Source organism: Microbacterium resistens (assembly GCF_021172025.1).
Taxonomy (GTDB): domain Bacteria; phylum Actinomycetota; class Actinomycetes; order Actinomycetales; family Microbacteriaceae; genus Microbacterium; species Microbacterium resistens.
The window spans coordinates 3,678,224-3,734,741 of sequence record NZ_CP082781.1; the positions used below are offsets into that span (position 1 = coordinate 3,678,224).

Below are 56,518 nucleotides of genomic sequence, written 5' to 3' on the forward strand. Positions count from 1 at the left end.
CTACATGCTGACGCGCGGCGGTCCCCGCTTCGCCGACGCGAGCATCAACGTCGGGGCGACCGACATCCTCATCTCCATGGTCTACAAGGTGGCGTTCGTCGGACAGCTGCGCGACTACGGCCTGGCGAGCGCGTTCTCGATCATCATCTTCCTCATCGTGGGCGTGATCTCGTACCTCGGGTTCCGCCAGACCAAGGTGCTCGAGGAGCTGAACTGAGATGACCACCGCGACCACCCCGATCAGCTCGTCCGCCGCGACCGGCGCCGGCCCGGCCGTGGCGCCGCACCGCGCGCCGCGCCGCCCGTTCGGCACCTGGTTCCGGCAGACCGGATGGCGGCACCTCGTCGGCATCGTGATGCTCGTGTTCTCGGCGTTCCCGCTGCTGTACGTCCTGTCCGCGTCGCTCAACCCCGGCGGGACGCTGCTCACCGCGAACGGCCTGTTCACCAGCTTCGACCCGGGCGCGTACGTGCGGCTCTTCCAGGATCCGCAGCGTCCCTACGGCGCCTGGTTCCTGAACTCGATGGTGATCGGGCTGACGACGGCCGTCGGCACGGTGATCCTGGGAGCCCTGGCGGCGTACTCGTTCTCCCGGATGCGCTTCCGCGGGCGCCGGGCGGGGCTGCTCACTCTGCTGCTCGTGCAGATGTTCCCGCAGTTGCTGGCCTTCGTGGCCATCTTCCTGCTGATGTCGACGATCTCGGACATCTTCCCGGCGATCGGTCTGAACACGCAGATCGGTCTGATCATGGTCTACCTCGGCGGCGCGCTGGGGGTGAACACGTACCTGATGTACGGGTTCTTCAACACGGTGCCCGCGGAGATCGACGAGGCGGCGAAGATCGACGGCGCCGGCCACGCACGGATCTTCTTCACGATCATCCTGCGGCTGGTGGCGCCGATCCTCGCGGTCGTGGGCCTGCTGGCGTTCATCGGGACCATGAACGACTTCGTCCTGGCCTCGGTCATCCTCGTCGACCCGGACAAGCAGACCCTCGCGGTCGGCCTATACCACTTCGTGTCCGAGGAGACCTCGAAGAACTGGAGCGTCTTCTCCGCCGGCGCCGTCCTCGCCTCGATCCTGCCGATGGTCCTGTTCCTCGCGCTGCAGCGGTACATCGTCGGCGGGCTCACCGCCGGCAGCGTCAAGTAGCCGCTCGCGGCGCGGGGCTCAGAGCCGCGCCGCGAGCCGGAAGCGCAGGCCCGTCGCCATCCCGGCGAGCGCGGCGCTCGGGCGCGCGCTCCGGCGCGGCGCCGAGTCCGTCCGCGGGGCGGGAGGGGACAGGCGGTAGCCGGCGCCGGCCAGCGCGGCCGTGCCGAGGGCCAGCGCCAGCAGCGGGGCCCAGACGGGAGCGAACCCGAGCTGCAGGATCACGACGACGGCACCGACGCCGAGGACCACCGCGAGGGCGATCCGCGCGGCCGGGACGGTGCGGCGCTCGAGGCGGATCCGGCGCTCCGCCGCGCGGGCGAGGACGACGAACGGCACCAGGACCAGGGCGATCACCGCCAGGACGACCGGGCGCGTCACCCACCAGGCGGGGGAGAAAGTCGTCGGCAGCGGCACGGCGAACACGATCATCACGGCCACCACGACAGCAAGCGCCGTCATGTGCCAGAGGTAGATCGCCGTGCTGCAGGCGTTCAGCCGCGCCACGACCGCGGCGACGCGCGGACGCTCGGCGACCCGGACGAGCCGGCCGTAGACGAGACGGAGGACGGCGACCTGCCCGACGCCGAGCGCGACGAGGGCCACGGTGGCCGGGTTGTTCCCGGCGAGCAGCAGATCGGGGGCGTACCCGAGGAACCCGGTGAGCGCGATCAGCGTCGCCACCGCGCCGACGAGGGCGACGACCGCCGTGCGGGGGCGGATCCGGTGGATGGTGCCGTCGGCGAGGAAGAACCCGAACTGCTGCAGCGTGAGCCACACGAACACGTAGTTCCACAGGGTCACGCCGTCGCCGAGCGGGCCGCGGGCGAGGTCCACGGCGATGACGGTCAGGACGAGGATTCCCAGGGTGAGCCGGGGCGAGCGCCGGTGCGCCGCCGCCATGAGGGGAACGAGCGCGCTGACGACGAGGTAGACCCCGAGGAACCACAGCGGGCGCCCGATCCAGTACGACCCGTCCGCGACGAGCTCCGCGGGCGTGCCGGCGAGCGCGGCGGCGCCGAGGAAGCCCCCGACGCCGGCGAACATCAGCAGTCCGGGCACGAGCAGGCGGCCGATCCGCTCGCCGGCGAAGTCGGCGGCGGTGGCGCCGCGGGCCTGCATCCGCTGCCAGAGCCGCATGGAGGCGAAGCCGCCGACGACGAAGAACAGCGGCATCACCTGGATGACCCAGGTGAGCGGTCCGAACCACGCCTCGTCCTGGATGGGCGTGCCGATGACGACGCCGCCCGTCGGCGAGGACTCGATGCTCGCCACGAGGAGGTGCAGCGCCACCACGACGCAGACGCACACGACGCGGACCAGGTCGATCACCGGATCGCGTCCGCTCAGCGCCGTCCGCGGGACGGCGGGCCGGGGGGAGCGTTCGTGACGGGGGACGCGGGGCGCGGAGGCCTGCGCGTCGCGGGGTGCGGCCGAGGCGGGGAGCAGAGCGGACACCGGGTCCTCCGTTCGGTACGGCCCTCCGGTCGGCGGGCACTGGTCAGACCGTACGGATCAGGTGCCCGTCCTCTCGTCCCTCTGAGGTATCCGCGACCCCCTACCGCGGTACTGTTCCTGCGCCGCCTGTCGTCTGCGCGCTGCGTTTCGTCTCGTCGCTGCGCTCCTCGCTCAACGACCGGTGCGGTGCCGGGTCGTTGAGCGAGCGGAGCGAGTCGAAACGCGTGTGCCTTCTCTCGGTCGTTGAGCGAGCGCAGCGAGTCGAAACGCGTGTGTCCTCTTCCGGTCGTTGAGCGAGCGGAACGAGTCGAAACGCGTGTGTCCTCTTCCGGTCGTTGAGCGAGCGGAGCGAGCCGAAACGCGTGCGTCCTCGCTCGGCCCTACCCGCGCTCACCGGGCGTGATCAGGCCGGTCTCGTACGCCAGCACGACGGCGTGCACGCGGTCGCGGAGGGCGAGCTTGCCGAGGACGCGGCTGACGTGCGTCTTCGCGGTCTGCTCGGCGATGAACAGGCGTCCGGCGATCTCGGTGTTGGACAGTCCCTCGGCGATCAGGAGGAACACCTCGCGCTCCCGGTCGGTGAGCTCGGCGAAGACGGCCGCCTGCGGGCGCGGGCGGGCCGCGGTGCGGGTCAGCTCCTGCACGAGCATGGTCGTCACCCGCGGCGCGAGGAGGGCCTCGCCCCCGTACACAGTGCGGACGGCCTCGACGAGCTGCGCCGGGGTCGCGTCCTTCAGCAGGAATCCGCTCGCTCCGGCGCGCAGCGCGTCGAAGACGTAGTCGTCGATGTCGAACGTGGTCAGCATGACGATCCGCGGATACGGAACGATCGCCGGATCCGAGAGGATCTCGCGGGTGGCGTCGATCCCGTTGAGGACGGGCATCCGCACGTCCATGAGCACGACGTCCGGCTGCAGGCTCCGCACCCGCTGGCGCGCCTCGGCGCCGTCCGCGGCCTGTCCGGCGACGGTGATGTCCGGCTGGGCGTCGAGGATCGCGGCGAGCCCGACGCGGAACATCTCCTGGTCGTCGACGACCAGCACGCGGATCGGGTGCGTCATGCGCTCTCCTCGGTCGGATCGTCGGACCCGGGGACGGCAGCGGGATCCGTGGCGCGGGGCGGGTGAGGCTCCGCGGGGGCGGCGGGCTGGTCCTCCAGCGGCACCTGCACGACCACGGCCCATCCGCGGCCGCGCGGCCCCGCCACGACGCTACCGCCCACGAGGCCGACGCGCTCGTTCATCCCGGCGATCCCGAAACCGGGACGCGACCGCTCCGCCGGCCGTGCGCCGCTGCCGTCGTCGATCACCTCGAGCAGGAGGGTCCGTCGGCCACCCGGGGCGCGGTCCTCCTCCAGGATCACGCGCACGTGGGATCCGGGGGCGTGCCGGACGGCGTTGCTCAGTCCCTCCTGCGCGGCGCGGAAGACGGCGAGCTGGACGGCGGCGTCGGGAAGCGGCACCGGGAGCGTGATCTGCGGCGTCACGCGGACCCCGGCGGCGCGGGTCCGTTCGACGAGCTCGTCGAGGTCGCCCAGCGTCGGCTGCGGTGCCGTGAGCTGCTCGCCCTCGTCGCGGAGGACCCCGAGGAGCTGGCGCATCTCGGTGAGGGCGGTACGCGCCCCGGTGGCGATGGCATCGAACTCGGCGGCGACGGGAACGGGCAGATCCGGATGCCGGTACACGGCGGACGACGCCTGCATGTGGACGATGGACATCGAGTGTGCGACGACGTCGTGCATCTCCCGGGCGATCCGGCGCCGCTCGGTCGCCCACCGCACCCGGCCGGACTCGACCTCGGCCTCCTCCCGGGCCCGGACGAGATCGCCGCGGACCATCCGCCACTGGGCGATGCCGATCGCGAGCACCATCACCACCAGGGCTTCGGCGCTGATCGCGATGTTCACGGCCCAGTTCGCCTCGGCGCCCAGCCGCAGGGCGATGCCGACGAGCAGCGCGGCGAATCCGAGCAGGAACGCCGTCACCGGCACGATCCAGGCCTCGCGCAGGCCGAGGACGAGCAGCAGGGCCGAGAAGGTGATCATGCCCGGCACAGGGAGCGGCCACGGGGCCCCGGTGGCCACGTCGGCGGTGAGGGCGATCACGAGCATGCCGAGGGCGTGGGCCGCGATCCCGAGGCGGGGGAGGGCGACGGCCAGGGCGAGCCCTCCGCACTGCAGCAGTGTTCCGACCATCGCGGCGACCACGGGCACACCCGAGACCGCGGCGTTCACCGGCGTGCCGACGGCGAAGAGGATCACTGCGGCGGCCAGGGTGATCCATCCCAGGCCGGGGGTCGCGGGCGGGCGGCGGGTCGCCGACGCGCGGATCGTGCGCCACTCGGCGCGGAGGCGGTCCTCCGCGTAGACCGGTGCGGCCTGCGGCGACGGTCCCGTGCCCGTCGGCGACCCGGGGCCGCCGCCGTGCGCGGCACGGGCGGCGCCCTCGGCGGGGGCGGAACGGTCGGGGCGCTGCGGGTCGGCGGGCGCGGGGCGTGACTCGGGCATGCTCCGACGCTATTGCCCGACGCGGCTTGGTGCGTCCCTCCGGCGTCGCATCCCGCCGATACGGGCGTAGCATTCCCGCCCTCCCGCCCCTCGCTCCCCGTCCTCCGGCCGCGCGGCGATCGAGTGGTCAGTTTCTGTGGGTTGAGCGGGCGCCAACCCACAGAAACTGACCACTCGACCGGGGCGCAGGGGAACGAGCGCGGCGGGCGGTACGGGCGCGGCGGGGCGGACGAGCGCTCGCCGCGGGCGGACGTATGCTCGCGGCATGGCTCGCATCGGGGGACGCAGCACCGCGGCGGCGTGGACGTTCGGCGTCCTCTGCGTCGGCGTGGTGGCGGGGCTGGTCGTGCTCGCCGCTCCGCTCATGCCCGTGATCGGCGCCTACGTCACGGACACCGTCCGCGCCCTGCTCGGCTGATCCCCCCCCCGCTCGCCCGCTCGCCAGCTCGGCCGCCCGCCCGCTCGCCCGCTCGGCCGACGCGGCTGCTCGGCTCGCCCGCTCGCCCGCTCGGCCGACGCGGGGCCTGCCGCACGCCCGCTTCCCCGAGGGGCATCCGCACCCAGGCACCGGGACCGGACACGCCCGGGCATCCGCCGACACGTCGGTCCGCCTCCTGCCCGGCCGCGGAACGCGGCGATACCCTCGGAACGCAGGCCATCCGACGCGAGGAGCTCCCCATGAGTGACCACGAGGTTTCGAAGCCGGAGCCGACCCCCGACGTCGACGACGTCGTGGGCAGCGCCCACGCCGGACTCGCGGACGCCGAGGCGGCGCGCACCGGCACGGACGAGACGGCCGCCGCGGCGGGATCCGGATCGGGCGATTCCGCGGAGCCGGCTCGGGACGACGCATCCCAGGCACCGGACGCGCCGACGGCCGCCGGGGCCTCCGCCCCGGATCAGGTCTCCCCGGCGCAGGCGGGTCACGACGCCGTCGCGGACGGTGCCGACACGACCGGCCCCGCCACGCCCGCGGCGGGTGCGGCCGGCACGACCGCACCCGCGACGGATGGGGCCGACGCAGGCACGACCACGGCCGACGCGGCAGACTCCGCCGACGCGGGCGACGCCTCCACCGGCGTCGTGGCCCCGGAGCGGGCCCGGCCGGAGCGCACGGAGGATCCGGATCTCGCGGCCTTCGCCGAGGCCGAGGCCGCCTACCCGGGGACCTTCGGCGGCACGTTCACGCCTCCGCCCCCGCGCCACGAGCCCGCCGCCGAGCCGACCGCGGCCACCACGGCGCTGCCCGCCGACGACGCCCACGACACGGAGACGACGGCGCTCGCGGCCACCGCCGCCTATGCCAGCACCGAGGCGTCGGGAGCCGGCGGCGCCGGGATCGTCGCCTCCGAGCCGACCGCAGCGACGACGGTCGCCCCGACCGAGTTCGCCCCGCCCGCGCAGGGCCCTCTGCCGATCTTCGTCCAGGCCCCGGAGCCGCCGCGGGACCGCGGCAACCGCGCCGCGGCGGGCGGCATCGGCCTCATCGCGACGATCTGCTTCGCGATCCTCTACCTGGGCGCGGCGCTCGGGATGGGCCTGCTGACCGGAGACGTGCGCGGCGAGAACATCGTCGACGAGCTGCTGGAGAACCTGCGCTCCTTCGAGCTGTGGATCCCCGTGGCCGTGTTCTTCCTCGGCTTCTGGCTGCTCGGCGCCGTGATCAACCGCGGGCGCTGGGGGTACTGGGTCGTCTTCGGCATCCTGGTGGGCGCCGCGGCGTACGGCGGCCACATCCTCGGGCAGCTCTTCGCCGCGCCGTTCTGGACGCTCACCGCCGCCGAGAACGCCGAGCTGGCGAACAGTCAGCTGCTCGCGCCGCTGGCGATCGCCGCCTTCGTGTTCGGTCGTGAGCTCACCATCTGGTTCGGCGCCTGGGTCGCCCGCAGCGGGGCCCGCAAGACCGAGCTCAACGCCGAGGCGCAGCGCGAGTACGAGCGGATCCTCGAAGCCGGGCCGCAACTCCCGGACTGAGCCGGAGGACGCCACGGACACCAACCCGGCAGACCCCCGCGACGACGGCCCCGACACGCCGTCCGCGGGGGTCTCGGCCGTCCTGGCGTGGGCGCTGGCGGTCGTGTCGTTCTTCGCCCTGGCGATCGCCGGTCTCGGGTTCCTGAGCCTGTTCACCGAGACCGACCTCATCGTCGTGGCCGGCCTCGGCCAGCTGCCGGGCATCGTCGGCATGGTGCTCGCCGTCATGGTGTTCGCCGTCGTCCTGCGGATCGTGCTCCGACCATCGCGGCCCTCGTTCGTCTCGAGCGTGTTCCTCGCCCTCGGGACGACTCTCGCGCACCTCGCGGGCGTCTGGATCGCCGCACTGGTCGAAGGCGCGGGGATCGCACCGGCGACCGCCGCCGTCGGCCAGCTCGTGCTCGGCGGGGCGAGCGCGGTGATCGCGGTCGCGGCCCTCGTCGCCGCATGGGGCGGGATCGCGCTGCGACGCACCCGCTCGGGGCGTCCGCGCTGGCCCTGGGAGGAATGACCCGCCGCGTCGGGGTCGGGATCCGGGACGGACACGCCCGGGCGACGTACGCTGGAATCGTGGAGCGCTCACTGGAGACGCAGGTGGACCAGGCCGTCGAGGCCTGGCTGCGCTGGGTGCCGCGCTGGGAGCCCTCCACGCACCGCGGGCGCGTCGCTCCCTGTCGTCGGTGCCTGGGATCGCCGGTGCTCTCCGCGGCAGGAATCGGCGCGAACGTGCCGCACGGCGTCCAGCACGGACTCTCCACCCGGATCAAGACGATCGTGGACCACGCGGTCGCGGAGTACACCGCGCGGAATCTGCCGATGCTGCAGGCCGAGCTCGATCAGCAGGCGGCACGCAACCGGGCCCGCAGCTACCGGCCCACCGAGGACCTGGATCCGGAGTACGAGGGGATGCCGCTCGACCCGGATCCCGTGCCCGGTGCGCCGTTCCTGTTCACTCTGGCGGGGCTCGCGGATCAGGATGCCGCCGTGCTCCCCCCTCTGCCGCCGTTGAGCGAGGAGGCGAAGGCGGCGCTGCGCCGCGAGGTGGGTCTCGCCGACGAGTACGCCAACGTCGTCGGCCGGGAGATCTGCGGGATGCTGCTCCGGCACCGCCTGCGGGTCCAGGAGGCGATCGCGGAGTATGTCGAGCCGCAGATCGAGGCGATGCTCGCCGAGCTCACGCAGGCGCTGGACTCGCCGTTCGACCCGGACACCCTCTGACCGGTCTCGGGCGCCGGCGCAGCGCCGGGGAAGTCAGGACGCGTCGACGGTGAGCGCGCCGATCTCTGCGCCGTTCTTGTCGAAGACGGCGACCTGAGGATCGGCCACCTTGACCGTGTGCACCCCGCGCAGCCAGGTGTCCACCCCGGGGCAGCCCTTGAGCGTCGTGAGGCCGAGATCGAGCGTCAGCACGTCCGCGTCGCGGGTGTAGGTGCCGGCGAGATCGTTGCACCCGTCGCTGCCGTTGAAGGTCCCGTCGTCGTTGAAAGTGAGGAACGGATCGGGCGTCGCCGCGGTGCCCGCCGATGCGCTGAAGACGGGCTGCGCCTCCGGCGTCGAGCTCGGCTCGGGCACCTCTGTGGGGGTGTCGGAACCGGGCGTGGCCGAGCATCCGGCCAGGGCGATCGCACCTGCCGCGGCGAGGACGATGGTGGCGAGCGTGGTCGCGCGCATGGGAACCCCTTTGGTCGGTAGGTGTTTCCCTTCACTATCCTCATGGGTTACTGTGAAGACGCTGTGTCTTACCTGCGGGTGACCAGTGACTGGGGGGGACTACCCTGCCTCGCTCTGAAAGTGTCCGACAACCACTGAGGATCAATGTGAAGAATTCATTCCGAAAGGCAGGCACGCTCGCTGCCGTCGGCGCAGCGGCCGCGCTCGCGGGCGGTGGCCTGCTCGTCGCGCCGGCAGCGGCGTCCGACGACGTCGCAGTCAAGTCGGCGCCCGTCGAGGGCGCTGCGTACGACGAGTTCGCGCTCAACCTGCTGAAGACCGACTCCGCGGTCGTGTCCGTCGGCAAGAACGGCGAGGGCAACATCGTCGTCACGCAGGACAAGGACAAGGAGCTCTCCGCCGAGACCAAGGCGACCGTGGCCGAGTACGCCGCGAACGTCTCCGTCACCGCGGGCGACCCGCTCATCGCCATGGCCCAGAACGAGATCGTGGGCGGCGCGGGCTACATCAACGAGGACGAGAGCGCCGTCTGCTCCGTCGGCTTCTCCGCGTGGAACCAGTCCGGTGCGCCGGCTCTGCTCTCCGCCGGTCACTGCGGCACCCCGGGTCAGACGGTCTCCCGCTCGACCCCTGCGGATGACGACGCCCCGAGCAAGCCCACCACGCCGGACCAGCCCGCCTACACGCCGTCGTTCCTCGACGACGCGCCGGTCGGCACGTTCGACTTCTCCATCTACGGCGGGCCGAACAACTCGCCCGAGGCGACGGACATCTCCGGCATCTCGATCACCAACGACCAGCTCAAGGCCATCCCGGCCGTGACCGACTGGACGAGCTACGCCAGCGGCGACCTCGCCGCGTCGAGCACCCCCGTCACCGCGGTGGGCTCGCCGACCGTCGGCCAGGAGATCCAGAAGAGCGGCCGCACCACCGGTGTGACCACCAGCACGGTTGAGGCGGTTGGTGTCTGGGCCAGCGTCTCGGGCCAGTACGTTTACGGCTTCCTGAGCAACGGCGCCAACGGCACCGTCTTCGGCGGTGACTCGGGTGGGTCCGTCTACTCGGGCACCACCGCACTCGGCGTCGTCTCCGGTGGTAACGAGGAGGGCAGCGTCCTCTTCTCGACCGACCTGGTGAACGCGCTCGCGCAGTCCCCGGGCTACTCGGTCATGCTCGACCTGGCCGAGCCGGTCGTCACCTCCCCCGAGAACAACGGCCACGTCCAGCCGGGTACCGCCATCACCGGCACCGGCCCCGCAGGACTGACGCTGCTCGTCTCGCGCGACGGTGGCTCCTGGACCGAGGTCGGGATCGACGACGCCGGAAACTGGTCGTTCGCCGCTCCCAATGACCCCGCCACGTACGAGTACAAGCTGCGGGTCAAGGACGGGGGTTACAACCGCTCGGAGATCGTGAACCACACCGTGATCGTCGACGAGAAGGCCGTCGCGCCGGTGCAGATCACTGCTCCGGCCAACGGCTCGACCGTCGAGGGCCCGAACGTGGCCGTCCAGGGCACCGGTGAGCCGGGCGCGAAGATCGCGCTCGAGACCGCCACGGCCGACGGCAGCGGCCTCGCCGGCGAGACCACCGTCGACGAGGCGGGCAACTGGTCCATCGCGATCAGCGCTCCGTTCGGCGAGATCACGGCGACCGCGAACCAGACCGCCGGTGACAAGACCTCGAAGGCCACTTCGACGTTCACCGTCGCGGTTCCGGCCCCGGCGATCACCAGCCCGGCCAACGGCTCCACGCTGACGGCTCAGCCGACCGCCATCACCGGCACCGGTGTCGCCGGCGCCACGGTCAACGTCAAGCTCGACGGCGTCGAGCTGGGCGAGGCCGTCGCGGGTGCGACCGTGACCGCTGACGGCATCGCCGCGCTCTCCGCCACGGTGGGCGAGGACGGCTCGTGGGCCATCGCGATCGACAGCTCGCTGGCGCTCGGCGCTCACGAGATCAACGCGACCCAGACGATCGACGGCGCCACCAGCGGCGCGAACGTGTCGACCTTCACGCTGGTCGAGCCCTCGGTCCCGACGCCGCAGCCCACCGACCCGGGCAACGGCAACGGCAACAACCCCGGCGGCCTGCCCGCCACGGGTGCTGACGGCGGCGCGCTGCTCGGCACGGGCATCTTCGGTGGGGCGCTCGTGCTCCTCGCCGGTGCGGTCCTGCTGATCGCGCGTATGCGCCGGAGCGCCGCGGAGTAATCTCCGGCAATCCACGCGGAAGGCGCGTCCCCGGTCCGGGGGCGCGCCTTCCCTCGTTTCTCGGCCGGTGTTGCGTCGGTCGTTGAGCGAGGAGCGAAGCACCGAGACGAAACGCGGTGACCCGGTGGACGCGTTTCCTCTCGCGACTTGCGTCGGTCGTTGAGCGAGGAGCGAAGCACCGAGACGAAACGCAGTGACCCGGTGGACGCGTTTCCTCTCGCTGCGCTCGCTCGACGACCGTGGCGCTTCGCCCGACTCGTGCACCGGCCGCGGTGTGTCGCTCCCGCCCGCATTTGACCGGTACCGTTACGCGGCATTACCATTGATCGGGAATGTGCGCGTCTTGACGTGTGCGTTCAGGGCGCCGGCACTCGCCGGTTCCGCCCCCACGGCATACCCACCACGAACGCGCGTCGGTTCCGGCGTGCCGGTGGGTCATGATGTGAAACCCATCGCGCTGTCACCGTGCAGCACAACAAGGAGAGAACGTGCCAACCATTCAGCAGTTGGTTCGCAAGGGCCGTTCGCCGAAGGTCTCCAAGACCAAGGCGCCCGCCCTGAAGTCGAACCCGCAGCAGGCCGGCGTGTGCACCCGCGTGTACACCACCACCCCGAAGAAGCCGAACTCGGCGATGCGCAAGGTCGCCCGTGTGAAGCTCCGCAACGGCACCGAGGTCACCGCCTACATCCCGGGCGAGGGCCACAACCTGCAGGAGCACTCGCTCGTGCTCGTCCGCGGCGGTCGTGTGAAGGACCTCCCGGGTGTCCGCTACAAGATCGTCCGCGGTGCGCTCGACACCCAGGCCGTCAAGAACCGTAAGCAGGCTCGTTCCCGCTACGGCGCGAAGAAGGGTTGAGTTAGATGCCTCGTAAGGGTCCCGCCCCCAAGCGCCCCGTCGTCAACGACCCGGTCTACGGCGCTCCGATCGTCACCTCGCTCGTGAACAAGATCCTCGTCGACGGCAAGAAGTCGCTCGCCGAGTCGATCGTCTACGGCGCCCTCGCCGGCGTCGAGGCCAAGAGCGGCCAGGACGCGGTCGCCACGCTCAAGAAGGCGCTCGACAACGTGCGCCCCACCCTGGAGGTCCGCAGCCGCCGCGTCGGTGGCTCCACCTACCAGGTCCCCGTCGAGGTGAAGCCGCACCGTGCGAACACCCTGGCCCTGCGCTGGCTCGTGAGCTACGCGAAGAGCCGTCGTGAGAAGACGATGACCGAGCGTCTCCAGAACGAGATCCTGGACGCCTCGAACGGCCTCGGTGCCGCGGTGAAGCGCCGCGAGGACACCCACAAGATGGCCGAGTCGAACCGCGCCTTCGCACACTACCGCTGGTAAGACGGCGAATCGCGTTTCGTCTCGCTGCGTCGCTGCTCGCTCAACGACCGACAGGTTCCGGTCGTTGAGCGAGCGCAGCGAGACGAAACGTCACTGAACGAATCCTCGAGATAAGGACACTCCTGTGGCACAAGACGTGCTCACCGACCTGAGCAAGGTCCGCAACATCGGCATCATGGCTCACATCGACGCCGGTAAGACCACCACCACCGAGCGCATCCTGTTCTACACGGGTGTGAACCACAAGCTCGGCGAGACGCACGACGGTGCGTCGACCACCGACTGGATGGAGCAGGAGAAGGAGCGCGGCATCACCATCACCTCCGCCGCGGTGACCTGCTTCTGGAACAAGAACCAGATCAACATCATCGACACCCCCGGACACGTGGACTTCACGGTCGAGGTGGAGCGTTCGCTCCGCGTGCTCGACGGTGCCGTCGCGGTGTTCGACGGCAAGGAAGGCGTCGAGCCCCAGTCCGAGACGGTGTGGCGTCAGGCGGACAAGTACGGCGTGCCGCGCATCTGCTTCGTCAACAAGATGGACAAGCTCGGGGCCGACTTCTACTACACCGTCGACACGATCATCAGCCGCCTCGGCGCCAAGCCGCTCGTGCTGCAGCTGCCGATCGGCGCCGAGAACGACTTCGTCGGCGTCGTCGACCTCATCGAGATGCGCGCGCTGGTCTGGCCGGGCGACGCCAAGGGTGACGTGACCATGGGCGCCTCGTACGAGGTCCAGGAGATCCCCGCGGACCTCAAGGACAAGGCCGAGGAGTACCGCCAGCAGCTGCTGGAGACGGTCGCCGAGACCGACGAGGAGCTTCTGGAGAAGTTCTTCGGCGGCGAGGAGCTGACCGTCGCCGAGATCAAGGGCGCCATCCGCAAGCTGGTCGTCGCCGACGAGATCTACCCGGTGCTCTGCGGCTCGGCGTTCAAGAACCGCGGCGTGCAGCCGATGCTGGACGCGGTCGTCGACTTTCTCCCGTCCCCGCTGGACGTGCCCGCCATCGAGGCGCATGACCCGAAGGACGAGGAGAAGGTCATCGAGCGTCACCCCGACGCGAAGGACCCCTTCGCGGCGCTGGCGTTCAAGGTCGCCGTGCACCCGTTCTTCGGTCGTCTGACCTACGTGCGCGTCTACTCGGGCGAGCTCGAGTCGGGCGCCCAGGTCATCAACTCGACCAAGGGCAAGAAGGAGCGCATCGGGAAGATCTTCCAGATGCACGCCAACAAGGAGAACCCGGTCGACAAGCTCACCGCGGGCAACATCTACGCCGTGATCGGTTTGAAGGACACCACCACCGGTGACACCCTGGCCGACATCAACGCGCCGGTGGTCCTCGAGTCGATGACCTTCCCGGAGCCGGTGATCGAGGTCGCGATCGAGCCGAAGACCAAGGCCGACCAGGAGAAGCTGGGTACCGCGATCCAGAAGCTCGCCGAAGAGGACCCGACGTTCCGCACGGAGCTCAACCCCGAGACCGGTCAGACGACCATCAAGGGCATGGGCGAGCTCCACCTGGACATCCTCGTGGACCGCATGAAGCGTGAGTTCAAGGTCGAGGCGAACGTCGGCAAGCCCCAGGTGGCGTACCGCGAGACGATCAAGAAGGCCGTCGAGAAGCACGACTACACGCACAAGAAGCAGACCGGTGGATCGGGTCAGTTCGCGAAGATCCAGTTCACGATCGAGCCCCTCGAGGTCACGGCCGACAAGTCGTACGAGTTCGAGAACCAGGTCACCGGTGGCCGCATCCCGCGCGAGTACATCGAGCCGACCAACCAGGGCTTCCAGGACGCCATGGCGACCGGTGCGCTGGCGGGCTACCCGATGGTGGGCGTCAAGGCGATCCTGCTCGACGGCGCCTCGCACGACGTCGACTCCTCGGAGATGGCGTTCAAGATCGCGGGCTCCATGGGCTTCAAGGAGGCCGTCCGTCGCGCCAACCCGGTGCTTCTCGAGCCGCTCATGGCGGTCGAGGTGCGTACGCCGGAGGAATACATGGGCGACGTCATCGGCGACCTGAACTCGCGTCGCGGCCAGATCCAGTCGATGGAGGACGCCCAGGGCGTCAAGGTCGTGCGTGCGTCGGTGCCGCTGTCGGAGATGTTCGGCTACATCGGTGACCTGCGCTCGAAGACCTCGGGCCGCGCGGTCTACTCGATGGAGTTCGACAGCTACGCGGAGGTCCCCAAGGCGGTCGCCGAGGAGATCATCCAGAAGACCAAGGGCGAGTAACGCCCTGCGTCCGGGAGTCGCGCATCGTGCGGCTCCCGGACACCCCACAACTTCATACCGACTCTCCACTAAACTGAGAAACCAATCCGTAGGGAACCGGTCGCAATCCAGCGCCCGGCAGCTCTACACGAACGTCCTGAGGAGGACCCAGTGGCTAAGGCCAAGTTCGAGCGGACCAAGCCGCACGTCAACATCGGAACGATCGGTCACGTCGACCACGGCAAGACCACGCTCACCGCGGCGATCTCCAAGGTGCTCGCCGACAAGTACCCGTCCGACGTCAACGTCGTCCGTGACTTCTCGTCGATCGACTCCGCTCCGGAGGAGCGTCAGCGCGGCATCACGATCAACATCTCGCACGTCGAGTACGAGACCCCGAAGCGTCACTACGCTCACGTGGACGCCCCGGGTCACGCCGACTACATCAAGAACATGATCACCGGTGCTGCTCAGATGGACGGCGCGATCCTCGTCGTCGCCGCCACCGACGGCATGATGGCGCAGACCAAGGAGCACATCCTCCTCGCCAAGCAGGTCGGCGTTCCCTACCTGCTCGTCGCGCTGAACAAGTCCGACATGGTCGACGACGAGGAGATCCTCGAGCTCGTCGAGATGGAGGTCCGCGAGCAGCTGTCGAAGAACGACTTCGACGGCGACAACGTGCCGGTCGTGCGCGTCTCGGGCCTCAAGGCTCTCGAGGGCGACGAGAAGTGGGTCAACTCCATCGTCGAGCTCATGGACGCCGTGGACGAGAACATCCCGGACCCGGTGCGTGACCGTGACAAGCCGTTCCTGATGCCGATCGAGGACGTCTTCACGATCACCGGTCGTGGCACCGTCGTCACCGGCCGCGCCGAGCGTGGCACCCTGGCCATCAACTCCGAGGTCGAGATCGTGGGTCTGCGCCCGACGCAGAAGACGACCGTCACCGGTATCGAGATGTTCCACAAGCAGCTCGACGAGGCCTGGGCCGGCGAGAACTGCGGTCTTCTCCTCCGCGGCACCAAGCGTGAGGACGTGGAGCGCGGCCAGGTCGTCGTGAAGCCGGGTTCGATCACCCCGCACACGGAGTTCGAGGGCACCGCCTACATCCTGAACAAGGACGAGGGCGGCCGCCACAACCCCTTCTACACGAACTACCGCCCGCAGTTCTACTTCCGCACCACGGACGTCACCGGCGTCATCTCGCTGCCCGAGGGCACCGAGATGGTCATGCCCGGCGACACCACGGACATGTCGGTCGAGCTCATCCAGCCGATCGCCATGGAGGAGGGCCTCGGCTTCGCGATCCGTGAGGGTGGCCGCACCGTCGGCGCCGGCACGGTGACCAAGGTCATCAAGTAAGTCCTCTGACTTACCGCCCGAAGGGGCCGGATCCTCGGATCCGGCCCCTTCGTCGTGTCTGCGGCCGGCCGGACGGTGCTCAGGGAAGCGGCAGCAGATCCGGGTGCGTAGCGCGGTCGTCGAGCCACGTTCGGAGGATCCTGTTGAACAACGCAGGATCCTCGCCGTTCCAGGCATGGTGCATTCCGGGAGCGAGCCCGACGAGTGCGTCAGGGCGGGCCGCGCGGACCGCGCGCACGCTGTCGTGGAAGTAGCGGGACTCGCGTTCCCCCGCGACCGCCATGAGCGGAGCCGCGATCCGGCCGATGTCGGTGGCATGGCCCGGGGAGATCTCGCGCAGCTGTTCCCGGACCTTGTCACGGGCGATCGGCGGACTGGCGTCGGCGATCCGTGCGGCGTCCTCGTCCGGAAGGCCGAACGAGCGGATCATGCCCGCCCAGAGGAATCGGCGGTTCCACAGCGCGAGCGGCAGCGCATTCGCCACCCGCATGGTCCACGGGTAGGGGAGCACGGATGCGCCGGTCACGAAGACGCCGGCGACCCGGGCGGGGTGCCGGGCAGCGAGGTGCAGTGCGACGACGCCGCCCAGGGAGAGGCCGACCACGTCCACCGCTTCGGGGCCTCGCCGCGCGATGTCTTCCGCGAGGCGATCCGACACATCGTCGAGACTGCCCCAGGGCTCGTCACGCCGGGACAGGTAGCCGGGCAGGTCCGGCGCGATCGGATCGCGGTCGGAGAAGGCGCGCAGCTGGTCCGCCCAGCTCCAGCCCCCGACGGCGCCGCCATGCAGGAAGAGCATGGAGCGGCTCATGAGAGTTCCGTCCCTTCGATTCCGTTTCGCAGGCGCTCGAGCCAGGCGAGATGCTCCTGGTGTTCTCGGATGCCCTGATCCAGGGTCATCGCCCGCAGCCAGGCCGCGCGGTCCGTGGTGGGATCGGCCGCGGGCGTCTGCGCGCGGATCCGTTCGAGCGCGTCCCGGGCCGCCGTCGTCTCCGCGACTCTCGCGGCGATGAGGCCCTGCAGCTCGGCGTCACCGAGCTCCCCGGCGAAGAAGATCCGCGCGACGAACGCGTCGCGCGTGGAGTGCGGGGTCCCTGGCTGGGCGAGCCAGTCCCGGAGGCGGAGCCTGCCCTCGTCGGTGAGGTGGTGCAGCACGCGGTCCGGCGCGTGTGTGCCCGCGATCACCTCCGTACGCGCGAGGCCGTCGTCCACGAGCCGAGTCAGCGTCCGATAGATCTGCGCCTTGTCCGCGTGCCAGAAGTACGCGGCGGACGTCGCGAAGGCGCGCATGAGGTCGTATCCGGACATCGGCTGGATCGACAGGAACCCGAGGATGATGCGCGACAGCGTCATGTCGACAGTGAACAGGTTGCTAGTCGATAAGTCAACTAGGTTGATCGATCGGGCGCAGGTTCCTCACGGGCAGGCCTCGGTAGCATCGAGGCGACCAGCGGGGCGAGGGGGGAGATCATGACTGAGGCGTACGTCGGTCCGCCGCCGCGGAGCTTCGCGCGGCTGTGGGTGTCGAGCGTGCTGCTCGCCGTGTACACGGCGTTCGTGCTGGTCGTGACGATGTGGCCGGCCCCGGAGCAACTGGAGTTCGACGGGATCGCCACGCGCGTGCTGCGGATGCTGCACAACATCGGTGTGCCGGAGTGGTTCGGCTACGACAAACTCGAGTTCACGGCGAACGTCGGGATGTTCGTCCCCCTGGGCTTCCTCCTCGGGCTGGCACTGCCCCGGAAGGGGTGGTGGCTCGCCGTCATCCTGCTTCCGGCGTTCTCCGGCGGGATCGAGGTGACTCAAGGCCTGGCGCTGGAGAATCGCGTCTCCACGATCCTCGACGTCCTCGCCAACACGACGGGTGGGTACATCGGGCTCCTGTCCGCCATGATCCTCCGTGCCATGATCCATGCGCGTGACCGGACGATGATCGAGCGTGAGTTGTGGGAACGCCGGGTGGGCTCACTCTCTTGAGATCCGCCAGCTGGTGAGCAACCAATCGGCGTGCGACAGGCACCCACCTATGGGCAACTCGACACAGGTCGCGCAAACAAAGGGGCGCCGACACCGCAAACGGGATCATCGACTTCCATCACCGCCTCGAGAGCGGACCGAAATCGCGTCAACCGTCTGCATCCTCCTCGTCGCCGGACGCCGCCGATGACCCACAGATGTCCGAAGAACGGTCAAGCGGCACAACTCGTGACAAAGCTCACTACCAACGGACTCCGCGTCGCGGCTAACTACCGGGCTCTCAATCTCTGCAGCCAGTCCTCCTGGTCTGGTCCTGGACCGGCAGAGCAGCTATGGATCACGATCGTGACATGGATCGCGCAGGACCGCGAGCGCTTAGGGGTCGCCCTACTTGGTCGCGTTGAGCTGGCGCTCCTGATCCTGAGCAATCCGACGCAACGCCTCGACCTCGTCGACACGGTATTGCAGCCGAGCGGCGACGATGTCGGTACGAGAGCGCCCCGAAAAATCTACAACGTGCGCCAATGCCCTCTCGATGCCGCTGCGAGCCTGCGAAGCGAGCGATGCAGAGCCCTTCGCGTCGTGCTTGGTGGTGATCGCGGCAGTGACCGCATCACCAAGGGTTTCAGGTGTTGCACCAAAGGGCATCGTCGGGTCCCACGAAGCGGCGTACGCGTCGGTCTTGCGTGACCCAATGCTGACGCGCGGAACTCCATACGCAGAGGAGATGATTCGCCCGTGGAGGGAGCCGCCGAGCCAAAGGGATGCGTTCGCGATCTCATCTACCCGTGGCCAAACACCGCGCGCCTCAGAAACGTGCACGTCGTCCCCAAGCGATGCCCCAACGACCTCCGCGAGCCGTTCAGCGGTCGTGACCGTGTCATGTCCTGGTGCAGTGCCGGCCATGAAGAAGCGTACTCCGAGGCCGGTGTTCGAAAGTGAGTCTGCAATCGCTTCGGCCCAGATTTCTACCCCGTGACCTCTCACCGCAAACTCCGGAACTTGGATGAGCGCGTAGCGCCCTTCGATTACTTTTGGTGAGTGTATCTCGCTGATTAGATGTGCGAGATCTGGCACAAAGATGTGCTCAATTCCAGCCGAAGAGAGAAAATCGTGCGATCGGGCGTCTCTAACTGAAATAAAAGTAGCTTCGTGCAACGTTGCATCGAGAGCGGCTCGCCGCGCACCTCGGATGCGAGATATGGCTGAGAGGCCGACAGAATTCAGGACAAAGGCCGCATCGGCGGAGCCTCTGTGAGAGCTGGGGCGAGGCATATAAGCGGAGTCTCTGACATGGGTACCCGTAGCTTGAAACAGTACTTCTTCGCGCTGCTCGGGAGTCATTCGGTTAAACGCGCGGGAGTTCTCTCCGAATGCGGTGCGATAGGCATGGCCCAGCTCCGCTGTACCGACCTCCCCTCCAACTGTCCAGATAGCGTCGACGGGACCGCGATCGAGCAAAGGTGCGACAGCGGGAATATCACGTCCAAAGGCACGCGTCATGTCCCGGGCGAATGGTGCTGCGAATGTGAATTTCGCCCGTGACCCGACGAGCTGATCAACCAGCTCGGCATAAAGCATGTCGCCAAAGTTGTCGCGCTCGTAGGCGCCAACGGCGACCACGTTAGGGGTTTGATCAGGCATAGCTCTCCCGCGAATGAAATGTTGATGATGGAGGGTTTGATGATTGTCTGATTGCGCTACTGGTCGTACTGCCGTTCGATACGTCGTAGCGAATCGGGCGATGCTTCGACTCCGCTCACGTACTTTGATACTGCTCGAATGAGATTCGATGCTGTCAGTTTCGGTAAGGACGGGAGTCGCGATTCGGGAAACGACTGCATGAATGTCGACCATTCGCGCAAGTAACTGACGAGTTGATCTGGCGAGTACAGAGCGAATGGTTCGGCGCTGTATGACGAGACCGCACTCGGTACTCCAAACTGTTCGCTTGTGAATCTATCGAACTCACGAGTGTGCATGAAAAAATGCAGACCGGTGTTGTGTCGCGTCGGAAGCAGTGGAGCAAGACAATCAACAATTGATACCTGTGCGTTGCGCATTCGAGCGAGCGACCACTGCACCGGAACCGGTGTAGTCTTATCGCGTAGGAAGATGCTTGCTCGCACGTTATCTGGACTGAAAGCAAGAAGGTGCGACAGGGTGCCGAGAGTGCATGCGACCTCCGTGGCGCCGGCCATAAGGGCGACTTGGTCCGAGAATGAGAACTTTTCCGGAGCGACTACCTTGTATCCGTGACTGACAAAGAAATCCTCGAGCATCTCCTCGTTGACGTCAAGCGAGACGTTGGATGGAGGGAGTTGCCGGCGGGTCAGGTAGATCTTCCCAAGCTCCATCGGCGTGACTGCAGATCGAATCTTGTCGAATACCGACTTTGTGTGTGCAACATGCATGACGCCGTTGAGGTACATTGAATTGTCGGGTACGACTACCCGCCGGAAACGAGTCGGTCTGTCGACGAAAATCATGTCTTCGTCGGCCAAGCCTGTCATGTGGAGAATCTTGAGGAATGACTCACTGGGAGGGGTGTCGCCGACCGTGAATGCAACCTTGAGTGCGCGGTGAGGGTTCTCTACGCGGTACCAAAGCCTGCCCAGCATCTCGATCAGGAAATGACCAAAGTGATCGATTGGCCGCCCACCACCCCAGATGACTGTTTCTTCTTCTTCGCGGACTTCGACGTCCTCGCCTGGCGGGTAGGCGGACGTAACGTCACGCTTCGCGGCCATGCGGCCGTCCTTCATGATGTGGCCGGCGACAAAGTTGCCTTCCGAATCAATAACCCCACCATGCCATTCCGCTTCGGATCCTGAGAGCTTCCGCAGCGGCAAGATGGTCGCCCTGTCATACTCGGGTGCGGAGAGGTTCTCTGAAACAGTGCGGTCAGCGAGCGCGGCCTTACGCCAGTGCTCCTGGTTCTCGACGTATAGGCGAATTACACTGTCGCTCGAGTCAGCGGTGCTGGGACGCAATGGGTACCTTCCGGTGGAGTGGTTGAATCGCTGACGATGCCGGATCCATGCTACCGTGCCGAACGCGTTATCTGACTCTTCTGAGCTCGGGCGGGGCGGTTCGAGGCCCGAAGATCAGGAGCGACTAGGCAATCACTTCTTCGGCTGCCTAGTGCTGCGACGCGTTTGAGGTCGATGTTGGGTCCCACGCGGGCCCGTGCGTGCCTGCAGTGTGGGCAGGCTCAGGTCGGCCGACGCATTCAGCTCCTTCCTTCTTGCCCGTGCGCGGACGGGTGCTGTCTCGGTGCAAGTGCCGTGGTGCCGGTTCCGGCCTGGACGACGTTTGTGAGGGGGACCGTTCACAGATCAGGACGTAACCGTCCCCGCTGCCCGCTCGCAGGTCACCGTCCGGGCGGTGGCATACGCGGGACCGGTGCCATTCTGATAGCGCCGCGCGGCGCGGCGAGTCTCGTTTCGGGGGCGTCACTTCCCTCGAGGTCGATGAGCACCTCTGGCATCACCTCGCTACTCGGGCCGTCGAAGACTGCAGCGAGGAGCCGGAAGGTCGTCCGCGCGCTGCGAGTTTCGATCGAGCCGACCGAGTAGGCGGCGCTTCACACGCGTCCCCCTCGCCGTAATGCCTCCGACCTGATCGGAAGAGGTGAGCGCGGTGGGCCCAACGATGGAACGGAGCCCTCAACGCTTTCGACATCACTTCGATGGCCCCCGTCCGCGCATAGCTACTTGCCACGGACACGCGGGTCTCGTGATGGCCCCGGGCTGGGAGTGGGAGAATCGGAGCGGTCGCATGATGCGCTTCCGATCAGGCGAGGATCTCCCGATGTTGTAAGGTCATTGGGTGACGGCGGGCAGCGATTCCGGCGTTGGCGTTCTCTGATCTCGCCTGGGGGGGCTTTCCGTGCCGACATCGCCTGACATCACCATTGTCGTTCCGTTGCACAATGACGAGGCCTGGGTGCGAGATGCGATCCGCAGCGCCCTCGACCAGACTTGGACATCCCTTGAGGTGATCTGCGTTGACGATGCCTCGACCGATGGAACATGCGCAGCGGTGGAACAGGTGCAGCAGACGGATGCTCGTGTACGGCTCTTTCGCCAGGAGTCCAATCGAACGGCGTATCAGGCTCGCAAGCTGGGCGTGGAACAAGCCCGTGGTTCGTACGTGCTGTTCCTGGACGGAGACGATCGCCTGAGTTCAGATGCTGTCGAGGTGGCATACACACTCGCGCGCCAGAACAATGCCGATCTTGTCGGCTTCGGGGTCGAAGTCGTCAGCGAGGATGGTGCTCATCCTGGACGCTTCGCTTCCGATCTGCAGCCCACCCACTCTGAGCTCGTCGGAGACGAGATTCTGCAGGGTCTCTTCCCGACCGGAAAGGTAGCTCAGGGGCACCTGTGGCGATACCTCTGGAGCACGGACCTCTTGCGAGCCGCTTACGGAGCCCTTGACGGAGAGCTTGAACTGCCACGCGCGAACGACATACCCATCAGCTTTCTAGGGGCCGTGATGGCAAATCACTACGTCTCTACGAGGAAGAAGCTCTATCAGTATTACTGGCGGCGTGGTGTGAGTGGGTTGGCAAGCGAGACAGCGGACGCCTTCGACTTCTATCTCGGCGCAATGGACTCCATCGATGCCGTTGGAGTCGCGCTCGATGCGTCGGGGTTACGGCGCTCCGACGTTGACGACCTCGACGCCATCTATGACTCTGCGCGTCTGTCGATGATCCAGGTCTTGCTTCGTCGTTGCGAGGGGACCGTCGACCGTGAACTGCGAGAGCTGTGTGTCCGGAAGCTCGTTGACCGCGTCGGGAAAGTTGATGCTGTTCGCGCGGCGGCTTTGTTCTTCTCGCAGGCGTTGCTCATGCTGGCGCGAGACGACATGGGACCCATCGAGCCGCGGCGGCGCCCCCCGCAGGTCGTGATGCTCACCACCGGCAACCTCGATATCGGGGGCGTCCAAGGCGTGCTCGCTGCACAGGCGAAGATTCTTCGGGACGCCGGATACGAAGTGATTGTCGTGGTGCAGTCATTGGGAGACACCGCATCCCTTCTCCCGGAGAGCGTGCCAGTGCTCCAGTGGACTGGGCGCAACCGCGCGGAGAAGATGTCGCACTATCTTCGGATCTGTTCGGAGTACAACGTCGATGTGATCATCGATCACCATGTTCTCTATAACGAGAACTGGCCCTTCTACGCGCTTGCCGCGCGTGCGCAGGGGATTCCGACGATCGGATGGCTTCACAATTTCGCGCTCCGATCCCTATACGACTCGACCACACGCGGTTCCTTCCTCGTCGAGCGGCTCGCGATCCTCGCGAATGTCGTCGTCTTGTCTAAGGCAGATGTTGCGTTTTGGAAGTCTCATGGCATCGAGCGGGTTACCTATCTCCCTAATCCTCCCTCTCCTTGGCTTGAGGCCAATGGGGTTGTGCGAACTCCCAGAAGATGGGACGGGGGCGTTTTGCGGTTGGTGTGGTGGGGGCGTCTGCAGCAGCACACCAAGCGCGTCCTCGATTTCGTCGACGTCGCCGAGGAACTGAATCGGCGGTCGATCGACTTTCACCTGACAATCATCGGGCCGGACTCCGCAGACGCCACCGCTGACCAGCTGCGGGCGTCGATGAGGGCACGCGAGCTCGACTCCCGTGTCACCATCACCGGGCCGCTCCGCGGCCAGGACCTCACCGACGCGCTAAACGACGCTCATGTCTATGTCTCCCTCAGCGGAATCGAGGGATACCCCCTTACGCTCATCGAAGCGCAGGCTCTTGGGATGCCTGTTGTGATGTATGAACTGCCTTGGCTGGCTGTCCTCGACGGGAACAAGGGGGTGCGGAGCGTCCCTCAGAAGGACACGCGAGCTCTGGCGGAGCAGCTCGAGAGCATCATCGCCGACCCTTCGGTCTATTCGCAGCTTTCGGTAGCGTCGCTTGACGCAGCGACCGCGGCGACGGAGCATGATTTTTCTCGTCTGTACGATGCCTTCCTCAATGGGGATCTGCCTGATGCCGTCTATTCGCCCGCCCCGACTGAGTCGGACGTGCGCATGCTGCTAGACCTTTCTCTCAGGTTCAGCGAGGAAGGCATCCGCAGAGCCGCGCGTGTGGAGCGACGAGCTCAGGCGCGCGCGGACGAACTGCGCAAGCAGATCAGCGCGCTGCGACGTACGACCTCGACGCCTGCTGTCGTTTCCGCGGGCGGCGTCAGACACCGAATCCTGGCGGCGTCGACACGGTTGAGACGCCGCCTTTCGAGATCCGAACAGGTCGTGGGTGCGTGGATTGAGAGGGACACCATTTGTCTGCAGCTGCGTCTGCCGCGAGGCAGAGCCCTACAGAGCGCCCAACTCTATCGACAGGTAGACGGGACGGAGATCGTGCACGATCTGGTACTCAAATCTGCACCAGATGGCACGATACTTGCCACGCAGAACGTGCGCATGATCATGAAGCGTCGCTGGAAGGTGCGTGCGACATTGCTGATCGGCGGCACCACCACACGTCTCGTGGCACTGCCGATTTTCCCCGGTGCGCCAGTCCGCGGTGATGAGAATTTTGGAGTGCGTATTCATCGAGGCGAGACAGTGCAGGTATATGCGTTCGAGTGACCGGGCGTGAGTTGCCTCGAGCAGCGAAGTAATCTGTCGATCGTGTTTGTTCTTGAGTAAATAGGCACTTCTGTGGACGGCGGACCTAGCGCCCCCGATTCGAGGTTGATTGGCGGCGCGTCGGGACATCAACCATGAATAACGGTCCGGATACGGGCGGTGAGATCGTCAAGCCGTTGTCGTGACGAGTCAATGGCGGGAGCAAGCCCCGGCAGAGCAGACTCCAGTCGCACTGTCCGCGTAGCGAGATCGTCATGAGTTCCGGTGAGCCTACCAACGTCCGCTGTGTCAAGCAGGCGGTGGAGCTTCTGTGCGTCCACCGCCGTGCCGATGGGGTATGCGCCCTCTGTCGCCCCCATTATCAGGGCGTGTGCGCGATCACTGACGACAGCCAGACACGTTGCGTACACGGCGCGCACGTGGGCATCGAGATCGTCATGGCTGGTGCTGGGCGCCATGAGGAACTCTGCCTCCAGCTCTTCCGCCAACCGCACGGCGCGGGGTGCATCGCGCGCCACCTGGGCGAGCGTGACGATTCGCGTTTCAGTGCGTTCGGCGAAAGCGCGCACTGCATCGAACCATTCGGTGTCCGGCCATGGGCGGTCGAATCGCAAGGTGACGGCCACGTGGGTCCGAGAAGTGGGGGGTATCCAGCTTGATACATCGGTTCCGAGTGCGAAAGCCCAGTCCGGAGCCGCGTCCCCGAAGCCGGCCGCGTCACGAGACCCGTGGTCACGCCACGAGACGATCGAAGCGTCTCGTAAGGCTGGGTCGAACTCGACCCGATGAGCGACGGTCGGATGCTTAAGCCCCATGCCCGCCGCGATGATGACCCCGCCTCGGTCGGCGATCGATCTCAGTTCCGCGGCGCGTCCGGCCAGAGGGTACGGCCTATCAGGATGGGGATTGATTTCGCCTGCATTGACGATGTAGATCGGACGCACGGTCTCCCGGCTCGCGGTCAGCCACGCGGGCCGGGACTCGTAGAAGATGTCTCGGGGGCTAAGGGGAATCCCTGCCAGATAGTCGGAGGATTGCGCTTCGAGATGCACATGCAACTGAACCCCCGGGGTGTCAAGAGCGCGAAGCAGTCCTGCTCGTAAGGCTGAGTCGCCCAGATTGTCGTCCTGGCCAGCCGGGTTCACGAAGACGTGCTGCACGGTCATTTCCCCTCGTCTGGGCCAGCATAATATGGTGAGATGCCACACGCCGATCGTCCCAGCACCGACGTGCCACGGCTCGCCGTCCAGGTGACCCACCGTCCGCCGGCACCGGTGCTGCGATACATCGATCAAGTGGTCGGATCGCAGTCCGACATCGAGTTCCGTTGCTCGCGCGGCGTGCTGACGCGGTTCGATGTGGATGTGCTGCATGTCGCGGACGCTGCTCTCGATTCGCTCTTGGGCGCGCGCGGCACCGGAGGCCTTCAGCGGCTGCTTTCCACTCTCGCATTGATCCGGAACCTGCGTCGCCATCGGATCGCGCTCGTCCGGATGATTCATCGATCCGATAAGTCACCGGGGCCGCGTCGGGCGGATATGCTCGGGCGTCGGCTTTTGGACCGTGCGACCAGCAGGTTCGTCGTCACGGATGATGCCACCCCGACACCGGATCCGGCGCGAACAACTGTGATCCCCCACCCCCACTACCGCGATCGATTCCTCGGCTTTCCCCGCGGCGAACTCACGCCCGGCCGGGTACTGTGCGTGAGCCCCGGACATCTCCCCGACAGCGTGCGCAGCGTACTCGGCGCCGCACGCGTCGCACAGACCCCTGGCGTGGAGTTGCGCCTGGCCGGATTGCTGTCGTCCGAGCTCGAGGCGCATGTCCGCTCGGCGCTCGCGCGCCGTTCGCCGACCTTGTCCACTCGTGTCGAGCTGCTCTCGGATGGCGCACAGGTACAGGAGATCCAGGCCGCCGAGCTGGTCGCAGTACCCCGTGTCGAGACCTACGAAGACGAGCAGCGCGTCTTTCTCGCTCTCTCGCTTGACCGACCCGTGATCGTGCCTCTCAACGATACGACGGCGGCGCTCACGCGGACTGTCGGCCCCGGTTGGGTCCATCTTTCCGAGGGGCCGATCACCGCTGCGTCACTGGACGCAGCCTTTGCGTCGCTGCGTCGCGACCGCCGAACGACCGGCCCCGACTTGGAGGGCCGGGACCTCGCCGTCGTTCACTCGGCATATGCCGATGTCTTCGCGTCCGCTGCGCTATCTCTGCGTTCGCAGGAGGAGGCGGTGCTTCATTCGATGGGCGAGGGGTCGCGCTCCGGGAAGAAGCTGGAGAAAGACGCGTCCTAACGGCGTAGCGACCCGCCATGCACGATGGGCAAAGGAGCTGTCCAGGCGCGTGCCCGACAGACGTGCGTCCCTCGAAGGCGTCGACTTCTCGCGGAGCGCCGCCGTGTCAGTTTCACGAGCTGCGACACCCTTCTCAGCGAAGAAGATCATCAAGTCGAGCAGGCGGCGCGAGTCTTCGCTGGACGGCTCCGGTGAGAACTCGTCTGGGATCTCGCCCGTGATAACTTGCTCATACAACTCTCCGAAGTCATAGGAGAGAGCTCGGCTGGCAGCCTCGACGGACGCGCGGGAAAGCGCGCTGTAGCGACTTGGCGATTCCGCAACGGCCGCGATCCTCGCGGCGAGCGCGGCGGCATCGCCCTGCGGAGCGGATACGATGCCTTCGTTGCCGGGGAGCATCGCGAGCCACGGCAGCTCGTACATGAAGACCGGGAGCCCGCGGGCTTGTGCTTCGAGAATGGTGAGCGGATAACCCTCGATGATGCTTGTCGACACGAACGCATCTGCCCGGTCGATGGCGTCGACCAGGTGCTGCCCCCGAAGCTCGCCGATCGCCCGGACGTTCTTGTCGACGCGGCGAGCCTGCGCGAGCGCGTTGAATCGGGATTCAGTCCACTCGCCCCAGTCCGGGCCGATGACCGTGAGGCGAAAGTCCACGGCCAGCTTGCGGAGGTGAACGGCGACCTCGATGAGCTGGCTTACCTGCTTGGTGCGTTCCTCCAGGCGACCCCACCAGATGAGCTCCATCGGACCGTCGGAGAGGTGCTTAGGTTCGGTAGCGGTGGAGTCCAGGAGCAGCGGTGACGGCGGGTTGGGCAGGTATACCGCGTGATTCACCCCGCGCAGCTTCCAGAACGCCACATCGAGCGGCGAAAGCGTCACGAGCCTGTCGAGCAGGGGAGCGTTCTCCTTCAGGAGCTCGTGAAGGCCGTTCTGGTCGTAGAGTGGACGGCCGGCGAAGTTATGAATCCACCCCACCGTGGCGGCGCCGGCCGCGCGAGCGACGAGCGCATACTCCGGCCAATCTCTGCTGTAGAGGATCTGGTGGTCGATGATCAGGTCCACCTCGTTGGTGCGGCAGATCTCCGACCACTCGACGAGACGCTCGGGCAGGCCGCGTCCCGACATCTCGATGAAGGGGATGCCTTCCGGAACTGCTGCGCGATCGCTTCCGAAGCGGCGCGCGACGATGACCACGTTATATCCGGCGCGGGTGAGGAGATCGGCTTGCGAGAGCAGGACGCCTGACACTCCGCCCGTCGTGAGGGCTCGCGTCGTGAGCAGGATGCTTCCCACGGTGCGTTCTTCGCGTTTCGTCCGTGCGCTGTGGGACTTTAGCGCCGGGAGAACCTCCGGGTAGAACCGGACGGCGGCGACGATCAGGTCTGTCGCTGATGCGCACGCGTGAAGATGTTCGATGACTGCGGTGAGAAGGTCCTCGCGGGTGTGCTTCAACAGATAGGTGGAAACGTATCCGATGATCGAAAGGCGCACCGATTCGTAGTTGTCGAGCAGGTCGTCGGGGTAGCCTCGCGTTTGCGCGATGGAGCGGACGGCCGGGGAGATGCTCTCGACCGATCGGATGGCGTCGGCATAGAACCGCGCCTGCTCCATGGTGTCCACGACTTGCCCGCTCCTGCCCCGACCGAAGTGATATCGGTATAGGCGATCCGGGATAGCGACGTATTTGGCCGCGAGCGCCGTAGCCAGGTAAAGGAGTGGAAGGTCGTTGATCCGCGGCAGGACGAGGTCCTCAGGAAGGAGCGCGTATGCATCGCGGAGCAGCTGTGTCCGGAAGAGGAAGCGCCACAGCTGGCCTTGAGCGGGCTTGCCGATTGGGAAGAGCTCTGCGAGCACGTTATCGCCGGTAAGGCGCTTGTGCTTGGGCGCGAGTCTCTTCTGGTAAGCGACGAACACTCCTCCGTCTGGCCCCACGGTTTCGACGGCGAACCCGACGAGATCGGCCTTGTCGTGCTGTGCCGAGGCGAGGGACTTCTCGGCAGCTGTGGGGAGCAGCTCGTCGTCACCGTCGACGAAAAGGACATACTCGCCGCGCGCCGCAAGGATCCCGGCGCGGCGGGCCTGAAGGGCAGAACGGTTGTCCGGCTGGCGGAGCAGACGAACGCGCGAATCGCGAGCAACGTACCGGTCGATGATGGCTGCCGTACCGTCCGTGGACGCGTCATCCACGCAGATCACTTCGATGTAAGCACCCGTCTGCGCGAGGCAGCTGTCCAGCGCCGCCGCGACGGTCTCCTCGTCGTTGAAGACAGGCATCACGATCGAGACCTGAGGGGCGTGATGCATCAATGCTCCATTCGAAGGACTGCCGACAGCGTGGGCGCACGGGGCGCATCCGGCGGGGCGCCGCGACCATCCTACGGCGCGTTTTCGGATGCGCCCGAGCGATGCGAAGAGCCTCAGCGCGCGCCGAGCCACCCCTTCGCACGGTAGGCGAGGGGCTGCAGCCCCGGAATGCGCCGCAGTGCCACCCGACCGAGGGGAGCGGCCGCCTGCCATGCTCGTGCTCCCCAGGTCGAGGTGTCCGCCGCCCGTGTGCGTCCGCCGGCGCGCTCTGCGAAGAAGACCATCAAACCGAGCAATTGCCGGGCGTCGTCGAGCGTGGGCTGCGGTGAGAACTCCGACGGGAGCGCGCCGGTGACGACGCCACGGTACAGCTGGGGGAAGTCGTAGGCGCGCGCCCGCGCCGCGGCCTCCAGCGACGCCCGTGACAGAGCGGCGTAGTGCTCGGGATCCGCGAGGGTGTCGGCGAGCCGGCTCGCGAGCCCGCGCGCATCCCCCTGCGGCACCGCGACCACGCCGTCGTTTCCCTGCACGAGGGTGAGCCAGGGCAGCTCGTACATGAACACGGGCAGCCCGCGTGACTGTGCTTCGGCGATCGTGAGCTGATATCCCTCGATGGCGCTCGTCGAGACGAAGGCGTCCGCCCTGTCGATCGCGGCGATCAGTGCCTCTCCCCGCAGCGGCCCGACCGCGTGGACGGCGTCACCGACGCCCCGGCGACGGGCGAGCGCGTTCAGTTTCTTGGCCGTGACGTCGTCCCAGTCGGGGCCGATGATCCTCAGTCGGAACGGCACCTCGAGGGCGCGCAACTGCGCGCCGACCGCGACGAGCTCGCGCACCTGCTTCGTTCGCTGCTCCAGCCGGCCCCACCAGACCAGCTCGAGTCGTTCGGTCGGGGCGGACCTCTCGCGGGCGTCCGTCGCCGATTCGAGCAGCAGGGGCGATGGGGGATTGGGCAGGTGGGCCACGTGCTCGATCCCGCGGAGGCGGAAGTAGGCCACATCGAGCGGAGAGAGTGTGATGAGTTGCGCAAGCACCGGGCTGCACCGCTCGATAAGTGTCAGCCGCTCGTTGCCGTCGTACACCGGCCGTGCGACGAAGTTGTGCAGCCAGCCGATTGTGGCCGCGCCCTCCGCCCGTGCCATGAGCGCGAACTCCGGCCAGGCATCGGAGTACAGCACCTGGTGGTCGATGACGAGATCGATCTCGTGCGCCCGGCAGATCTCCGCCCACTGCGTCAGCTGTGCGGGGAGCTGACGCGAGGCCAGTTCGATGAACGGAACGCCTGCGGGCAGCACGCTCGCATCGTTCCCGCCGTTTCGTGCGACGACGGTGACGCGGTAGCCCGCTTCGCGCAGGTAGCGCGCCTGCGAGGCGAGCACCGCGGAGACGCCGCCGGTGCGCAGCGTCGAGGTGACGAGCAGGATGCTGCGTACCCCGCTTTCCGGCAGGCCCTGCCACGTCGCGTGATATTTGAGAGCCCTGAGCGTCGCCGGGTAGAAGCATGCCGCTGCAAGCACGATGTCATGGTCGGTCGCGACCGTGTGCAGGTGCGTGAGCGCGCTGTCGAGCATCGTCTCGTCGCTGTGCTCGACGAGCTGGTAGCAGACGTAGCCGATGATCGACAGGCGCACCGACGTGTACGTCGCGCGCAGGAGATCCGGGTCGTGATGGCTCTCCGCGAGCGTCTCGACGGCCGGACCGATCGAGTCGACCGAGGTGATCGCCCCCGTGTAGAACCGTGCCCGCTCGACGCTGTCGACGCGATGCCCGCTGCCACCCCGGCCGAAGTGATACCGATACAGCTTGTCCGGCACCGCCGTGTAGCTCGTCGCGTGCGACGCAGCGAGGAAGAGCAGCGGGAGATCGTTGATGCGCGCCAGCACGAGTTCGTCCGGCAGCAGGGCGTACGCCTCACGCAGCACGCTCGTGCGGAAGAGGAACCGCCACAGCTGGCCCTGCGCGGGCCTGCCGACCGGGAAGAGCGCGCGCAGCACGTCGTCGCCGGCGAGGGTGAGCTGCGGAGGCTGCAGCCGGGCTTCGTAAGGGCTCCCGGTACGGCCGTCGCGCTCGACCACGGTCACGCCGAACCCGACGATGTCGGCGCCCGATTCCCGAGCCCGAGTGATCGTGGTGGCTACGGCATTCGACTCCAGCTCATCGTCGCCGTCGAGGAAGAGAACGTGATCAGCGCGCGCGGCCAGGATGCCGGTGCGCCTCGCCTCGAACGCGGAGAGGTTGCGATCATGGTGCAGGACGCGAACGCGCGGGTCACGTTCCCGGAACCGTTCGAGGATCGTCGCCGTGCCGTCCGTGGAGGCATCGTCGACGCAGACGATTTCGATGTCGGGGACCGTCTGCGAGAGAGCACTGTCGATGGCTGTCGCCACGGTCGTCTCGTCGTTCGAGACGGGGATGACGATGGTGAGCAGAGGGCGCGGGGTCATCGGAGCCGAGTCTATCCGCGGGCTGGATAACCTAAGGGAATGAAGATCGCCATCGCGGGGACCGGATACGTCGGTCTGTCCAACGCCGTCATCCTCGCTCAGCACCATCAGGTGGTCGCCCTCGACATCGATCCCGTGAAGGTGGAGATGCTGGGTCGGCGGGTCTCGCCGATCGCCGATCCCGAGCTCGAGGACTATCTCGCCACCCGGGAGCTCGATCTCACCGCGACGACCGATGCGGAGGAGGCCTACCGTGCCGCCGAGTTCGTCGTCGTCGCGACCCCGACGAACTACGACGAGGTCACCAACTACTTCGACACGTCCTCGGTCGAGGGCGTCATCGCCGCTGTCCTCGACATCACCCCGGATGCCGCGATCGTGATCAAGTCCACGGTGCCGGTGGGCTTCACCGCCCGAATGAACGCCGAGTACCCGCACGCGACGATCGTGTTCTCGCCGGAGTTCCTCCGCGAGGGGCGTGCGCTGCACGACAACCTCCATCCGTCGCGCATCGTCGTGGGAGACCGCGGCCCCGTCGGACAGCGTTTCGCCGACCTCCTCCTGGAAGGCGCCATCGCCACCGATGTGCCGGTGCTACTCACCGATCCCACCGAGGCCGAGGCGATCAAGCTGTTCGCCAACACGTACCTGGCCCTCCGCGTCGCCTACTTCAACGAGCTCGACACCTACGCCGCCGTGCACGGCCTCGACACCCGGCAGATCATCGAGGGCGTCGGCCTCGACCCCCGCATCGGCTCGCACTACAACAATCCGTCGTTCGGCTACGGCGGCTACTGCCTGCCGAAGGACACCAAGCAGCTGCTCGCGAACTACTCCGAGGTGCCGCAGAACCTGATCGCGGCGATCGTCGACGCCAACCGCACGCGCAAGGACTTCGTCGCCGCGGACATCCTCGCGCGTGGCCCGCGGACGGTCGGCGTCTACCGGCTCGTGATGAAGTCGGGTTCCGACAACTTCCGTGCGTCGTCGATCCAGGGCATCATGAAGCGGATCAAGGCGAAGGGGATCGAGGTCGTCGTGTACGAGCCGACCCTCGAGGATGACGAGTTCTTCCACTCCGAGGTGGTGCGCGACCTGGACGAGTTCAAGGCCCGGGCGGACGTGATCATCGCCAACCGCGCCACCGACGCCCTCGCCGATGTCGCGGACAAGATCTATACTCGCGACATCTACGGCCGCGACTGAGTTTTCACCGGGTGGGAGGGGGACTCGGTTGCAATTGGCCGTGGCTACCCTCGCGGACGAGAGGCCGCTACGGCTCGCCGTCACCATGCGTAATGGTGTGGCAGCGACCCCAGGAGGGTGCGGACGCTGTGCGGTAACATGTTCCGGTGTGCCCGCGCCTCATGCAGGCGCAACACGCGTCGCGCAGGAAGGTAGGGATCCGCATGGGAGCGATCACTGTGCCTGCGGGCGCCGGGCTGATCGCGGTGGGAACGCGACCACCGCTGGGGGCCTACCTGGCCGAGGCCTGGCACATGCGCACCTTCGCCCTGCGGCTCGCGGGAAGCCGGCTGATCGGCAGTCTGCTGCCGAACCGGTTGGGCGTGCTCTGGATCGTGCTCAAGCCGCTGTCGATCGCGATCATCTACGGGACGATCTTCCATTTCATCCTCTCCGGAGCGGCTCGCCCTGCGAACTTTTTGCAGTTCCTCATCGTCGGTGTCTTTGTCTTCGAATTCTTTACGAGCTGCTTCGGCAACGGCTCGAAGGCGATCACAGGAAACACGAAGCTCGTGCAGAGCTTCGGATTCCCGCGCATCCTGCTTCCGATATCCGTTGTCGCGGAACAGGCGATGCGGATGATCCCCGTGATGCTGCTGCTAGGCATCCTGCTGCTCATCTTCGGCGAACCGATCAGTTGGTCCTGGTTGCTCATGATCCCGCTCCTCGCCGCCATGGGAGTCTTCAACCTCGGATTGACTCTCGTCGTGTCCCGGATCTCGGTGCGGACGCGGGACATCCAACAACTGATCCCGATCATCAACCGCGTTCTCTTCTACGCGACGGGCATCATCTTCAACATCGACGGCGCCCTGGCCGATTATCCGGCGCTGCTGACGATCGCACACCTCATCCCGACCTACGACTTCATCTCACTCGCTCGTGATGTGCTTCTGTCCGGGCACTCGGCCCCGCTGCTCGCCTGGATCGCTGCGCCGACTTGGGCACTGGTGATGATCGTCGGCGGCGTGATCTTCTTCTGGCAGGGCGAGCCGAGGTATGGCCTCAGTGACTGATCTCCTGCTTCCCGATCGACTGACAGAGTCCCTCGACGCGGAGCCTCGCGCCATGATCGTCGCGGACGACGTCCACGTGAACTACCGTGTATATGCGTCAGGGAAGCGCGTGTCGGGGAGCGAGTCGCTGTTCAGCCTACGGAGCATCCGCGGTGGGCGCGATCTCCAGACGGTCCCCGCTCTGCGGGGCGTGAGCTTCACCGCGAGAGAAGGCGAGTCGATCGGCGTCGTCGGCCACAACGGTTCCGGAAAGTCCACGCTCTTCAAGGCGATGACCGGCCTCATTCCGCCGTCCGAGGGCGCGATCTACGCGCGCGATCGTCCCGTTCTCCTCGGCGTGAACGCGGCGCTCGTGCCCGAGCTCTCGGGCGAGAACAACATCAAGCTCGGTCTGCTCGCCATGGGCTTCCCCGCCGACGAGGCGGCCGCGCGAGTGGGGGAGATCGCGGACTTCGCGGAGCTCAACGACTTCATCTACCACCCGATGCGCACCTACTCGTCGGGCATGGCCGCGCGCCTGAAGTTCGCCATCGCCTCCGCGAAGGCGCACTCGATCCTCCTCATCGACGAGGCGCTGGCGGTGGGGGACCGCCGCTTCCGGACGAAGAGCGAGAAGCGGATCAACGAGCTGCGCGACAGCGCGGGATTGGTGATGATCGTCAGCCACTCGGCGGGCTCGCTCAAGAGCACGTGCGAGCGCGTGCTGTGGGTGCACAAGGGCGAACTGATCGCGGACGGGCCCTCCGACGAGGTCGTCGACGAGTATCTCGCCTGGACGAAGAAGCCCGGCGCCAATGCCGTGGGCGCGGCGTCCGCGGCGAAGCCCTCGACGAAGAACGCGCCGATCGCCGTGGGATTCGAGCCTCGCCCCGGAGCCGACGGTGCCGCGGCGAGCGGACGCGCACCGGCGGCCGAGGGCGTCGCGTCGGCGACCGAGCTCGGCGCCCGCACCGTCGCGCGTCGGGAACGCCACCGTCGCGCCGCGCAGCGCACGCAGAAGCGCAGCGTCCTGCTCATGGTGCTCACCGGCGTCGCCGTGCTTCTCGCGGTGGCGGCCGGCGCGATCATCGGCGCGCTCGCCAGCGTCGCGGCGCCGTCCGGACCCGAGCCGTCGTCTCCGCCCCGAGCCGACGGCGCGGCCGATGAACGACCGGTGATCCGCAGCTTCACCGCGAACGCCGTGACCGTCGATTGCCCCGCGGAGGACGCCAAGGCGCAGGTCCTGCTGAGCTGGCAGATCGACAACGCGGAGAAGGTCGCCCTGGGCGCGGGCCCCGCGCAGGTCGACGCGCTCGATTTCCCGGTGGCCGCCGCGCTGCCCGCGCGGATCACGGATCGCGTCGTCCCGTTCTCGTGTGCGACGGGATCCACCGTCTACACGGTGACCGCCGAGAACGCGGACGGGACCCGGACCAGCGCCCCCCTCACGGTCACCCGCGTGCTTCCCACGCCCACCCCGGTCCCCGAGGTGCCGGCGGACGAGTTCTTCGAACCGGACCCCGAGCCGGAGGAGCCCGCGCCGGCGCCGACGACTCCGCAGGAGCCGAGCAGCCCGCCCGTGGAGCCCTCGGAGCCGCCGGTCGATCCGTCGGACCCGCCCGTCGATCCGTCCGACCCGCCCGTCGATCCGACGCCGACCATCGAGCCGACGCCTCTTCCGACCCTCGATCCCTGAGCGGTCGTCGCGGCACGAGCTCGTCCGTGTACGACTCCATCCTGAGAAACCGTCGAGGCCTGCCCATGCGAACGTCAGAACAGCGATCCCCTCGCCGTTCGCGTGGAACCGCGACTCGCCGAACGCGGACCTTCGTCTCCCTCACCGGCCCGGCGGGCAATATCGGCGACGCCCTCATCCGGCGCGAGACGCTGCGGTGGGCGGAGGGGACCAGCGACGAGCTGGTCGCGTACACCGGCGAGGGGCCCGACGTGTGGCTCCGACAGCTGGGGATGCCCGCGCACGCCGTGGTGCTGCGGTCCAAGAGGTCGGTCCCCCGCTGGCTCTGGCTGCTCCTCACGGCGCCGCGCCGTCCCGTCCTGGTGTTCGAGGCGGGTGAGATCCCCCTGGATCGCGGCAACGGACTCCGAGAGGTCGTGTTCCTTGCGGAGACCCTCATCGTCCGGCTCAAAGGGGGAGTGGTCGTCCGCCCGCCGCGGGGAATCCGCGCGCCGTCCTGGCCCGCGCTCGCCATCCACCGCCTCGCGGCCCGTCTCTCCCAGGTGGCGCTGTGGCGCGACGCCCGCTCGATGCGGATCGCGCGCTCGGGGAGGCTCGCGCCCGACATCGGCTTCGCCGCCGGATCCCGTCCCGGTCGCGACTGGCATGAGCGCACCGACCTGGTGGTGAGCCTGCGTGGGGCGCGACCGCTTCCCGACGCGGCGTGGCTCGACGGGGTGCGCCGAGCGGCGGACGACGCCGGACTCACCATTCGCACGGTCGTCCAGGTGCGCGAGGACGAGGAGCGCGCACGAGAGCTGGCCCGCCTTCTCGGAGGCGAGTTCGAGCCGTGGGGAGACGTCGACCCCCGGGACCAGGAGGAGCGCCTCCGGGAGCGCTACGACGGTGCGCAGCTGGTCGTGAGCGACCGGATGCACGTCCTCGTGCTGGCCGCACTGAGCGGGGCGATCCCGGTCGAGCTGGTCCCGCACCCGACGGCCAAGATCACGGCGGCGTTCGCGGCCATCGGCCTGGACGGCGTGTCGCACGATGCATCCGCCCGAGAGCCCGAGCAGCTGCGAGCGATCCTGCGCCCGAGTCCCGAGCGTGCGGCCGAGGTCGCTGAGCGCGTGCACCGCGCGGCGACGGACCTCGCCCGGATCCACCGGGAGATCCGCGCGCGCATCGAGCGAGCCCGGACATGACGGGCGGCCAGGCGCAGCGGCCCGCGGCGGGACGCGCACGCTATCTCTTCCTCTCGCACAGCCACCCGTTCGGGCCCTTCCGCGTGGGAAGCCACCACTACGCACGTGTGCTCTCCGAGCGCGGCGCGGACGTCGTGCACGTGAGCACCCCGATCTCGACCCTCCACCGGCTGACCGGGCGCGTCCGCCCGAGCGAGCTGGCCGCGGTGCCGCGTCGTCCCCGCCGGGACGCGCACGGCGTGCTGCACGTCGTTCCGCGGACCATCGTGCCGGTGCCGCTCGGCAGGTTCCGCGTGGCGAGGATGCTGGAGCGCGAGGGGATCGACGGCCGCTTCGACGCCGTGCTCATCGATCAGCCGCTGCTCTGGGACGAATCGGTGCGTTCCCTGTCCCGGACCCTCGTCTATCGCCCGACGGACCTGTATCCCGGCGGCCTCAAGCACGACGTGCAGCGCCGGATCCTGGATGCGGCCGACGCGGTCGTCGCCACGTCCGACGAGGTGCTGCGGAGCCTGGGAGCCCCCCGCGTGCCCGCGCTCGTCCTGGAGAACGGAGTGGAGCTCGGGCGCTTCGCCTCGCCGGCCGGAGAACAGCGCCCCCGCTCCGCGCGCTGCGTCTTCGTCGGAGCGCTCGACGATCGCTTCGACTGGGATCAGGTCGCCGCCTGGGCCCGCCGGCACCCCGACGTCCCCTTCCTCATCGCCGGTCCGAACCCCCGCCCCTCATCGGCGCTGCCCGCGAACGTGGAGGTCCTTGGCGCCGTTCCGTACACGGATGTGCCCGCCCTGCTGCACTCGGCGCGGGTCGGGCTGCTGCCGCTGTCGGACGACCCGCTCAACGCGGGGCGCAGCCCGATGAAGCTCTACGAGTACCTGGCGGCGGGGCTGAGCGTCGTGGCCAGGGAGACGCCCGGCATCCGTGGCCGATCCGACCTCGGCATCGAGACCTACCGCGACGACGCTGACGCGGCGGCGGCCCTGGAGCGCGCGCTCGCGCACCCGTCGCCGAATCGACTCGGCGAGGAGGGGGCACGCGGCCAGTCCTGGGAGCGGAAGACCGACGCGTTGACGCTCTTCCTCGAGACGGTGCGGGAAAGCACGGCCTAGGGCGCGTTGCTAAAGAAGATCACCGGCATCGCCGCCGTCAACGACCTCCCACGACTGCGCAGGCTCACCCTGGTCGGATGCGGGAGCATCTGCCTCGAGAAGATCGAGGCGAAGTTGTCGACACTGGAATGGGCCAATACCGGCGCGACCTGGTGACCGCCTGCCCGTGCCCGGCGGATCGGTAGCCTGGGAGCATGCCGGAACTCTTCCGAAGTGCCGCCAGAAGCTTGCAGGAAGCCGGGTGGACGTTTGAGCCGCCGACGTCGATGGAGAACGGCGTTCCCTCCCCGCTGCGCGCGGCACCCGAAACGGTGATCCGCTGGGTGTCCTCGTTCTCACTCCTGTCGAGCTCAGACGAGACGGTGTGGTTCTTGTCCCGCGACGACTACTCGACCGGCGCGGAGGGGGCGTTCGCGTGGAACGAGTGTGAACTGCTGAGCATCCAGGCTGCGACGACGGATGATGAGGCGGCCGCGGTCTCCCGTTTCTGGAGGCGCCACGCACCCATCCTGCTTTCCGTTCGCAACGGATACGAGTACCTGGCGGTGCGAGACGACGGAGCAGTCGTCCACGGTTCCGAGCCAGAGTTCGAAGAAGCGGTCGTCGTGTTCTCTCACTTCGAAGATCTGCTGAGGTACACCACCGCGCGGCCGGCCCGGCGCGACCAGGTCGTCGACAGCTTGCTGTTCGGTGCCGCCGACGTCACTGACCCGACGCCAGGCGACTAGCCGTCAGGCGGTCATTCGCGAGATCGTGTCCGAGACGATCGTCGCCGTCCGCCCCCAGTCGTACCCGGTGGGCGGATCGACCCGCCGGCCGGCGGCCAGGGCGCGGTTCAGCGCATCCGACCACGCCCCTCGGTCGTCCGAGGACGGGACGGCCCAGCCGCGGTCCCCGACGATCTCCGCGACGGCCTCGCAGCCCTCCCAGAAGACGACGGGCACGCCGCACCGGATCGATTCCAGCGCGGGAAGGCCGAACCCCTCGAGGGTGGACGGCATGATGGTCGCCGCAGCGCCGCGGTAGAGATCCGCGAGTTCCTCGTCGTCGATCCCGCTCACCCATCGCACGCGGGGGGATATCCCGCGGGTCTCGGTCCTCGCGCTCAGCTCGGGGATCTCGCGCTCGGGGACGACCGCCACGAGTCGTGCGTCCCGTGCCGCGATGAGCGCATCCAGGACGACGTCCAGGTTCTTGTGGGCGCGACCGTTCCCGACGAACAGCAGATAGGGATCGGCCTCGGACACGACGCCCGCGCGGGGGCGGAAGGCCGCGGAGCAGCCGTTGCCGGCGTTGACGATCTCCACGGCGTCGTCGTCGATCCAGTCCCGGATCGCCCGAGCGGACGTGTCCGAGACCGTGAGGACCACGCCGGCCCTGCGCACGACCGTTCGGACGGGGCCCGAGTAATACGCCGCGAAGGTCCAGCGCCGGATCCCCGGGGCTCTCAGCTGGATGAGGTCGTGGAGCGTGAGCAGCTGGCGGCCGGCGCGCAGGAGCGCCCCGTAGCCCGGGGAGTAGACGAGGGCGTCCGGGGCGGACGCCCTGCCCACCGGACGGAAGGCGTCCACGGCGGTGAACGGGGATCCGCCGAGCGCCAGGTCCTCCCACGGCGGTGTCAGGCGGGGGAGGACCTCGGCGGCGTACCGTCCGATGCCGTGGGCGCCGCGGTAGCGGTCGTCGACGAAGACCCGCATCAGACGGCCCTCGCCTGCGTCGCGTCGCCCGAGGCGAGGGACTCGGCGACCCACGCGCGGATGCGGTCGGCGAAGACCTCCTCGGAGAACCGCTCGCTCTGAGCCCGGCACGCCTCCGGGGACGCCCGGGTCACCGTGTCGACGGCGCGGCGCATCTCCTCCGGAGACCAGTCCTCGACGAGCACTCCCGTGCTCCCGTCCACGATCGTCTCGGCCGTTCCGCCCAGCGCGTTCGCGATGACGGGGCGCCCGGCCGCCATCGCCTCCACGGGGACGATGCCGAAGTCCTCCACCGCGGGGAAGACCAGGGCGAGGCAGCGGTGCAGCAGCGCACGGTAGAGGTCCGGGCCGGGCGAGCGGACGAAAGTCACCGCACCGGGGGCGTGCTCTGCGGCGAACGCGCGCAGCCGTTCCTCATCCGGGCCCGCACCGGCCAGCACCACGGGCACGCCGGCCGCGGCCCCCGCCTGGACGGCGAGGTCCAGCCTCTTGTAGGGGATGAACCGGGAGAAGCCGAGGAGGAACGTGTCCGGGAGGCGGTCGAGCACGTCCTGGTCGTGCGCGCTCGGCTCCGGCGTGCGGAGGAACGAGGCGACATCCACGGGAGGGTGGATCACGGTGCTCTCGCGGTGCCACGCCCGGGCGATACGGGTCTGGACGAACGCGCTGTTCGCGGCGATCGCGACGGCTTCCTGTGCGCGTCGTCGATCTAGGTCCTTCATCGTGCCGGCGGCTGCCTTCACGGGGAGGGAACCGCCGCGCGCATCGAGCTCGGGGTTCCAGATGTACCGCGCGGGCGTATGGGCATACACGAGCTTGGGGGCACCGCGGGCGGGGCCTGCGAACCGTGCGTGGTGCGCGAAGAGGTGCGAGCTCGCGAGCACCCACTCAGCGTCGACGGTGGGAAGGGAGCGCCAGGCCAGGGGCATCAGGGGAAGCGCCGCCGCTTTGCGGCCTCGCAGGGGCGTGCGAGCCAGCCAGGTCTCTCCGTCGACGGTGAACCGGCCGCCGCTGTCGTTCCACAGGCAGTAGCGGGCGGCGTCCGGGAAGATCCGCGTCAGGGACTCGAAGACGTTCTCGGATCCGCCGCGGGGGGCGAGCCACTCGTGCACCAGGGCGCCGCTCACGGGACGGGTGCCGTTTCGGAGCGAGGGCGGGCGCGGAAACGTGCCCGCGGGCTCGGGCGGACCGCGGAGAGCATGTGTCGAGTCTAGAGAGCCTGACCGGGCCCCGCACTCGAGGCTGTCAGCTTCGTCCCGGCTCGCACCGGATAGGTTGGTGCGGACGCACGGGGGAAAGGATGCCATGGCACTGCGTGTGACGAAGAGGACGGTCATCATCGCCAGCACGGTGGCCGTGCTCCTGGTGGCCGGGAGCGCGGCGGTGGCCGTGGTCGGGATCCCCGCCCTGCGGCCGGATGCCCAGACGAAGAGCGAGACCCCGACGCCGAAGCCCACCGCATCGCCGACGCCGACCCCGACGCCCGACCCCCTTGCCGAGGTGCCGGTCACGAACACCGCGCGGGCGTCCATCGACGGGTGGACGCTGGCCGATCGGACCGTCGTCGGCGCGGTGCTTCCCGAGGTCGGCGCTGCAGCGACCGGCGCCGTGTCCCTGCGGGTGGACGCCCCGGCGAACGATCCGGACGTCATCGCGGCCTCCTCCGCCGTGGCCTTGGCGCCCGGCGGGCAGTACACCCTCCGCCTCGCTGCGCGCGTGCTGGCGGAGCGGAAGACCGACCCCGCCGCCCGTCTGACCGTCGCCGGGCAGACCTTCGTGCTTCCGCCTCTGGATGCGGACTGGGAGACCCTCGAGTTCCCGTTCACGGCTCCGGCCGACCAGTCGCCCGAATCCTCGCTCGACCTCGTGCTCGGCGGCACCGTCCGGGGCCTCGGCATCGACGACGTGTCGATCACGGGCAGCGGCGGGGAGGAGCTCGTGGCCAACGGCTCGTTCGAGGCCGTGCAGACCCCCTCCGGCATCGTCAACGATTCGCTCATCATGACCGATGAATCCGCCGTGCTCGCCGTGTCGCTGGCCGAGGGCGCCGTGCAGTGGAGCGCGACCTCCAGCGCCGGAGGGGATCCGATCTCCGGTCAGGCCGAGGTCCGCGGACCGCTCGCGGCACTGCCGCTGACCGGCGTCGGACAGGGCCACTACACGGTCACGGTGGACGACGCTGCCGGACAGCACATCGAGACGGCCGTCGCCGTGATCGACGCCGAGGGGTTCGCGGTCGCCCAGGACAGCCGCTTCGGCGTCGCGTCCCACGTCGAGAAGGAGCCCTTCGCCGGCACCGGGACCCTGGCCGCGGCCCTCGGCTTCGCGGAGGTCCGCAACGACATCTCCTGGGAGCGCAACGAGAAGGTCGCCGGGGAGTACGCGTGGGACGAGAACTACGTCCGCGAGTTCTCCCGCATGCACGCGAACGGCGTCAAGCTCCTGGGCATCGTGGCCTACGGCAACCGGGTCTACGGGACCCGGCGTGCACCCTCCGGCGACGAGTCGATCCAGGCCTACGCCCGGTACGCGAAGGCCGTCGCGGACCGGTTCGACATGGTCGGCCTCGAGGTGCTCAACGAGTTCAACCATCGCGACACCGACACGGACTGCGGCAAGGCCCCGTCGTGCTACGTGCCCATCGCGCAGGCGGTCCGCGATCATGTCAGCCCGGCGCACCCGGACCTTCCGATCGTCACGGGATCGACGGCGTTGTACGACCGGGACTGGTTCATCGGGTTCTGGCAGTCGGGCGGTCTCGCGGCGACCGACGCGATCAGCTACCACCCCTACGAATCCTGGATCGATCGCAATCCCGATCTGATCGCCGGCACGGTGCAGCAGTCCTATGCCGACATGCAGGAGTTCGCCGGCGAGACCCGGCCCGTCTGGGTGACGGAGATGGGGTTCCCGACCCATCATGAGGGCGTCTCCGAGCTCGACCAGGGCCGGATGCTGGTGCGGAACGAGACGCTGGCCTTCGCCAACGGGGTCGAGAAGTACATCTGGTACGACCTCGTCAACGACCAGAACGACCCGGTCGCCGGCGAGGCGAACTTCGGGCTCTACGAGAACAGCCCTCGGGAGAACGTCGTCGCGCTCGCCCCGAAGCCCGGAGCCTTCGCGCAGGCGCTGATGATCGCCCGGCTCGGCGGCAAGGCCTTCACGGCCACCGAGTCCGACGAGACGAGCACCGTCGAGGTGTTCGGCCAGGGCTCCGAGGCGACCCGCGTCGCCTGGGCCGACCAGGAGCTGCAGCGGACGTTCGCCTCCAAGGTCCCGCTGGCGGTCACGGACCTCTCCGGGCGCAGCCAGATCGTGGAGCCGGTGAAGGGCGAGGTCACTCTGACGCTCGGTGCATCGCCGGTCTTCATCTCCGCTGTCGCCCCGGAGGCGTCGGACTGATCCCCCCCCGGCCGAGGCTCGTCGCCAAGGCTCGGTTGTTATGATTCATCGCTTGATCCCGAAGGAAAGGTATGTCGTCGATGAGCAGTGAGGGCCTGCGAAGGCGGAACATCGACGAACGGCGGAGCCTTCGCAAGAGCCGGCGGCGCCGGGTCTGGGTGATCCTCGCCCTCGTCGTCATCGCGCTGCTTCTCGCCGTGTGCTGGGTGGGTCTGCGTGCGATCACGGTGAAGGACGGCCTGACCAAGAGCCAGGAGCTGATCAAGGAGGTCGAAGCCGGGCGCGACGTGAAGGACGTGCTCGGCGAGCTCTCCGAGACCGCGGCCAGCGCCGGCGGCGCCGCATCGGACCCGGTGTGGTGGCTGGCGGAGTGGGTTCCGGTGGTGGGGGACAACCTGCGAGGGGTGCGCTATGCCGCGCAGTCCTTCGACGCCCTGGTGAACGGCGTCGCCGTGCCCGTGATGGGGTCCGGAGAGGGCTCGGGCTCGGTGACGCAGCGGCTCCTGGCGGCCGCCGAGGAGCAGGGTGAGCGCATCACGGGTCTCGCCGAGGGGCTCGACGGCGTCGCGCACTCGCCCTTCCTGATCGGGCCGGTGCGGGAGGGCGTCGACCAGGTCAACAGCGTGATGTCCACGGCGGGGCCCGCGATCGGGATCCTGCCGGAGCTGCTCGGCGCGGACGGCGCGCGCAACTATCTCCTCGTCTTCCAGAACAACGCCGAGACCCTCGCCCTCGGAGGCAGCGCCGCGGCCCAGGCGCTCGTGCACGTCGACGGCGGCTCCTTCTCGATGGGGGCGCAGGGCAACAGCGGCGGCTATCAGAACGGCGTCGCCGTCGATGTGGACGTTCCGCAGAGCGCCATCGACCTGTACACGAGCCATCTCGTGGATCACCTCAACACGAGCATGAGCCGTCCCGACTTCCCGACCGCGGCGCAGATCATGCGCGCCTGGTGGCAGCGCGACATCGCCCCGGACGAGATCGCCGGAGTGATCTCGATCGACCCGATCGCGCTGTCGCGGATCCTCGTCGCGACCGGCCCCATCGAACTGCCCACCGGCGACGTGCTGTCCTCCGACAATGCCGTCTCGCTCCTGCTGAGCACGGTCTACGGGCGATGGGACTCGTACAAGGAGCCGGAGCTCGTCGACGGGTTCTTCGCCGCGGCGGCGGCCGCGGTGTTCGACAAGATCGCCACGGGCGAGTTCGATCCGAAGGACATGCTGTGGGCGATCACGGAGAGCGCCTCGAAGGGCAGCGTGATGGTGTGGAGCGACGACCCGAAGATCGCCGACGCGATCGAGGGCTCGCGGATCAGCGGTGTCCTGCCCACGGACAATGACGAGAACACGACCATCGGGGTCTACTTCAACAACAGCAACGGCTCGAAGATCGACTACTTCACCGAGACCGCGACGTCCGCGTCAGCCGTGTGCGAGGCGGGCAAGACGACCTACACGGCGTCGGCCTCGCTCAGCCTGCCTCTGTCCCAGCAGCAGGCGGAGGCCCTGCCGCGGTACGTCCAGAGCATGACGTTCGGCGCGCGCTTCCGCGACTGGATCTACATCTACGGCCCTCCCGGGACGACGCTTGCGACCGCGGACTTCAACGGGGACGAGATCTCGGTGATGCACAAGGACATCGACGACCTCGGTCGTCCGGTGGTCGCCTTCGAGGCGTGGTTCGATCCCGGGGACACGGTCGAGGTGACCGCCTCGTTCGTCGGCCCCGAGGGCGAGCGCGGCCCGCTCCAGGTGCAAACGAACCCGATGGTGAACGGGGCGAAGCCCGCCGTCACCGACAGCTGCGGACAGTGACGCCGCAGCGCGCATCCTCAGGAGATTCCAAGACGGTTTAGACTGACTCGCGTCCTGGTGTCCATCGCAGGGAGGTGAGGGACGTCGTCGTCCAGCTCGAGCGCGACAGCTCCGGCGCCTCAGGGGAACCGAGGAAGACCCCGCGGGTTCCCGTGCAGAAAGCGCGCCGGCCGGCGTGGCCGCGGCGGTACGCGAGCCGCCTGTTCTACAGCGACCTCGTCGTCATCCTGTCGGTGCTCGCCGTCTCGTCCTTCGTCGTCCTCCCCGGGCCGTTCACCAGCGTCTCCTGGCCCGAGGGACCGCGCATCCCCTATCTGGTCGCGCTCGGCGTGACGGGCTTCGTGTGGGTGATCGCGCTCGACGCGACCGACTCCCGCGACCGTCACATCGTCGGCCAGGGTGCGGACGAGTACCGGCGCATCGTCAACGCCACGCTCGCGGTGTTCGCCGTGACGGTCGCCACCGCCTTCTTCCTGGGGATGAACCTCTCCCGGTTGTTCGTCGCCGTCGTCTTCCCGCTCGGGCTGCTGCTCCTGCTGCTGTCGAGGTGGCTGTGGCGCCAGTGGCTGCGCGGAAGGCAGAAGATCGGGCGGTACCTGCATCGGGCCGTGGTGATCGGCGAGCCGTCCAAGGTCTCCGTCGTCGCGCGCGAGATCCGACGGGCCAAGAGCAGCGGGTACGAGATCGTCGGCGTCATCACCGATCGTGCTCGCGCCGGCGGCATCTCCGGGTTCGACGTGCTCGGGGACATCGCGAACGTCGAGTCCGTGCTCGACGAGGTGCGCTTCGATGCGCTGATCATCGTCGGCTCCGACGATCTCGACCCGACGACGATGCGCCGCCTCGGGCACGCCCTGTCGGACCGGGACATCCAGCTCATCATGGCGCCGGTGCTCACCGATGTCGCCGGTCCTCGCCTGCACACGACGCCCGTCGCCGGCCTTCCTCTGGTCCACGTCGACTTCCCGCGGCTGGAAGGGGCGCAGCGCTTCCTCAAGCGGACCTTCGACCTCGTCGGCTCCGCGATCCTGCTGGTAGTGCTCTCGCCGGTCTTCCTGGCCACCGCGATCGCGATCCGCGTGGACGGGCCCGGCGAGATCATCTACTCCCAGGAGCGCATCGGCCGCGGGGGACGGACGTTCGGCATGCGGAAGTTCCGATCGATGGTCGCCGATGCGGACGACCAGCTCGCCTCGCTGCTCGATCTGCAGGGCGACGGCGGGACACCGCTCTTCAAGATCAACGACGACCCGCGGATCACCCGTGTCGGCCGCTTCCTCCGGCGCCACTCCATCGACGAGCTGCCGCAGCTCGTGAACGTGCTCCGCGGCGACATGAGCCTGGTCGGTCCTCGCCCGCAGCGCGCCACGGAGGTCGCCCTCTACGACGACGTCGCGTACCGCCGCCTGCTGGTGAAGCCCGGGATGAGCGGTCTGTGGCAGGTCAGCGGCCGGTCGAGCCTCTCCTGGGAGGAGACCATCCGCCTCGATCTCTACTACGTGGAGAACTGGTCGCTGACCCAGGACCTCGTGATCCTCTTCCGCACCGTCCGGGCGGTCATCCGGCCTCAGGGAACCGCCCGCTGAGGGCCGGTCTCACGCCCGCGGCCTCGTGTTACGGGGCACCCCGTACGGGCCTACCGCTCGACGCCAGCACGTTGCACAATGAGAAGCGTCGGCCGCTCGGCCGGCGAATGCTGACCGGGAGGAACCCGATGGGTATCGAAGAGTCGTTCAACGACGTCGTCAACAAGGGCAAGGACTTCGTCGAGCAGAACAAGGACAGGATCGACGAGGCCATCCACAGCGAGCAGGCCGAGGGCATCAGCGACAAAATCCTCGACGGCGTCGCCGGCTTCGCGAAGAAGGTCGCCCCGGGCGCCGCCGAGCAGATCGACGGTGTGCGCGACAACATCGACAAGTCGATCGGCAACGAGTGACCTGATCTCTCCGAAGGCCCCTCACCACGGCGGTGAGGGGCCTTCGTCGTGTCCGTGCCCCTCCGGCGCCAGGGCCCGGGGACGCGGGGATCCGGGGCTGCTCCGAGGCTTCTCTGAGGTGCGACACGCCCGGGTTTGCAGGACGCGAATCAGGCATGGCAGAATAGACAGGTTCCACATTTCGGCGGTGCGTTCGCGTGCCCCCGGATCACTGCCAGGCAGTGCATAGACGGCGCAGGCTCCCGAAGCCCGGCGCAGGGTTCTAGGCCGCGGGCAGGAGAACACACAACCGACACCTCCTCACCGAGGCCTCGCCATGCGCGGGGGTCGGCATCCGGCGCCGCGAGGCCCCGGGCTGACAGCAGAACAGTGGTGCGCCTTCGACGGCCCACGAGCCGCGAGGTCTCGTGAGTCCCGGAGGAGCGCAAGGCGTGAAGAGCGCCGACGTGCGTCCAATGCCCCCGAGCCCACCTGGCGCGGGACGGTACGACGCTTTGAAGAGAGTGAGCAGACAAATGGCGGGACAGAAGATCCGCATTCGCCTGAAGTCGTATGACCACGAGGTCATCGACACGTCGGCGCGCAAGATCGTCGACACCGTGACCCGTGCGGGCGCGACCGTCGTCGGCCCCGTGCCGCTTCCGACCGAGAAGAACGTCGTGTGCGTCATCCGGTCGCCCCACAAGTACAAGGACAGCCGCGAGCACTTCGAGATGCGCACCCACAAGCGCCTCATCGACATCGTGGACCCGACGCCGAAGGCCGTCGACTCGCTCATGCGTCTCGACCTCCCGGCGGACGTCAACATCGAGATCAAGCTCTGAGGATCGACATGGCTGACATCAACGCAAAGATTTCCAAGGGCATGCTCGGCACCAAGCTGGGCATGACCCAGGTGTGGAACGAGAACGGCAAGCTCGTTCCCGTCACCGTCATCGAGCTCGCGCCGAACGTGGTCACCCAGATCCGCACCCCCGAGAAGGACGGCTACAACGCCGTGCAGATCGCGGCCGGTCAGATCGACCCGCGCAAGGTCACCAAGCCCCTGACGGCCCACTTCGAGGCCGCCGGCGTCACGCCGCGTCGCCACGTCACCGAGGTCCGCACCGCGGACGCTGCTGACTACTCACTCGGTCAGGAGCTGACGGTGGAGGGCGTGTTCGAGGCCGGTCAGCTGGTCGACGTCGTCGGCACCAGCAAGGGCAAGGGCACCGCCGGTGTCATGAAGCGTCACAACTTCAAGGGCGTCTCCGCTTCGCACGGTGCGCACCGCAACCACCGCAAGCCCGGTTCGATCGGCGCCTCGGCGACCCCGAGCCGCGTCTTCAAGGGCATGCGCATGGCCGGCCGTATGGGCGGCGAGCGTGTGACCGTCCTCAACCTCACGGTGCACGCCATCGACGCCGAGAAGGGACTCATGCTCGTCAAGGGCGCCGTCCCCGGCGCGCGCGGCCGCATCGTCTACGTCCGCAACGCAGTGAAGGGTGCCTAAGTCTCATGGCTGACACGACTCTCACTCTCGACGTCCTGTCGGGCGGCAAGAAGACCGGTACGGTCGACGCGCCCGCCGCGATCTTCGATGTCAAGACCAACGTCCCGCTGATCCACCAGGTCGTCGTCGCGCAGCGCGCGGCGGCTCGCCAGGGCACGCACTCGACCAAGCGTCGCGGCGAGGTGTCCGGCGCCGGCCGCAAGCCCTTCAAGCAGAAGGGCACGGGTAACGCCCGCCAGGGCTCGATCCGCGCGCCGCACATGACCGGTGGTGGCATCGTCCACGGCCCGAAGCCGCGCGACTACTCGCAGCGCACCCCCAAGAAGATGATCGCCGCCGCCCTCGCGGGCGCGCTGAGCGACCGCTACCGCGGAGAGCGCCTGCACGTCGTCGAGTCCTTCGGCATCGAGGGCAAGCCCTCGACCAAGACGGCCGCCGCGTTCCTGAAGGCGCTGCCGGGCAAGACGGTCCTCGTCGTGCTCGACCGCACCGACGACACGAACGCCCTGAGCGTCCGCAACCTGGCCGGCGTGCACGTGCTGTACGCGGACCAGCTCAACGCCTACGACGTGGTCGTCTCCGACGACATCGTCTTCACCAAGGCCGCCTTCGACGCGTTCGTCGCTGCGAAGACCGGCTCGATCGAGGAGGTCTCGGCATGAGCGACAACGTCCTCGCCACCGCGGGCAACAAGGACCCGCGCGACATCATCCTGAAGCCGGTCGTCTCCGAGAAGAGCTACGGGCTCATCGATGAGGGCAAGTACACCTTCCTCGTGGACCCGCGCGCCTCGAAGACGGAGATCAAGCTCGCCATCGAGAAGATCTTCGACGTCAAGGTCGCTTCGGTGAACACGATCAACCGCGTCGGCAAGGCCCGCCGCACCCGCTTCGGCACGGGCAAGCGCAAGGACACCAAGCGCGCCATCGTGTCCCTGAAGTCGGGCACCATCGACATCTTCACGGCAGTGAACTGACCGGGGGATAAGGACAGAAAATGGCTATTCGCAAGTACAAGCCCACGACCCCGGGTCGCCGTGGTTCGTCGGTGGCCGACTTCGCCGAGATCACCCGATCCACGCCGGAGAAGTCGCTGCTTCGTCCGCTCGCCAAGACCGGTGGGCGCAACAACCAGGGCCGCATCACCACCCGCCACATCGGCGGTGGGCACAAGCGCCAGTACCGCGTGATCGACTTCCGTCGCAACGACAAGGACGGGATCAACGCGAAGGTCGCCCACATCGAGTACGACCCCAACCGCACGGCTCGCATCGCGCTGCTGCACTACTTCGACGGCGAGAAGCGCTACATCCTCGCGCCGAACAAGCTGAAGCAGGGCGACGTCGTCGAGTCCGGTGCCGGGGCGGACATCAAGCCGGGCAACAACCTGCCGCTGAAGAACATCCCGACCGGTACCGTGATCCACGCGATCGAGCTGCGTCCCGGCGGCGGTGCGAAGATGGCCCGTTCGGCCGGCGCCTCGGTGCGTCTGGTCGCGAAGGACGGCCCCTACGCCCAGCTGCGTCTGCCCTCGGGCGAGATCCGCAACGTCGACGCGCGCTGCCGTGCGACGATCGGCGAGGTCGGCAACGCCGAGCAGTCGAACATCAACTGGGGCAAGGCCGGCCGCAAGCGCTGGAAGGGCGTGCGCCCGACCGTCCGCGGCGTCGCGATGAACCCGGTCGACCACCCGCACGGTGGTGGTGAGGGCAAGACGTCCGGTGGTCGTCACCCCGTCACCCCGTGGGGTCAGGCGGAGGGTCGTACCCGTCACGCCAACAAGGAAAGCGACAAGTACATCGTGCGTCGCCGTAACGCCGGCAAGAAGCGCAAGTAGGAGTAAGAGAAGATGCCTCGCAGTCTTAAGAAGGGCCCCTTCGTCGACGAGCACCTGCTTCGCAAGGTCGTCGTTCAGAACGAAGCCGGATCCAAGAACGTCATCAAGACCTGGTCGCGCCGGTCGATGATCATCCCCGCCATGCTGGGACACACCATCGCCGTGCACGACGGTCGCAAGCACATCCCCGTGTTCGTGACCGAGACCATGGTCGGTCACAAGCTGGGCGAGTTCGCGCCCACCCGCACCTTCCGCGGCCACGAGAAGGACGACAAGAAGGGCCGTCGCCGCTGACGCGGGGACGCAAGAGGAGAGAGAAATGGTGGAGTCCATCGCACGCGTGCGACACATCCGCGTGACCCCTCAGAAGGCTCGTCGTGTCGTGGCGCTCATCAAGGGCAAGCAGGCCGAAGAGGCCCTCGCCATCCTGAAGTTCGCGCAGCAGAGCGCGTCCGAGCCGATCTACAAGCTCGTCGCGTCGGCCATGGCCAACGCGCAGGTGAAGGCGGACCGCGACGGCGAGTTCCTCGACGGGCAGGACCTGTACGTCAAGAACGCCTACGTGGACGAGGGGACGACGCTCAAGCGTTTCCAGCCCCGCGCCCAGGGCCGCGCGTTCCAGATCAAGAAGCGCACGAGCCACATCACGGTCGTGCTGGCCACCCCTGAGGTCGCCGAGGCGGCCCCGGTGGCAGAGACGAAGAAGGCGAGCAAGTAATGGGACAGAAGGTAAACCCGTACGGCTTCCGCCTCGGAATCACGACGGACCACGTGTCGCGTTGGTTCTCGGACTCGACGAAGCCGGGCCAGCGTTACGCCGACTACGTCGCCGAGGACATCAAGATCCGCAAGCTCCTGCAGACGCAGCTCGACCGCGCCGGCGTCTCGAACATCGAGATCGAGCGCACCCGTGACCGTGTGCGTGTGGACATCCACACCGCGCGTCCGGGCATCGTGATCGGTCGTCGCGGGGCTGAGGCCGAGCGCATCCGCGGCGACCTCGAGAAGCTCACGGGCAAGCAGATCCAGCTGAACATCCTCGAGGTCAAGAACCCCGAGGCCGACGCTCAGCTCGTGGCGCAGGGCATCGCGGAGCAGCTCTCTGCGCGCGTCGCCTTCCGCCGTGCCATGCGCAAGGGCCTCCAGGGCGCCCAGCGCGCCGGCGCCAAGGGCGTCCGGATCCAGGTCTCGGGCCGCCTCGGCGGCGCGGAGATGAGCCGGTCGGAGTTCTACCGCGAGGGTCGTGTGCCGCTGCACACGCTGCGCGCGAACATCGACTACGGGTTCTACGAGGCCAAGACCACCTTCGGCCGCATCGGCGTGAAGGTCTGGATCTACAAGGGCGACCTCACCAACAAGGAGCTCGCACGCGAGCAGGCCAACCAGAAGCCGTCGCGCGACCGTGGCGACCGCCGTCGCGGCCCGCGCAACGAGGCTCCCGTCGCAGAAGGAGCGTCTGCCTGATGCTTATCCCTCGTAAGGTCAAGTACCGCAAGCAGCACCACCCCAAGCGGGACGGTCAGGCCACCGGCGGCACGAAGGTCTCCTTCGGCGAGTTCGGCATCCAGGCCCTCACGCCCGCGTACGTGACGAACCGTCAGATCGAGGCTGCTCGTATCGCGATGACCCGTCACATCAAGCGTGGCGGAAAGGTGTGGATCAACATCTACCCCGACCGTCCGCTCACCAAGAAGCCGGCCGAGACCCGCATGGGTTCCGGTAAGGGCTCGCCGGAGTGGTGGGTCGCCAACGTCAAGCCGGGTCGCGTCCTCTTCGAGGTCGCGGGCGTCAACGAGCAGCTCGCTCGCGAGGCCCTGACCCGTGCCATTCACAAGCTGCCGCTCAAGGCACGCATCATCAAGCGCGAGGAGGGCGACGCGTAATGGCGATCGGCACCAAGGAGCTCGCTGTCGCCGAGCTCGACACGTTCGAAGACCAGCGCCTCGTCGAGGAGCTGCGCAAGGCCAAGGAGGAGCTGTTCAACCTCCGTTTCCAGTCGGCCACCGGCCAGCTGGAGAGCCACGGCCGCATCCGCGCCGTTAAGCGCGACATCGCGCGCCTCTACACCGTGATCCGTGAGCGCGAGCTCGGCATCCGTGCGACGCCGGCTCCGGTCGAGGCTCCGGCCAAGAAGGCGTCCAAGGCGAAGGCGAAGAAGGCCGATGAGGCCGACGCGCCGAAGGAGGAGGCCGAGTAATGGCTGAGAAGAAGACCGCTGAGGTCGTCGAGTCGCACGATGTCCGCGACGCCGGCGCCCGTGGCTACCGCAAGGCGCGCCGCGGCTACGTCGTCAGCGACAAGATGGACAAGACCATCGTCGTCGAGGTCGAGGACCGCGTGAAGCACCCGCTGTACGGCAAGGTCATCCGCCGCACCGAGAAGGTCAAGGCGCACGACGAGAACAACACCGCCGGCATCGGCGACCTCGTCCTCATCAACGAGACCCGGCCGCTGAGCGCGACCAAGCGCTGGCGTCTGGTGGAGATTCTGGAGAAGGCCAAGTGATCCAGCAGGAGTCCCGCCTCAAGGTCGCCGACAACACCGGCGCGAAGGAGCTGCTCACCATCCGTGTGCTCGGCGGCTCGCGCCGCCGGTACGCCGGTCTCGGTGACACCATCGTCGCGACCGTCAAGGACGCGATCCCGGGCGGCAACGTCAAGAAGGGCGATGTGGTCAAGGCCGTCATCGTCCGCACCAAGAAGCAGACGCGCCGCGCAGACGGCTCGTACATCAAGTTCGACGAGAACGCCGCCGTGATCCTGAAGAACGACGGGGAGCCCCGCGGCACCCGCATCTTCGGCCCGGTCGGTCGTGAGCTTCGTGACAAGAAGTTCATGAAGATCGTCTCGCTCGCCCCGGAGGTCATCTGATCATGGCGAACATCAAGAAGGGCGACCTCGTCCAGGTCATCACCGGCCGCAAGCAGGACAAGGGCGGCGACCGCGGCAAGCAGGGCAAGGTCCTCGAGGTCCTCGCCGAGCAGAATCGCGTGATCGTGGAGGGCGTCAACTACGCCACCAAGCACACGCGTGTCGGCCAGACGCAGCGCGGCACCAAGACGGGCGGCATCGAGACGATCGAGGCCCCCATCCACATCTCGAACGTCGCCCTGGTCGACCCGGAGACGAAGAAGCCGACCCGCGTCGGTCACCGCGTCGAGGAGCAGACCAAGGACGGCGTGAAGCGCACGGTCCGCGTGCGCTACGCGAAGAAGAGCGGTAAGGACCTCTGATGAGCGACACCACCACTGCCGCGCCGGCTGGCAAGATCCAGCCGCGCCTGAAGCAGAAGTACAAGAACGAGATCCAGCAGAAGCTGCAGGACGAGTTCGGGTACAAGAACGTCATGCAGATCCCCGGCCTGGTCAAGGTCGTCGTCAACACCGGTGTCGGTGAGGCGGCTCGCGACAGCAAGGTGATCGACGGCGCGATCGACGATCTCACCAAGATCACCGGTCAGAAGCCGGTCGTGACGAAGGCCCGCAAGTCCATCGCGCAGTTCAAGCTGCGCGAGGGCCAGGCCATCGGCGCGCACGTCACCCTTCGCGGCGACCGCGCGTGGGAGTTCCTCGACCGCCTGGTCAACCTCGCCCTGCCCCGCATCCGCGACTTCCGCGGTCTGTCCGGCAAGCAGTTCGACGGCCACGGCAACTACACCTTCGGTCTCACCGAGCAGAGCGTGTTCCACGAGATCGATCAGGACAAGATCGACCGCGTGCGCGGTTTCGACATCACCGTCGTGACCACGGCCGAGACGGACGACGAGGGTCGTGCGCTGCTGCGCCACCTCGGCTTCCCGTTCCGCGCCGACGACGCGCAGGCGTGATGACCGCCGGTCGTTGAGCGAGGAGCGAAGCACCGAGACGAAACGCGGTTCCCGTGGGATCACCGCGTTTCGTCTCGCTTCGCTCGCTCAACGACCGGATGGTTTTTCGGCGTGTCCCGCTTGACGTACAATTGAAAATTGTGTGTTCACGAAGGTCGGCGTCCGTGTAACGGGCGTCGAAACCTCATGATCGAAAGAAGAAGACAATGACAATGACAGACCCGGTCGCAGACATGCTGACCCGTCTGCGCAACGCGAACTCGGCGCACCACGACTCCGTGACCCTGCCGTCGAGCAAGCTCAAGACGCACATCGCCGAGATCCTCCAGCAGGAGGGCTACATCGCGGGGTGGGAGGTCACCGACGCCCGTGTCGGCAAGAACCTCACGCTGACCCTGAAGTACGGCGCCAACCGCGAGCGTTCGATCGCCGGCATCAAGCGCGTGTCGAAGCCCGGTCTCCGCGTGTACGCGAAGTCCACGGAGCTCCCCAAGGTGCTCGGCGGCCTCGGCGTCGCGATCCTGTCCACCTCCTCCGGTCTTCTCACCGACCGCCAGGCTGAGCAGAAGGGCGTGGGCGGAGAAGTTCTCGCCTACGTGTGGTGATCTGACATGTCGCGTATTGGACGACTTCCCATCGAGATCCCTGCGGGCGTGACCGTCACGGTCGACGGCCGTGAGGTCTCGGTGAAGGGCCCCAAGGGAGAGCTCTCCCTGACGGTGGCCTCTCCCATCGAGGTCGAGGTGCAGGGGGGCCAGGTCCTGGTCACCCGCCCCGACGACGAGCGCGAGTCGCGGTCGCTGCACGGCCTGACCCGCACCCTCATCAACAACGACATCATCGGCGTGACCCAGGGCTACACCAAGGGCCTCGAGGTCGTCGGCACCGGTTACCGCGTCCAGCAGAAGGGCAGCTCGGTCGAGTTCGCCCTCGGCTTCTCGCACCCGGTCCTGGTCGACCCGCCCGCCGGCATCACCCTGACGGTGGAGGGCACGAACAAGCTCACCGTCAGCGGGATCAGCAAGCAGGCCGTCGGCGAGGCGGCTGCGAACATCCGCAAGATCCGCAAGCCCGAGCCGTACAAGGGCAAGGGTGTGCGCTACGCCGGCGAGGTCGTGCGTCGCAAGGCCGGAAAGGCTGGTAAGTAACCATGGCTGTGAAGTCGAAGTCCGACGCCCGCGCGCGTCGTCACGCCCGCCTTCGCAAGAAGATCGTCGGCACCGAGGCGCGCCCGCGCCTGGTCGTCAACCGTTCGGCCCGCCACGTCTTCGTGCAGCTGGTCGACGACAGCAAGGGCCGCACCGTGGCCTCCGCTTCCACGCTCGAGACCGATCTGCGCACCTTCGAGGGCGACAAGACGGCCAAGGCCCGCAAGGTCGGCGAGCTCGTCGCCGAGCGCGCGAAGGCCGCCGGGATTTCCGAGGCTGTGTTCGACCGCGGCGGTAACCGTTACGCCGGTCGTGTCGCCGCCATCGCCGATGGCGCCCGTGAAGGGGGGCTGGCACTGTGAGTGACAACAAGGAGAACGAAGTGACCGAGACGGCTACGGCTCCCGCCGAGACGGCGGCCGGAACCGAGGCTCCCCAGCGCGACGAGCGCCAGGGTCGCCGCGGAGGCCGTGACCGCGGTCAGGGCGGTCGTGACCGCAACTCGCGCGACCGCGGGGACAACCAGTTCCTCGAGCGCGTGGTGACCATCAACCGCGTCTCGAAGGTCGTCAAGGGCGGCCGTCGCTTCAGCTTCACCGCGCTCGTCGTGGTGGGTGACGGCAACGGTCTCGTGGGCGTCGGCTACGGCAAGGCCCGCGAGGTGCCCCTCGCGATCTCGAAGGGCGTCGAGGAGGCGAAGCGGAACTTCTTCCGCGTGCCGCGCGTCGGCACCACCGTCCCGCACCCGGTGCAGGGCGAGGCCGCGGCCGGCGTCGTGCTGCTGCGTCCGGCTGCCGCCGGTACCGGTGTTATCGCCGGTGGTCCGGTCCGCGCCGTGCTCGAGTGCGCCGGCATCCACGACGTGCTCTCGAAGTCCCTCGGGTCCTCGAACACGATCAACATCGTCCACGCCACCGTCGAGGCTCTGAAGTCCCTCGAGGAGCCGCGCGCCGTCGCCGCTCGTCGTGGACTCGCCTACGACGCCGTCGTTCCGGAGATCATCATCCGCAACGAGGAGAAGGCCGCTGCGGCTGCCGCCGCGCAGAAGGTAGGTGCCTGATGGCCGCACGGCTCAAGGTCACGCAGGTCAAGTCCAAGGTGAGCGAGAAGCAGAACCAGCGCGACACGCTGCGCAGCCTCGGTCTCAAGCGGATCGGCGACTCGGTCGTCCGTCCGGACGACGCGCAGACGCGCGGCTACGTCAAGACCGTCGCTCACCTCGTGAAGATTGAGGAGATCGACTGATGGCTGAGAAGAACGAGGCCGTCGAGGCCGAGAAGGCCCCGAAGAAGGCCGCCGCTCCGAAGGCCGCGGCCAAGAAGGCGCCTGCCAAGGCGGCCCCGAAGAAGGACGCCCCGGTCTCGCGCCCGGGCGTGCTGAAGGTGCACCACCTGCGTCCGGTCCCCGGCGCCAACACCGCCAAGACCCGTGTCGGTCGCGGTGAGGGCTCCAAGGGCAAGACCGCCGGTCGCGGCACGAAGGGCACCAAGGCCCGCAACACCGTCCGCGTCGGGTTCGAGGGTGGGCAGATGCCGCTGCACATGCGCACCCCGAAGCTGCGCGGCTTCAAGAACCCGTTCCGCGTCGAGTACCAGGTCGTGAACCTGGACAAG

General features: G+C 67.9%; 57 protein-coding genes (2 of these 57 cut by a window edge). 44 read left to right on the forward strand and 13 right to left on the reverse strand.

What is annotated here, in order from left to right; genetic code table 11:
* Together K8F61_RS17365 and K8F61_RS17370 are read left to right on the forward strand one after the other, a co-directional pair.
* Positions 1-217: the 3' end of an ABC transporter permease subunit gene (locus K8F61_RS17365; protein WP_231820091.1), read on the forward strand. It extends 1,406 nt beyond the left edge of the window; 217 of the gene's 1,623 nt are visible here — the last part of the coding sequence; its start codon lies beyond the left edge, outside the window; it ends in the stop codon at positions 215-217.
* A gap of 1 nt (position 218) precedes the next feature.
* Positions 219-1,154 carry a sugar ABC transporter permease gene (locus K8F61_RS17370; protein WP_231820092.1) on the forward strand — a complete coding sequence of 312 codons (936 nt, stop codon included), beginning with the start codon at positions 219-221 and terminating at the stop codon, positions 1,152-1,154.
* A gap of 18 nt (positions 1,155-1,172) precedes the next feature.
* Here K8F61_RS17370 and K8F61_RS17375 read toward each other — a convergent pair whose 3' ends face one another.
* The 3 genes from K8F61_RS17375 to K8F61_RS17385 all read right to left on the reverse strand — a co-directional run bounded on the left by K8F61_RS17375 (position 1,173) and on the right by K8F61_RS17385 (position 5,115).
* On the reverse strand, positions 1,173-2,609 hold the full coding sequence (locus K8F61_RS17375) for an acyltransferase family protein (protein WP_231820093.1): 1,437 nt from the start codon (positions 2,607-2,609) through the stop codon (positions 1,173-1,175).
* 380 nt (positions 2,610-2,989) lie between these two features.
* Positions 2,990-3,670: a response regulator gene (locus K8F61_RS17380; RefSeq protein WP_231820094.1), complete on the reverse strand. Its 681-nt coding sequence runs from the start codon at positions 3,668-3,670 to the stop codon at positions 2,990-2,992.
* The gene (locus K8F61_RS17385) at positions 3,667-5,115 is read right to left on the reverse strand and encodes a histidine kinase (protein ID WP_231820095.1); all 1,449 of its coding nucleotides are present in this window, start codon (positions 5,113-5,115) and stop codon (positions 3,667-3,669) included. The genes K8F61_RS17380 and K8F61_RS17385 overlap by 4 nt, the downstream gene beginning before the upstream one ends.
* Before the next feature lie 265 nt (positions 5,116-5,380).
* Here K8F61_RS17385 and K8F61_RS17390 point away from each other — a divergent pair, with 265 nt between their 5' ends.
* The 4 genes from K8F61_RS17390 to K8F61_RS17405 all read left to right on the forward strand — a co-directional run bounded on the left by K8F61_RS17390 (position 5,381) and on the right by K8F61_RS17405 (position 8,307).
* Positions 5,381-5,533 (forward strand): hypothetical protein, encoded by a 153-nt coding sequence (locus tag K8F61_RS17390; RefSeq protein WP_231820096.1) that lies wholly within the window; start codon positions 5,381-5,383, stop codon positions 5,531-5,533.
* 260 nt (positions 5,534-5,793) lie between these two features.
* Positions 5,794-7,089, forward strand: a complete 1,296-nt coding sequence (locus K8F61_RS17395; protein ID WP_231820097.1) for an ABC transporter — start codon at positions 5,794-5,796, stop codon at positions 7,087-7,089.
* A gap of 103 nt (positions 7,090-7,192) precedes the next feature.
* Complete coding sequence (locus K8F61_RS17400; protein ID WP_231820098.1) at positions 7,193-7,600, forward strand: hypothetical protein; 408 nt, start codon at positions 7,193-7,195, stop codon at positions 7,598-7,600.
* A gap of 59 nt (positions 7,601-7,659) precedes the next feature.
* A complete protein-coding gene (locus K8F61_RS17405) occupies positions 7,660-8,307 on the forward strand; it encodes a spermidine/putrescine ABC transporter substrate-binding protein (protein ID WP_231820099.1) in 648 nt (215 codons plus the stop codon).
* A gap of 33 nt (positions 8,308-8,340) precedes the next feature.
* Here K8F61_RS17405 and K8F61_RS17410 read toward each other — a convergent pair whose 3' ends face one another.
* The gene (locus tag K8F61_RS17410) at positions 8,341-8,760 is read right to left on the reverse strand and encodes an META domain-containing protein (RefSeq protein ID WP_231820100.1); all 420 of its coding nucleotides are present in this window, start codon (positions 8,758-8,760) and stop codon (positions 8,341-8,343) included.
* Positions 8,761-8,906: 146 nt separating this feature from the next.
* Between K8F61_RS17410 and K8F61_RS17415 the strand changes: the two genes are divergently transcribed.
* The 5 genes from K8F61_RS17415 (at position 8,907) to tuf (ending at position 15,889) form a co-directional block, all read left to right on the forward strand.
* Entirely contained in the window at positions 8,907-10,973 is a 2,067-nt protein-coding gene (locus K8F61_RS17415) for a S1 family peptidase (protein WP_231820101.1), read from the forward strand.
* Positions 10,974-11,461: 488 nt separating this feature from the next.
* The gene (gene rpsL / locus K8F61_RS17420; RefSeq protein ID WP_013584051.1) at positions 11,462-11,830 is read left to right on the forward strand and encodes a 30S ribosomal protein S12; all 369 of its coding nucleotides are present in this window, start codon (positions 11,462-11,464) and stop codon (positions 11,828-11,830) included.
* A gap of 5 nt (positions 11,831-11,835) precedes the next feature.
* Positions 11,836-12,306 carry a 30S ribosomal protein S7 gene (rpsG, locus tag K8F61_RS17425; RefSeq protein ID WP_067247205.1) on the forward strand — a complete coding sequence of 157 codons (471 nt, stop codon included), beginning with the start codon at positions 11,836-11,838 and terminating at the stop codon, positions 12,304-12,306.
* Between the two features lie 124 nt (positions 12,307-12,430).
* The gene (gene fusA, locus K8F61_RS17430; RefSeq protein ID WP_067247209.1) at positions 12,431-14,545 is read left to right on the forward strand and encodes an elongation factor G; all 2,115 of its coding nucleotides are present in this window, start codon (positions 12,431-12,433) and stop codon (positions 14,543-14,545) included.
* A 150-nt stretch (positions 14,546-14,695) separates the two neighbouring features.
* On the forward strand, positions 14,696-15,889 hold the full coding sequence (gene tuf / locus K8F61_RS17435; RefSeq protein WP_067247212.1) for an elongation factor Tu: 1,194 nt from the start codon (positions 14,696-14,698) through the stop codon (positions 15,887-15,889).
* A 79-nt stretch (positions 15,890-15,968) separates the two neighbouring features.
* Here tuf and K8F61_RS17440 read toward each other — a convergent pair whose 3' ends face one another.
* Both K8F61_RS17440 and K8F61_RS17445 read right to left on the reverse strand, forming a co-directional pair.
* Entirely contained in the window at positions 15,969-16,700 is a 732-nt protein-coding gene (locus K8F61_RS17440; RefSeq protein WP_231820102.1) for an alpha/beta fold hydrolase, read from the reverse strand.
* Complete coding sequence (locus tag K8F61_RS17445; protein ID WP_231820103.1) at positions 16,697-17,242, reverse strand: PadR family transcriptional regulator; 546 nt, start codon at positions 17,240-17,242, stop codon at positions 16,697-16,699. Before K8F61_RS17445 ends, K8F61_RS17440 begins: the two co-directional genes overlap by 4 nt.
* A gap of 117 nt (positions 17,243-17,359) precedes the next feature.
* Here K8F61_RS17445 and K8F61_RS17450 point away from each other — a divergent pair, with 117 nt between their 5' ends.
* The gene (locus K8F61_RS17450; protein ID WP_231820104.1) at positions 17,360-17,866 is read left to right on the forward strand and encodes a VanZ family protein; all 507 of its coding nucleotides are present in this window, start codon (positions 17,360-17,362) and stop codon (positions 17,864-17,866) included.
* 387 nt (positions 17,867-18,253) lie between these two features.
* Here the strand turns inward: K8F61_RS17450 and K8F61_RS17455 are convergent, their stop codons facing one another.
* Both K8F61_RS17455 and K8F61_RS17460 read right to left on the reverse strand, forming a co-directional pair.
* Positions 18,254-19,510: a polysaccharide pyruvyl transferase family protein gene (locus tag K8F61_RS17455; RefSeq protein WP_169797688.1), complete on the reverse strand. Its 1,257-nt coding sequence runs from the start codon at positions 19,508-19,510 to the stop codon at positions 18,254-18,256.
* A gap of 56 nt (positions 19,511-19,566) precedes the next feature.
* On the reverse strand, positions 19,567-20,718 hold the full coding sequence (locus tag K8F61_RS17460; RefSeq protein WP_231820105.1) for a glycosyltransferase family 61 protein: 1,152 nt from the start codon (positions 20,716-20,718) through the stop codon (positions 19,567-19,569).
* A 1,039-nt stretch (positions 20,719-21,757) separates the two neighbouring features.
* Here K8F61_RS17460 and K8F61_RS17465 point away from each other — a divergent pair.
* On the forward strand, positions 21,758-24,469 hold the full coding sequence (locus K8F61_RS17465; RefSeq protein WP_231820106.1) for a glycosyltransferase: 2,712 nt from the start codon (positions 21,758-21,760) through the stop codon (positions 24,467-24,469).
* Positions 24,470-24,597: 128 nt separating this feature from the next.
* Here K8F61_RS17465 and K8F61_RS17470 read toward each other — a convergent pair whose 3' ends face one another.
* A complete protein-coding gene (locus K8F61_RS17470; RefSeq protein ID WP_231820107.1) occupies positions 24,598-25,635 on the reverse strand; it encodes a polysaccharide pyruvyl transferase family protein in 1,038 nt (345 codons plus the stop codon).
* Between the two features lie 33 nt (positions 25,636-25,668).
* On the opposite strand from K8F61_RS17470, the gene K8F61_RS17475 reads away from it, so the two are divergent.
* On the forward strand, positions 25,669-26,769 hold the full coding sequence (locus K8F61_RS17475; RefSeq protein WP_231820108.1) for a hypothetical protein: 1,101 nt from the start codon (positions 25,669-25,671) through the stop codon (positions 26,767-26,769).
* Here K8F61_RS17475 and K8F61_RS17480 read toward each other — a convergent pair.
* Together K8F61_RS17480 and K8F61_RS17485 are read right to left on the reverse strand one after the other, a co-directional pair.
* Positions 26,680-29,076 (reverse strand): glycosyltransferase, encoded by a 2,397-nt coding sequence (locus tag K8F61_RS17480; RefSeq protein ID WP_231821574.1) that lies wholly within the window; start codon positions 29,074-29,076, stop codon positions 26,680-26,682. The genes K8F61_RS17475 and K8F61_RS17480 overlap by 90 nt on opposite strands.
* 113 nt (positions 29,077-29,189) lie before the next feature.
* Entirely contained in the window at positions 29,190-31,520 is a 2,331-nt protein-coding gene (locus K8F61_RS17485) for a glycosyltransferase (RefSeq protein ID WP_231820109.1), read from the reverse strand.
* 39 nt (positions 31,521-31,559) lie between these two features.
* On the opposite strand from K8F61_RS17485, the gene K8F61_RS17490 reads away from it, so the two are divergent.
* The 6 genes from K8F61_RS17490 (at position 31,560) to K8F61_RS17515 (ending at position 38,474) form a co-directional block, all read left to right on the forward strand.
* The gene (locus tag K8F61_RS17490) at positions 31,560-32,726 is read left to right on the forward strand and encodes a nucleotide sugar dehydrogenase (RefSeq protein WP_231820110.1); all 1,167 of its coding nucleotides are present in this window, start codon (positions 31,560-31,562) and stop codon (positions 32,724-32,726) included.
* Between the two features lie 203 nt (positions 32,727-32,929).
* Positions 32,930-33,781, forward strand: coding sequence for an ABC transporter permease (locus K8F61_RS17495; protein ID WP_067247244.1), 852 nt, complete (start codon positions 32,930-32,932; stop codon positions 33,779-33,781).
* 52 nt (positions 33,782-33,833) lie between these two features.
* Positions 33,834-35,456, forward strand: coding sequence for an ABC transporter ATP-binding protein (locus tag K8F61_RS17500; RefSeq protein ID WP_231820111.1), 1,623 nt, complete (start codon positions 33,834-33,836; stop codon positions 35,454-35,456).
* A gap of 65 nt (positions 35,457-35,521) precedes the next feature.
* Entirely contained in the window at positions 35,522-36,640 is a 1,119-nt protein-coding gene (locus K8F61_RS17505; RefSeq protein ID WP_231820112.1) for a polysaccharide pyruvyl transferase family protein, read from the forward strand.
* Positions 36,637-37,746 carry a glycosyltransferase gene (locus K8F61_RS17510; protein WP_231820113.1) on the forward strand — a complete coding sequence of 370 codons (1,110 nt, stop codon included), beginning with the start codon at positions 36,637-36,639 and terminating at the stop codon, positions 37,744-37,746. The genes K8F61_RS17505 and K8F61_RS17510 overlap by 4 nt, the downstream gene beginning before the upstream one ends.
* 194 nt (positions 37,747-37,940) lie before the next feature.
* Positions 37,941-38,474 (forward strand): hypothetical protein, encoded by a 534-nt coding sequence (locus tag K8F61_RS17515; RefSeq protein WP_231820114.1) that lies wholly within the window; start codon positions 37,941-37,943, stop codon positions 38,472-38,474.
* A 3-nt stretch (positions 38,475-38,477) separates the two neighbouring features.
* Here K8F61_RS17515 and K8F61_RS17520 read toward each other — a convergent pair whose 3' ends face one another.
* Positions 38,478-39,443 carry a glycosyltransferase family 4 protein gene (locus K8F61_RS17520; protein WP_231820115.1) on the reverse strand — a complete coding sequence of 322 codons (966 nt, stop codon included), beginning with the start codon at positions 39,441-39,443 and terminating at the stop codon, positions 38,478-38,480.
* A complete protein-coding gene (locus tag K8F61_RS17525; protein WP_231820116.1) occupies positions 39,443-40,570 on the reverse strand; it encodes a glycosyltransferase in 1,128 nt (375 codons plus the stop codon). Before K8F61_RS17525 ends, K8F61_RS17520 begins: the two co-directional genes overlap by 1 nt.
* A 178-nt stretch (positions 40,571-40,748) precedes the next feature.
* Between K8F61_RS17525 and K8F61_RS17530 the strand changes: the two genes are divergently transcribed.
* From K8F61_RS17530 to rplO, 24 genes are all read left to right on the forward strand, one after another.
* Positions 40,749-42,848, forward strand: a complete 2,100-nt coding sequence (locus tag K8F61_RS17530) for a hypothetical protein (RefSeq protein ID WP_231820117.1) — start codon at positions 40,749-40,751, stop codon at positions 42,846-42,848.
* A gap of 80 nt (positions 42,849-42,928) precedes the next feature.
* On the forward strand, positions 42,929-44,665 hold the full coding sequence (locus K8F61_RS17535) for a DUF4012 domain-containing protein (RefSeq protein WP_231820118.1): 1,737 nt from the start codon (positions 42,929-42,931) through the stop codon (positions 44,663-44,665).
* A gap of 152 nt (positions 44,666-44,817) precedes the next feature.
* Positions 44,818-46,251 (forward strand): sugar transferase, encoded by a 1,434-nt coding sequence (locus tag K8F61_RS17540; protein WP_231820119.1) that lies wholly within the window; start codon positions 44,818-44,820, stop codon positions 46,249-46,251.
* 128 nt (positions 46,252-46,379) lie between these two features.
* On the forward strand, positions 46,380-46,604 hold the full coding sequence (locus K8F61_RS17545; RefSeq protein ID WP_219085610.1) for a hypothetical protein: 225 nt from the start codon (positions 46,380-46,382) through the stop codon (positions 46,602-46,604).
* Positions 46,605-47,119: 515 nt separating this feature from the next.
* Positions 47,120-47,428 carry a 30S ribosomal protein S10 gene (gene rpsJ, locus K8F61_RS17550; RefSeq protein WP_017201594.1) on the forward strand — a complete coding sequence of 103 codons (309 nt, stop codon included), beginning with the start codon at positions 47,120-47,122 and terminating at the stop codon, positions 47,426-47,428.
* An 8-nt stretch (positions 47,429-47,436) separates the two neighbouring features.
* Entirely contained in the window at positions 47,437-48,096 is a 660-nt protein-coding gene (gene rplC / locus K8F61_RS17555) for a 50S ribosomal protein L3 (protein ID WP_067242020.1), read from the forward strand.
* 5 nt (positions 48,097-48,101) lie between these two features.
* Complete coding sequence (gene rplD / locus K8F61_RS17560; RefSeq protein WP_067242023.1) at positions 48,102-48,758, forward strand: 50S ribosomal protein L4; 657 nt, start codon at positions 48,102-48,104, stop codon at positions 48,756-48,758.
* A complete protein-coding gene (gene rplW, locus K8F61_RS17565; RefSeq protein WP_067242026.1) occupies positions 48,755-49,072 on the forward strand; it encodes a 50S ribosomal protein L23 in 318 nt (105 codons plus the stop codon). Before rplD ends, rplW begins: the two co-directional genes overlap by 4 nt.
* A 20-nt stretch (positions 49,073-49,092) precedes the next feature.
* Positions 49,093-49,932, forward strand: a complete 840-nt coding sequence (rplB, locus tag K8F61_RS17570) for a 50S ribosomal protein L2 (protein WP_067242029.1) — start codon at positions 49,093-49,095, stop codon at positions 49,930-49,932.
* 12 nt (positions 49,933-49,944) lie between these two features.
* Positions 49,945-50,226, forward strand: a complete 282-nt coding sequence (gene rpsS, locus K8F61_RS17575) for a 30S ribosomal protein S19 (RefSeq protein ID WP_033106056.1) — start codon at positions 49,945-49,947, stop codon at positions 50,224-50,226.
* A 25-nt stretch (positions 50,227-50,251) separates the two neighbouring features.
* Positions 50,252-50,650: a 50S ribosomal protein L22 gene (gene rplV / locus K8F61_RS17580; RefSeq protein WP_067242032.1), complete on the forward strand. Its 399-nt coding sequence runs from the start codon at positions 50,252-50,254 to the stop codon at positions 50,648-50,650.
* Complete coding sequence (gene rpsC, locus K8F61_RS17585; RefSeq protein WP_067242036.1) at positions 50,650-51,396, forward strand: 30S ribosomal protein S3; 747 nt, start codon at positions 50,650-50,652, stop codon at positions 51,394-51,396. The genes rplV and rpsC overlap by 1 nt, the downstream gene beginning before the upstream one ends.
* Entirely contained in the window at positions 51,396-51,815 is a 420-nt protein-coding gene (gene rplP, locus K8F61_RS17590) for a 50S ribosomal protein L16 (protein WP_197220281.1), read from the forward strand. The genes rpsC and rplP overlap by 1 nt, the downstream gene beginning before the upstream one ends.
* A complete protein-coding gene (rpmC, locus tag K8F61_RS19090) occupies positions 51,815-52,129 on the forward strand; it encodes a 50S ribosomal protein L29 (protein WP_067242042.1) in 315 nt (104 codons plus the stop codon). The genes rplP and rpmC overlap by 1 nt, the downstream gene beginning before the upstream one ends.
* A complete protein-coding gene (rpsQ, locus tag K8F61_RS17600; protein ID WP_067242045.1) occupies positions 52,129-52,437 on the forward strand; it encodes a 30S ribosomal protein S17 in 309 nt (102 codons plus the stop codon). Before rpmC ends, rpsQ begins: the two co-directional genes overlap by 1 nt.
* Positions 52,434-52,802, forward strand: a complete 369-nt coding sequence (gene rplN / locus K8F61_RS17605; protein WP_067242048.1) for a 50S ribosomal protein L14 — start codon at positions 52,434-52,436, stop codon at positions 52,800-52,802. Before rpsQ ends, rplN begins: the two co-directional genes overlap by 4 nt.
* A gap of 2 nt (positions 52,803-52,804) precedes the next feature.
* A complete protein-coding gene (rplX, locus tag K8F61_RS17610; protein WP_067242051.1) occupies positions 52,805-53,164 on the forward strand; it encodes a 50S ribosomal protein L24 in 360 nt (119 codons plus the stop codon).
* The gene (gene rplE / locus K8F61_RS17615) at positions 53,164-53,757 is read left to right on the forward strand and encodes a 50S ribosomal protein L5 (RefSeq protein ID WP_067242055.1); all 594 of its coding nucleotides are present in this window, start codon (positions 53,164-53,166) and stop codon (positions 53,755-53,757) included. Before rplX ends, rplE begins: the two co-directional genes overlap by 1 nt.
* Positions 53,758-53,963: 206 nt before the next feature.
* Positions 53,964-54,362, forward strand: coding sequence for a 30S ribosomal protein S8 (gene rpsH / locus K8F61_RS17620; protein ID WP_067242059.1), 399 nt, complete (start codon positions 53,964-53,966; stop codon positions 54,360-54,362).
* A gap of 6 nt (positions 54,363-54,368) precedes the next feature.
* A complete protein-coding gene (gene rplF, locus K8F61_RS17625; protein WP_231820120.1) occupies positions 54,369-54,905 on the forward strand; it encodes a 50S ribosomal protein L6 in 537 nt (178 codons plus the stop codon).
* A 2-nt stretch (positions 54,906-54,907) separates the two neighbouring features.
* A complete protein-coding gene (rplR, locus tag K8F61_RS17630; RefSeq protein ID WP_067242067.1) occupies positions 54,908-55,267 on the forward strand; it encodes a 50S ribosomal protein L18 in 360 nt (119 codons plus the stop codon).
* The gene (gene rpsE, locus K8F61_RS17635; RefSeq protein ID WP_067242070.1) at positions 55,264-55,965 is read left to right on the forward strand and encodes a 30S ribosomal protein S5; all 702 of its coding nucleotides are present in this window, start codon (positions 55,264-55,266) and stop codon (positions 55,963-55,965) included. The genes rplR and rpsE overlap by 4 nt, the downstream gene beginning before the upstream one ends.
* Positions 55,965-56,150: a 50S ribosomal protein L30 gene (rpmD, locus tag K8F61_RS17640; RefSeq protein ID WP_067242074.1), complete on the forward strand. Its 186-nt coding sequence runs from the start codon at positions 55,965-55,967 to the stop codon at positions 56,148-56,150. Before rpsE ends, rpmD begins: the two co-directional genes overlap by 1 nt.
* Positions 56,150-56,518: the 5' portion of a 50S ribosomal protein L15 gene (gene rplO / locus K8F61_RS17645; RefSeq protein ID WP_084344243.1), read on the forward strand. The gene runs 192 nt beyond the window's last position; 369 of the gene's 561 nt are visible here — the first part of the coding sequence; the start codon lies at positions 56,150-56,152; its stop codon lies off the right edge, out of view. Before rpmD ends, rplO begins: the two co-directional genes overlap by 1 nt.

Bases quoted from the DNA above. Each gene is read 5' to 3' on its own strand.
- rplF (WP_231820120.1), top strand. From the start codon at position 54,369: ATGTCGCGTATTGGACGACTTCCCATCGAGATCCCTGCGGGCGTGACC.
- K8F61_RS17410 (WP_231820100.1), bottom strand. From the start codon at position 8,760: ATGCGCGCGACCACGCTCGCCACCATCGTCCTCGCCGCGGCAGGTGCG.
- K8F61_RS17520 (WP_231820115.1), bottom strand. From the start codon at position 39,443: ATGCGGGTCTTCGTCGACGACCGCTACCGCGGCGCCCACGGCATCGGA.
- K8F61_RS17545 (WP_219085610.1), top strand. From the start codon at position 46,380: ATGGGTATCGAAGAGTCGTTCAACGACGTCGTCAACAAGGGCAAGGAC.
- rpsS (WP_033106056.1), top strand. From the start codon at position 49,945: ATGCCTCGCAGTCTTAAGAAGGGCCCCTTCGTCGACGAGCACCTGCTT.
- rplE (WP_067242055.1), top strand. From the start codon at position 53,164: ATGAGCGACACCACCACTGCCGCGCCGGCTGGCAAGATCCAGCCGCGC.
- K8F61_RS17505 (WP_231820112.1), top strand. From the start codon at position 35,522: ATGCGAACGTCAGAACAGCGATCCCCTCGCCGTTCGCGTGGAACCGCG.
- rplD (WP_067242023.1), top strand. From the start codon at position 48,102: ATGGCTGACACGACTCTCACTCTCGACGTCCTGTCGGGCGGCAAGAAG.
- K8F61_RS17515 (WP_231820114.1), top strand. From the start codon at position 37,941: ATGCCGGAACTCTTCCGAAGTGCCGCCAGAAGCTTGCAGGAAGCCGGG.
- K8F61_RS17470 (WP_231820107.1), bottom strand. From the start codon at position 25,635: ATGACCGTGCAGCACGTCTTCGTGAACCCGGCTGGCCAGGACGACAAT.
- K8F61_RS17480 (WP_231821574.1), bottom strand. From the start codon at position 29,076: ATGCATCACGCCCCTCAGGTCTCGATCGTGATGCCTGTCTTCAACGAC.
- K8F61_RS17495 (WP_067247244.1), top strand. From the start codon at position 32,930: ATGGGAGCGATCACTGTGCCTGCGGGCGCCGGGCTGATCGCGGTGGGA.
- rplX (WP_067242051.1), top strand. From the start codon at position 52,805: ATGGCGAACATCAAGAAGGGCGACCTCGTCCAGGTCATCACCGGCCGC.
- rpmD (WP_067242074.1), top strand. From the start codon at position 55,965: ATGGCCGCACGGCTCAAGGTCACGCAGGTCAAGTCCAAGGTGAGCGAG.
- K8F61_RS17510 (WP_231820113.1), top strand. From the start codon at position 36,637: ATGACGGGCGGCCAGGCGCAGCGGCCCGCGGCGGGACGCGCACGCTAT.
- rpsQ (WP_067242045.1), top strand. From the start codon at position 52,129: ATGGCTGAGAAGAAGACCGCTGAGGTCGTCGAGTCGCACGATGTCCGC.
- K8F61_RS17530 (WP_231820117.1), top strand. From the start codon at position 40,749: ATGGCACTGCGTGTGACGAAGAGGACGGTCATCATCGCCAGCACGGTG.
- rpsJ (WP_017201594.1), top strand. From the start codon at position 47,120: ATGGCGGGACAGAAGATCCGCATTCGCCTGAAGTCGTATGACCACGAG.
- rplW (WP_067242026.1), top strand. From the start codon at position 48,755: ATGAGCGACAACGTCCTCGCCACCGCGGGCAACAAGGACCCGCGCGAC.
- K8F61_RS17490 (WP_231820110.1), top strand. From the start codon at position 31,560: ATGAAGATCGCCATCGCGGGGACCGGATACGTCGGTCTGTCCAACGCC.
- K8F61_RS17390 (WP_231820096.1), top strand. From the start codon at position 5,381: ATGGCTCGCATCGGGGGACGCAGCACCGCGGCGGCGTGGACGTTCGGC.
- K8F61_RS17485 (WP_231820109.1), bottom strand. From the start codon at position 31,520: ATGACCCCGCGCCCTCTGCTCACCATCGTCATCCCCGTCTCGAACGAC.
- rpsH (WP_067242059.1), top strand. From the start codon at position 53,964: ATGACAATGACAGACCCGGTCGCAGACATGCTGACCCGTCTGCGCAAC.
- rpmC (WP_067242042.1), top strand. From the start codon at position 51,815: ATGGCGATCGGCACCAAGGAGCTCGCTGTCGCCGAGCTCGACACGTTC.
- rplV (WP_067242032.1), top strand. From the start codon at position 50,252: ATGGTGGAGTCCATCGCACGCGTGCGACACATCCGCGTGACCCCTCAG.
- K8F61_RS17440 (WP_231820102.1), bottom strand. From the start codon at position 16,700: ATGAGCCGCTCCATGCTCTTCCTGCATGGCGGCGCCGTCGGGGGCTGG.
- K8F61_RS17395 (WP_231820097.1), top strand. From the start codon at position 5,794: ATGAGTGACCACGAGGTTTCGAAGCCGGAGCCGACCCCCGACGTCGAC.
- rplC (WP_067242020.1), top strand. From the start codon at position 47,437: ATGGCTGACATCAACGCAAAGATTTCCAAGGGCATGCTCGGCACCAAG.
- rpsC (WP_067242036.1), top strand. From the start codon at position 50,650: ATGGGACAGAAGGTAAACCCGTACGGCTTCCGCCTCGGAATCACGACG.
- K8F61_RS17370 (WP_231820092.1), top strand. From the start codon at position 219: ATGACCACCGCGACCACCCCGATCAGCTCGTCCGCCGCGACCGGCGCC.
- K8F61_RS17450 (WP_231820104.1), top strand. From the start codon at position 17,360: ATGACTGAGGCGTACGTCGGTCCGCCGCCGCGGAGCTTCGCGCGGCTG.
- K8F61_RS17500 (WP_231820111.1), top strand. From the start codon at position 33,834: ATGATCGTCGCGGACGACGTCCACGTGAACTACCGTGTATATGCGTCA.
- rplB (WP_067242029.1), top strand. From the start codon at position 49,093: ATGGCTATTCGCAAGTACAAGCCCACGACCCCGGGTCGCCGTGGTTCG.
- rpsG (WP_067247205.1), top strand. From the start codon at position 11,836: ATGCCTCGTAAGGGTCCCGCCCCCAAGCGCCCCGTCGTCAACGACCCG.
- K8F61_RS17455 (WP_169797688.1), bottom strand. From the start codon at position 19,510: ATGCCTGATCAAACCCCTAACGTGGTCGCCGTTGGCGCCTACGAGCGC.
- rplR (WP_067242067.1), top strand. From the start codon at position 54,908: ATGGCTGTGAAGTCGAAGTCCGACGCCCGCGCGCGTCGTCACGCCCGC.
- K8F61_RS17445 (WP_231820103.1), bottom strand. From the start codon at position 17,242: ATGACGCTGTCGCGCATCATCCTCGGGTTCCTGTCGATCCAGCCGATG.
- rplP (WP_197220281.1), top strand. From the start codon at position 51,396: ATGCTTATCCCTCGTAAGGTCAAGTACCGCAAGCAGCACCACCCCAAG.
- K8F61_RS17475 (WP_231820108.1), top strand. From the start codon at position 25,669: ATGCCACACGCCGATCGTCCCAGCACCGACGTGCCACGGCTCGCCGTC.
- K8F61_RS17535 (WP_231820118.1), top strand. From the start codon at position 42,929: ATGAGCAGTGAGGGCCTGCGAAGGCGGAACATCGACGAACGGCGGAGC.
- K8F61_RS17380 (WP_231820094.1), bottom strand. From the start codon at position 3,670: ATGACGCACCCGATCCGCGTGCTGGTCGTCGACGACCAGGAGATGTTC.
- K8F61_RS17385 (WP_231820095.1), bottom strand. From the start codon at position 5,115: ATGCCCGAGTCACGCCCCGCGCCCGCCGACCCGCAGCGCCCCGACCGT.